Below are 57,377 nucleotides of genomic sequence, written 5' to 3' on the forward strand. Positions count from 1 at the left end.
GGTCGACAACCGCCAGTTTAAAGGCCAGTGAATAATCCCGCTGAGTTCGTTTAGTACTTGTATTCATTACACTCTCCAAAAAGAAGCTGGAAAGTGTCAACTTTATTTAGGACGGGTCAAAACAAACAAAAAAGCCACCGAAATGGTGGCTTTTTTACGATTGTTGGCGTGATTTTACACTTTAAACTGGCGAATTGATTGCTGTAGTTCGTCAGCCAGGCGGGCCACCTCGTTGCTCGACTCTGAGGTCTGTTGCGCGCTGGACGTGGTTTCTTCAGCAATACCCACAATGGTTTCCAGCTTCTCACTGATTTCCTGAGAAACGGTATTCTGCTCGCGGGCTGACTGTTCGATTTGCGAACTGACGTCATGGGCCTTGTGCACGGCATCGGAAATAATATCCAGTGCCTTGGTGGCTTTGTCTGTCTGTTCAACACACAGTGCGGTCTGCTCCTTGCCCTGATTCATTACGGCAACGGCACGTTCAGCACCTTCCTGCAGCACAGCAATCATCGCATTAATTTCCTGCGTCGATTCCTGCGTGCGGCTGGCCAGCGTACGCACCTCATCGGCAACAACGGCGAAGCCGCGACCCTGTTCGCCTGCACGTGCAGCCTCAATAGCCGCATTCAGTGCCAGCAGGTTAGTCTGGTCAGCAACACCACGGATAACGTCCAGAATACCGCCAATGCTGGCGCTGTCCTGATGCAGCTTGTTGATGACCTCAGCGGCATCCTCCACATCGCGCGCCAGCGTTTCAATGGTGCGTTTGTTCTCCAGTGAGATACTGCGCACGTTTTCTGCTTCTTTATCTGCGTGGCGAATCTGGCTAAGGGTATCTTCAGCGTTCTGCATTACCAACTGAGAGGTAGAATGCATCTCTGTGGTTGCTGTGGCTACCTGGGCAATTTGTGATTTCTGGTTCTGAATGCTGTGTGTTGCCTGCGTGGTAACGGTTGAGGTTTCCTCAGACGCTGCCGCCAGCTGGTCTGCACGCGCGTTAATGCCGGCAATCAGCTCTTTGAGGTTGCCAATCAGCTTATTACAGTTGCGCGCCAGCTGACCAAATTCATCCTGTGCCGAATCATCCAGTGAATGTGTCAGATCACCGGAGGAGGCGATATTCAGCAGCTCATTAACACGGTAAAGCGGACGGGTTATTGCCCGTACCGTCACAAAGCCGATAAACCCGGCAATTGCAACGGAAATCACAACAACAATTACAACGAACACGGTGCTGCTGGTAACTTTTGACTTAACCTGCTCATCAATCTCTGCGGCTTTGGCATCGGCCAGTGACAGCAGACGCTCAAGTTCCGCTGTTGCTTCGGTGATATTTTTATCTGATGCATTCAGCGCAGCTTCGGCCGCATTGCGATTGGCAAGGCGGTCTTTATGTAGCTGAACTACGCCGTTTGACGCGGTAATGGCATTAAGCGCATTGCTGACCATATCATTGATGTCACCAAGCATGCCGGTAGAATCCTGGCCATCAGCAGCGGCCATCATGTCTGACAGCAGGCCGGAGACTTTGTCCACAACCAGCTGTACCTCGTTGCCGATGGTATCTGACCGAACCAGTGTCTGAGTTTTGACATACTCATACGATACCGTGAGTAATGACAACAGCGAGGTTTCAAGCTGACTGCCGATCTGGGCGGCTTCCTGCAACTTCGGATTACGTCTTACTGCATCAGTATCAGAAAAATCGAGAATATAGGTTGATGCGTCGTCTGCGTTATCCTCGGCTTCACCGAGCTTTTCATCAATGCCGTTTCTCAGGCTCATGAATGAACGCAGATTGTCGTACATGTTTTCAACATTGCCGACATAATCATCATAGGAGGACTTAACGCTGGATAGGGATTTTTTGAGTTCCGGGTCATTGGCTACCGCTGAGGCCAGCCGTGAGTACTGGGCGTCGAAGGTTTCGCGGCTTTGTGAATAGCTGGTGTACTTCTCTTCCAGTCCGTTGAGCGACTCCTCAATGTACGCTTCAAACGTCAGCCTGCCCATATTGAGGAAGCTGGCCTTCAGGCCACTACTTTCAGTCAGCGTGGGAAGCGCGACGGTATTGACTTCTTCGGTGGCATTGCCAACGGAGTTCAGGTTATACAGGGAAACGGCGCTGATGAAGATCAGCAGCAAGCTGATCGCAACAAAGCCTCCAATAACCCGCATCGCTATTGTAACTTTCATCGGAACTCCTGATGCATTCTTGTTCTTTTCAACCTAATAGTACCCGCCGGGGCAGGTAAAATATAGCGCTATCTGGTAGCAAGGTGAATATTAGCCGGCTAATACTCTGGCGACGTTCTTACATCGTCAAAGTATAGTATCGTCAGAATTATTAATACCTTAAGTGTCGGCAAAAAAAACGATCTTGTACAGGAATATCCTGTACCGGTGAAGGACATCGGATCATGCCGTAATCTGTATGCGAGCATTATCCTCTATTCGCAGCGCCGTCATGCGGTTGCCCCACACATAACCGGTATCCAGTGCAATAAATCGCGCGTTGCTGGTATTGCCTTCCAGCGCAGCCCAGTGACCAAACACAATGGCCTCGTCTTCGTTTAGTTGTGGGTTCGGTACGTTAAACCAGGGGGTCAGTCCGGTGGGCGCGCTGGCAGGGGAGTTTTTATTGGTAAATTCCAGCCCGTTGTCCCCGGTAATAAAGCGCATACGAGTACAGGCGTTAATGATAAAACGCAGCCTGTCCGTGCCCTCCAGTGTATCATCCCAGTGACTGGGTTCATTGCCATACATGGTGGTCAGCATATCTGCCCAGCCATCGCTGCGTAACTGTGCTTCCACCTCGGCAGAGCAGCGCAGCAGGGTTTGGGTCGACCATCCCGGATACAGCCCGGCATGTACCATGGTCAGTGTGGGAGTAATTTGCCTGGCCAGGGGAAAGTGACGTAACCAGGTGATCAGCCTGTCACGCTCGGCGTGTTTTAACAGCGCGTCCAGCCGGTCACTGCTTTTGGGCTGCCGCAGACCGCAGGCAATTGCCAGTAAATGTAAGTCGTGATTACCAAGCACGCAGGTGAAGGCGTCGCCAAGATCAGACAGATACTGCAGGGTTGATAGCGAATCCTCGCCGCGGGCAACCAGGTCACCCACTGCAAACAATCGGTCAGTGTCTGGGTTGAATTTCGCCTTTTTCAGTAACTGCTTTAAGCCTTTATAGCAGCCCTGAATATCGCCGATGATCAGAGACTGTGACGGCATGCGCTTCCTATCAGTTAATCATTGAAGGTACGGCGAGCCGGAATGGTGCAATAGGAGCACGAAAGGTGTCGCCGTGTTCGTCGGTCATCTCGTAGTAGCCTTGCATGATACCCAGTGGCGTGTCCAGTACAGCGCCGCTGGTATACTGGTAACTGTCACCTGCAGCGATAACCGGCTGTTTGCCGACCACGCCGTCACCCTGAACTTCTGTTTTCTTGCCATCGGCATCGGTAATCAGCCAGTAGCGGGAAAGCAGCTGAACCGGGACGGTGCCGCGGTTGCTGATGGTGACCTGATAAGCGAAGGCATACTGATTGGGCTTTTCGGTCAGGTGGTCAGGCAGATGCCGGGTTTCGACATCAATAACAATGTCTTCGGCGCTCACGCCCTGTCTCCGGTCTGCTCCTGAGCGCTGGCACAGTTTGCCAGCGTGGCAAAATCGTTAAGCGAGAGCGCTTCGGCGCGGGCACCCGGGTCAATACCGCAGGCTCGGATCGCATCCTCACTCAGGCTGTCTTTGAGGGCATTTCTGATGGTCTTTCTGCGCTGATTAAAGGCCTGTGCACAAATACGTTCCAGCATGGTGACGGAGTGTACATCCACCGGCGGTGTCTGATGGGGCACCAGTCTGACCACGGCTGAGTCCACTTTCGGTGGTGGCTTGAAGGCACCCGGCGGCACATTCAGCACCGGCATAACCTGACAGTAATACTGGGCCATGACTGACAGCCTGCCGTAATTTTTAGAGCCCGGGCCCGCCGCGAGTCGGTTTACCACCTCTTTTTGCAGCATGAAATGCATATCCTGAATGACATCAGCATAATCAAAAAGGTGAAACATCAACGGTGTGGAAATATTGTAGGGCAGATTACCAAATACCCTGAGTTTGGCATTGCCGGGCAGGGAGGTCGCCAGTGAAGCAAAATCCAGAGTCAGCGCATCCTGCTCAATCACGTTGAGTTTGTCGCCGTGAAACGGATGATGGCGCAGTCGTTTGGCCAGATCCCTGTCGAGTTCGATGACCGTCAGTTTGTCGGTTTCTTCACAGACCGGATCGGTCAGGGCACCCAGGCCCGGACCGATTTCTACCAGGTTTTCCCCCGGCTTTGGGTTAATCGCACTGACAATTTTCCCGATGATGTAATCATCGTGCAGGAAGTTTTGTCCGAAACGCTTGCGGGCTGTATGCCCTAAATGTGTTTTGCTCATTGTTGATGATGTGCAAGCTCGATGGCTTTTTCCAATGCTTTTCTGAAACTTCCGGGATCCACATCGCCGGTCCCCGCCAGGTCAAGGGCGGTGCCGTGGTCAACAGAAGTACGGATAAACGGCAGACCCAGAGTAATATTCACTGACGCCCCAAACCCTTTATACTTTAAAACGGGTAGTCCCTGATCATGGTACATGGCCAGCACGACATCGGCGTCAATCAGGTATTTGGGCTGGAAAATAGTGTCCGCAGGTAATGGGCCGGTAATGCGCAGGCCTTCTTCTCTTAATTCATCCAGTGCCGGCGTTATCACCCGGATTTCTTCGGTGCCGATGTGCCCGTCTTCGCCCGCGTGCGGGTTCAGTCCGCACACAAAGATATGCGGGTTACGAATACCAAACTTCAGCTTCAAATCGGTGTTGATGATGTGAATGACCTTGTGCAGTCGCTCGCGGGTAATCGCCCGGGATACATATTCGAGCGGAATATGGGTGGTCGCCAGCGCCACGTTCAGCCCCTCAGTAGACAACAGCATGACAACATCCATGGTGTTGGACTGATGCGCGAAAAACTCGGTGTGGCCACTGAAAGAAACGCCAGCCTTGTTGATGATCCCCTTATGAACCGGACCGGTCACAACTGCGTCAAAGCCCTGTTCCATATTGGCTTCACAGGCCTGGCGCAAGGTTTCCACAACGTAATGACCGTTCTCACTGTTCAGTTCGCCCGGTGTGGCAGGTACGGCCATGTCAATCTGACGGATAAAAAGCTCACCAGGTTCGGGTAAGCGGGTTTCTGATGCGTCAAACGGCGTTAATGTCAGCGGCAGTCCCAGTTGCTCCGCCCTGGCTTGCAGCATCGCGCCGTCGGCAAACGCCACAAGCTGTGCCTGCCAGCGCTCCTGCACCATCATCACCAGCAGATCCGGCCCGATACCGGCCGGCTCTCCCGGGGTTACAGCAATCTTTAATGGTGTGTCCATGCGTGATCTGCTTAGCTGTCTAACACTTCAATGTAGGCAGAGTCGCGCATTTCACGCAGCCAGGTTTCTGCTTCTTCACTGAATTTTCTGTTAAAAATAAGCTGATAGGCTTTGTCTTTTTTCAGTTTATCTGTGGCGTCGTCAATACGGCGGTCCAGCAGCTGAATCAGGTGCCAGCCATGTACGGAGCGGACAGGCTGACTGTATTCACCCGGCTCGAGCTTTGCCAGTGCATCCTTGAACGCAGGCACGTAGCGTTCGGGATCGGACCAGCCAAGTACGCCGCCCTTCAGGGCAGACCCCGGATCTTCAGAGTACTCCTTGGCCAGCTCGGCAAAGTCAGCTTCGCCAGCAAGCACCTGTTCGCGGAATTTTTCCAGCATGGAGCGGGCTTTGTCCTCGCTCAGAATAATGGAGGGCGGGATCAGAATGTGGCGGGCATTCACTTCTTCCACCGTCACTTTTTCAATACCCCGGGTATCCTGAATTTTCAGAATATGAAAACCGGCACCACTGCGGATTGGGCCAATCAGTTCGCCTTTGGCTTTGTCCTGTACTGCCTCGGCAAACAGGGTTGGCATGGCATTGATGTTCAGCCAGCCCATGTCACCGCCTTCGAGTGCTTCACTGCCCGACGACGAAGCGATCGCAATCTTGGCAAAATCTGAGCCCGTGTTCAGTAACTCCAGAACACGGTCTGCACGCGCGCGCGCATCGGCAATGTCGGCGTCAGTTGGCTCCGGTGGGAAACCGATAAGAATATGGCCCAGGCGGTATTCAGCCTGCTCTGCACCCTGCTGTTCAATCAGATCAACCAGCGTGTTGACTTCCTGTTCGGTAATATAAATACGGCGACGTACGTTTGCGCGACGAACCTGGCCAATGATCATTTCTTCGCGCACGTTTTCGCGATAATCCTCATAGGCAATGCCATCTAACTGCAACTGACGGCGTAGGTCATCCATGGTCGCACCCTGGCTTTCGGCAAGCCCTGAAATGGTCTGTTCCAGTTGCGGGTCACTGATACGGATCCCCATGCGCTCGGCCATCTGCATTTGCAGACTCTTCGCAATTAAGCGCTCGATCGCCTGAGTGCGCAATGCGCGATCGGATGGCAGATCCTGCCCTTCGTCCAGGGCTTTTTGTTTGACTTCCTGGATCAGCTCCTGAATTTCACTTTCCAGAATTACGCCCTGATTAACAATAACTGCTACGCGGTCCAGGCGGACTTCCTGTGCGACACTTGAGAACGCGATTAACGCTCCCAACAACATAGCCTGAATAATGAACTTCATAATCACTCTTTTTGTTGGTTAATTCGTGTTGTTACCCGCGACGGTACGCAGGCGACTAATTTAAACTATATGGCTGGCGGTAGCCAAACATGCCATCTTCCAGCATGCTCCGGGTTCGACCGCGGCTACCCATGCCTTTGAACAGGAACTGCAATGATATCCCAGAGTCGTACGCGTTCAGCGATTGTAAACCCGTGGCGTCATAGCGGTTGTTCAGGTGTCGCTGTGCAACCAGTCTGATTGCCCAGCAACAGGATTCGTATTCAATCCCAAAGTACGTTTCTATTGTTCGGCTACGCTCAATATCCCTGTAAGCCCGGCCAACCCACTGCCAGTTGGCGTTAATTGGCCAGCTGGCCGACAGACCAACCTGTCCAATGGTTTCCCCTGACAGTTCTCTGACGTAACGGTGCGTTAACTGAATCAGTCGTTTGGCATCCAGGCGGTATTCAACCGACATGCTGCTTCGTTCAACTTTATCGGTATCCGTGGTGATCTGTACTTCAGAGTGCAGGTACCAGCTGTTGTCGAATCGCCAGTCAAGTTCCGCAGCCAGAGCCGACCTGTCATCATCGTCGCGGTTAGCGGCATTCAGACGGCCATCGTCAAGGTAGAATATCTGACCCAGACTAAGTACAAAATGTTCCCGTTCCGCTTCATCAAGGAAGCGGGTGGTCACGCCAAGGGTAATCTGGTTGTTGTCACTGATTCTGTCAAGCCCGGTAAATTCGCGGCCCCGGAACAACCCTTCGGTATCAGTCAGTAGCGGCGTAGAATCATACATGCCAATCGCTGACTGGTCCTCGAACGAGGTGTACAAATACTGAAACTTTGGTTCGAGCGTCATCGTCATGTTGTCGCTGACCCAGGTGGTATCGCGTTCAAAATACAGCGCACCGAAAACACGCGCCTGTCCGAGCGTGCGGGTAACTTCCTCTTCAAGCGGTGTGCCTTCGGTATTTTGCTGATAATAATAGGTATTCAGTAACGTCGCTTCGGCAGTTAACTCACCCCATTGCCGCTGATAGGGCAGCGCAATGGTCGGTGCAATATGCAAGCGCGTCGCCGTGGGGGCCTTGGCATTCTTATTGTCGAAATAGGCCAGCTCAGAATCAATCCTGAATTCCATCAGCTCGCCCAACGGCTTGTTATAACTCAGTAACAGCTCCGGCAGCGCCCGGTAGCTGTCCGGATTGTTGCCAATAACCTCAAAGTCGCGGATACGGGCGGTAAACTGAAGCTGTTCGGCAAAATAGTCCAGGTTAACGGTGCGATAAAGGTGCGTGTCAGACCGGTTGTAAAAGTCCGAGCCGAGATCGACGATGTAGTTGTCATCGCTGATGCCATTGAAGTCGACGCCAAGGATCCAGTTTTCTGACAGGCTGCCCTGGTGTGTAAACCGATAGAAATACCGGTCCGGTGACGTGGCAATATCGTTGTCGCTGGGCAGGTACTCAAGATTAATCTGACCAAAGCTGGATGACGTCAGGTAGCGGAATTCAGTTTTTAGCTGCATACCACGCAGACTCATCGCTCTGGGTGCAATGGTCATGTCGTAGTTTGGCGCCATGTTCCAGTAAAATGGCTGGGTGTAATCGACACCGGTATAACTTGAGCTGGTGACATCAGGAAACAGCAGGCCGGTCTGGCGCTGATTGCTGATGGGAAAAGCGAAATAGGGCAAATAGAATACCGGGACGTCCGCAATATAAAAGCGGGTGTTCTTGGCCTGGCCCCAGACGGTACCTTTCTCGATGCTGATTTCACTGGCCCTGATGATCCAGTCTTCGCTGCCGGCCGGGCAGGTAGTAAAGCTGACATCGTTAAGCCGGACCCCCTCACGGGTGTCGAGCAGAATTTCTTTGGCGGCGCCCTGGCCGGTAAAGCCGGTCAGCTGATAACGCGTATTGATCATCTGAAAGCGTTCGTCATCTGAGCTCAGCCGGACCGCATCGCTGTCTACTTTTAGCTGGGCATCCTGATAAGTAACATCACCTTCTGCTACCAGACTACGTCCATTGTCGCTCACCTGTGCTTTTTGTGCGCGGATAATCGCCGCATCGGAGGTGATATCGACCTGGCCGGAAAATAACGCCAGCTGGTTTTCGATAATTTCGGTTCTGGCCGCCTCAACTTTCACATGTCCCTTAGGCATAAGTTGTGCACTGGAAAAACTGACGGGCTCAACCTGACACAATGGCAATGCATCATTGGGTGTCTGTTGTGCGCGCGCAACACCGGTTCCTGATAAAGTCAGGAACGCAGCAAAGCCGGTCACAGCCGACACTGACGTAAACAATGAAGCGCAGGTTTTTTTCATGCGATGAAGAGTGGCCTGTATTAATAAACTGCTGTCAGCGTTGTGCCATACGCGCCTGGTGACACAAACGAGGTTGCTGCCCATTTATCGGGTCAGGTTTGCGTGCCTTGCGTTCTTAAAAAATGGCCGCTTTATTATAAGTGCGTAATTCTAAGCATTAATGACGCATTTACCAACCGTTAAGCGAACAATTTGCACATTTTATTACCGCGGTGGCGGTCAGCCAGAGAAACTCCGTCTTCTCTTGGCGGGTCCGTTTGGGTATAGTCAAAAGTCATTCTTTCTACACCAAACTTCAACGCCTCAGGAGAGATGGCATGCCGATGTGGGGAAAAATCCTCGGTTTCATTTTTGGTTTCATGTTTCTTAAGATCCCCGGCGCAATTCTGGGGTTGCTGGTCGGGCATTTCTTCGACCGTGCATACAGTCAGGACTTTAGTCAGTTAGGTGGTTTTGGACGCTTTTTTTCTGACCAGGAAAAGCTCAAGCAACAGGCGGTCTTTTTTCACAGCCTGTTTGCTGCCCTGGGACATCTGGCAAAATCAGACGGTCAGGTGACCGAACGGGAAATTCAGATTGCCACGGCGCTGATGGATGATATGCGCCTGTCTGCGCAGGCCCGGCGCGAGGCGCAGGAAGCCTTCAGGGAAGGCAAAGACAGAGACTTTCCCATCATCGATACATTAAAAAGTCTGCACGATGCCTGCCATGGCCGCCGCGACATTCTGCAAGTCTTTCTGGAGATCCTGATTCAGGCGGCGTTTGCCGACGGTGACTTGTCGCAGCAGGAATACAATGTTCTGGAAAAAGTGGCGCGGCCGCTCGGGTTTCGACGCCGTGATCTCGACTACCTTATCTCCATGTATGAAGCTGAACTGCGTTTTCGGCAGCGCGGGCAGGCAGGTCAGCAGCACCGACAGCGCGCGGCCTATACAGAAAAACAAACGCTTGATGATGCTTACCGGATCCTTGGTGTTTCTGCGTCAGACGATGAAAAAGTCATTAAGCGGGCGTACCGTAAACGCATGGCCGAGCACCACCCGGATAAGCTGGTATCGAAAGGGCTGCCTAAGGAGGCCATGGAAATCGCCAAAGCCAAAGCGCAGGATATTCAGTCTGCCTATGAGCTGATAAAAAGCCGGCGCGGATTCTGATGGCAAAAAAACAATTTACGTTCGTCCCTGCGGCCAGCCAGTCTCATATCGATGGGTTTATCGAGATGTTGTGGCTTGAGCGGGGACTGTCAGAACATACACAAAAAAGCTACCGCAGTGACCTCAGCAAATTTGCCGTGTTTTGTAATAACCAGGGATTGAATGACATTGCCAGAGCGACGACGACCTCGGTATCGGATTACCTTCAGCACCGTCATGAACAGGGATTGTCGGCCAGAAGCACGCAGCGCTTTTTAAGCGCCCTGCGCGCGTTTTTCGCCTTTCTGATTGACCGGCAGGTCAGAATTGATAACCCGGTGTCCGTGCTGACCAATCCAAAAGTGCCCAAATCGCTGCCATCGACGTTAAGCGAAGATGACGTGGATGCGTTGCTGGCTGAACCAGAGACCGGCGATCCGCTCGAGTGTCGTGACAAATGTATGCTGGAGGTCCTGTATGCAACCGGGTTACGGGTGTCCGAACTGGTCAGTTTGCGGCTTGACCAGATAAGTCTGCAGCAGGGCGTGGTGCGGGTCACAGGTAAAGGCGACAAAGAACGCCTGGTGCCCTTCGGGGAAGATGCTATTGAGTGGCTGACGCGGTATCTGAAAGAGGCTCGCCCCGCGTTGCTGAAAAAGCCCAGCGAACTGGTGTTTGTGAGCAAGCGGGGGCAGCAAATGACCCGCCAGACGTTCTGGCACAGGATCAAGTATTACGCCAAAAAAGCCGGCATCACGCAGTCGTTGTCGCCACATACACTACGCCATGCTTTCGCCACACACCTGCTGAACCATGGTGCAGATTTGCGTGTCGTACAGATGTTGCTGGGGCATTCAGATCTGTCAACGACGCAAATTTACACCCACGTTGCAACAGAAAGACTGCAGTCGCTGATTGCGCATCATCACCCACGCGGCTAATTGGGTACAAAACACCATACCCTGCCAGGACGCAGGATAACGCGATGAACGGACACTGTGCTCATCAGCGCGGTATGATAGGATAAAACGCATAAATGCGATTCGGTTCAGATGAGAGCCGGACGCTGTAAAGACGCTAGAGGTAGTAAGTCGAATGAAAGCCATTGCTTTTGTAGCCGGGATGTTCCTGGCATCGTCGCTGGTCCAGGCCGCACAGTCGCCAGCAGAAATTGAAAAGAAAATTGAGTCCACCATTGGCTTTGCGGTTGATGCCGTTGCCGAGTCGCCGGTTGAGGGCCTGTATCAGGTATCCACCAGCCGCGGTCTGTTTTATGTCAGTAATGACGGTAAATACCTGCTGCAGGCCAGGGTATTTAATATGGACGCAGGCATGCGCAATGAAACAGAAGAAACCCTGACAACAATGCGTATTAATGGTGTGCAGAAGTACGCCGACACCGCGGTGACGTTTCCGGCCGAGGATGAAAAGTACGTGATTTCCGTGTTTACCGACATCACGTGCGGCTACTGCCGCAAGCTGCATTCGGAAATCGAAGAGTTCAATGATCTTGGTATTACCGTGCGTTATCTGGCCTTCCCGCGCGCTGGTCTGGACAGCAAAACCTATGAGGATATGGTCTCCGTCTGGTGTGCCGAGGATCCGCAGGAAGCCATGACCGAGGCGAAGGCGGGCGAGTCAGTGCCGTCGGCAAGCTGTAAAAATACCGTCGCGGAACAGTACAGACTGGGACAGCGTCTGGGCGTGAATGGTACGCCCAACATTATCCTGCCTGATGGCTCACTGGTGCCCGGCTATCAGCCTGCCAGCGCGATTGCACAGGTACTCAGTCAGAACTAAGCGTTTTCACTTAACAGGCGGCAGGTCTGCCGCCTTCTTCATGCTACGTCAATGTCGAACGGACCAAGATGATCTTACCCATTGTCAGACGAACCCTGTCGTCGGCACCGTTAAGCGGTGACCTTCACCCTGTGCTGGAGCGTATTTATCGCGGCCGCAATGTGCAATCGATGGATGAACTTGAACACGGCCTTAAGTCGCTTTTGCACTTTAATCAGCTTAAGGATATGGAAAAGGCCAGTGCCCTGCTGGCAGAGGCCGTCACTGCCCGGAAAAAAGTAGTGATTGTGGGAGATTTTGATGCCGATGGCGCGACCAGTACCTCGGTGTGCCTGCTGGCGCTGAAGATGATGGGCCATCCCCATGTTGATTATCTGGTGCCAAACCGGTTCGACTTTGGCTACGGCCTGAGTACCCCAATCGTAGATATTGCGGCGCAGCACCAGGCTGAGATACTGATTACTGTTGATAATGGCATCGCCTGCCATGATGGCGTTGCCCATGCCAAGGCGCTGGGCATGACGGTCATTGTGACCGACCACCACCTGCCCGGTGAAACGCTCCCGCCAGCCGATGCGATCGTAAATCCGAATCAACCCGGGTGCACGTTTCCGTCACCGCACATAGCCGGCGTAGGGGTTGCGTTTTATCTGATGCTGGCGTGTCGGTCGCAACTTCAGTCGCGGGGCTGGTTTGAACAGGCCGGGATCGCGCCGCCAAACCTTGCGACACTGCTGGATATCGTAGCGGTAGGTACCGTCGCAGACGTGGTCAGACTGGACAGAAATAATCGTATTCTGGTGCACCAGGGATTACAGCGCATTCGTGCCGGGCAGTGCCGTCCGGGTATCAAAGCGTTGGTGGAGGTAGCGGGCCGTGAACTGGCGCACCTCACGTCAACGGATCTTGGCTTTGTCATTGGTCCCCGTCTAAACGCCGCCGGGCGGCTGGATGATATGGCACTGGGGATCGCCTGTCTGACCGAGGACGATCCAATGCAGGCAAGAATGATGGCGGCCGAGCTGGATGCACTGAATCAGGAACGTCGCAGTATTGAGCAGGGCATGAAAGAAGAAGCCCAGAAAGTGTTGGATTCCCTTACTTTAAGTGATGGTGACATGCCGCCGGCGCTGGTGGTGTATAAAGAAGACTTTCATCAGGGCGTCATTGGCATTGTGGCGGGCAGAATCAAAGAGAAATATCACCGTCCGACCCTGGCCTTCGCCCATCAGGATGATCACACCCTGAAAGGGTCGGCCCGTTCTATCCCGGGAGTGCACATACGGGATGTACTGGATGAGGTGAATACCCGTTATCCCGGGGTCATTGAAAAATTTGGTGGCCACGCCATGGCCGCGGGCGTCAGTCTGCCTGTGGCGAAGCTGGCGCAGTTTACCGACGCCCTGAATACCGTAACGGCGCGTCATCTGGCCTTGTGTGACGGCGATGCCGTACTTTACTCTGATGGTGAGCTGGGACGGGAAGAGCTGTCATTGCCTTTTGCCAGAACCCTGCGCAGTGCCGGGCCATTCGGGCAGGGGTTCGAAGCACCGTTGTTTGATGGCGTCTTCACGCTGGTAACGCAGCGTATTGTCGGTGAAAAACATCTGAAGCTGGTATTGCTGCATGACGATGGTGAGGAAGTGGACGCGATTGCGTTTAATATCGACACCAATGCCTGGCCTGATATGCAGGCTCGTCGCGTCAGAATTGCTTATCGCCTTGATGTTAATGTGTTTCGTGGTAACGAAACTGTTCAGTTGCTCGTTGAGCAGATAGAGAAAGATGAATAAGGACAGTAAGCACTTACTTAAAAGGCATCAGGCGCTCACGCAGAGCGACAATGTCAAAGTGCTGTCACATGTTCAGCGTGAGGAAGGAGACTGGATAAAGCATACGCTGATGATCGAGTCTGCGGACGTTCCTTTTGTATTCCGTCGTAAACAGCATTATAAAAGTCTGACAGGGGCCAGGGTGAACCTGACCTATTATCCCAGTCAGCAGGATGTGGCAGGGATCCCGTTTGAATTTATGAAAGTGGTCCGGCTTCGTCGTTCCTAGGAGACCTGTGGTGGCTGACTCGCAGTGGCTTGATGCATTCGTTTTACACCGACGGCCTTACCGTGAAACCAGTTATCTCGTAGACCTGTTTACACGGCAGGCAGGAAAAATCAGCGTGGTGGCCAAAGGCGTCAGAAACAGCAAATCTGACAAAAAGAGCCTCTTGCAGCCTTTTCAGCCACTCAGAGTGCAGTGCCGGGGCAAGTCCTCACTGAAAAACCTCAGTCTGGTCGAAAGCCATGGCCGGGCACTGATGCTTACCGGCAACGCGTTGTTTTGTGGGATGTACGTGAATGAGCTGACCAACCGTATCATGCCGCCTGAGCTGGTGAGTGAAGCGCTTTTTGAGACCTATAATGCGACCCTGACAGATCTGGTGTCGACCTCGTCGATAGAGATCAGTCTGCGTGAGTTTGAGTTTGCCATGCTCAGCGACATGGGGCTGATGCCCGACTGGACGATAGACGGGCAAAGCGGTGATGCCGTTGAACCCGGCGCGTTTTATCAGTACATCAGTGAAGTTGGCGTGGTCAGAACACAGGATGTTTCGCTACCCCACCGGATTGCAGGTGAGACGCTGCTTGCGCTGGCCGACGGCCAGTGGCAGGAGGATACCCGCCGCGCAGCAAAGTTGCTCAGTCGCGCTATTCTGGCCCCGTTGTTAGGCAACAAACCATTAAAAAGCCGCGCACTGTTTGTCCCGCAGCAGCGACAGTAGTCAGCAGGCTGTCACGCTTGCTCATTGTGAGTGGGGAAACAAGGCCAGCAGCATGTCACGTTGCAGCGGCGCCCAGTTCTTCCAGTTGTGTCCCTCACGAACCTCACGGTACGTGACTTGATGTCCCTGTTTGACCAACACTTTCCTGAATTCACGAATTGCGCTGACATTGTCATTGCGGGTGCCGGCTGACAGAAATAGCGTCAGCGGCGCCGTCGCCGTGCGCTGATACTGCTGCGTTATCAGCGCGACGTGTTGATCACTGGCCGGTGACTGCATACCTACTTTGTGAAAGACATGGGACGCCATCAGCCCAACGCAGGCTGCATTGAGTCCGCCGAATGATAGTCCGGCAATCCCGCGGTTGTCGGCGTCAGCAGAAACAGGATACGTCTGCTCGATGACAGGAATAAGCTCAGACACAATAAAGCGGGCATAATCCGGGTTGCACATAAATTCCTGGTTGCGCCGGTTTTCCGTCAGCTGGTCCGGGTTTCGGCTGTCAATAAATACAATGAACAAGGGGGGCAGCTCACCTTGCTGTATAAGCGCGTCGGCCCGCGCCGGTAACTGACCGTCACGGATATACCATTGTCCGTCAGTGACATACAGCACGGGGTAAGCGAGCTGGCCAGTCAGCCCGGGCGGCTGGTAGACACGAAACTGCAGAGAATAATGGAGTACCTGACTGGTGATCCGCTGGTTGTCAGAGAGGTGACCCGCAAGGTTATCAGACGCCAGTGCACCAAAAGCCGCTATCGACAGTAAAAGACTCACCATATGCTGGCGGATTGCTGGTATCACGTACCACCTCATTCCAACTTTTTTGTTACACTACTACCCTAGAGTATTACAGGACAAACTGCATGACCGATATTTTACTGGGCGTTAATATTGATCACATTGCCACGCTGAGAAATGCGCGCGGCACCCATTATCCGGATCCCGTGCACGCGGCGGATATTGCAGAGCGTGCAGGTGCAGACGGGATCACCGTGCATTTGCGTGAGGACCGTCGTCACATTCGTGACCGCGATGTAGAACTGCTGGCACACACCCTGTCTACCCGCATGAACCTTGAAATGGCCGTCACCGATGAAATGTTGGGCATTGCCACGCGTATCAGACCGGCATTTTGTTGTCTGGTACCGGAAAAGCGTGAAGAGCTGACGACCGAGGGGGGACTCGATGTGGCAGGCAATCAGGACACGATTGCCCGCGCCTGTGAGCAACTGGCTGACGAAGGGATCGCGGTGTCGCTGTTTATCGATGCAGAAGAGCGCCAGATTGATGCGGCTCTGGCCTGCGGTGCGCCGTTTATTGAAATCCATACCGGGCAGTACGCCGAGGCCAAAACCGACGCCGCGCGCGAGCAGGAACTTGAACGCCTGAAAGCAGGTATAGCGTACGCCCACAAGGCAGGGCTGAAGGTCAATGCCGGTCATGGACTGCATTATCACAATGTCAAACCCATTGCGGCCATTCCAGAGATTATTGAACTGAACATTGGCCATGCGATTATTGCCAGAGCAGCCTTTGACGGACTGCATAAAGCGGTTGCCGATATGCGTGCCCTGATGCAGGAGGCGCGCATGGCTGCGCTGCTGACACGCTGATGGCAATTGCCGGACTGGGTACAGACATTATTGAGATAGCGCGCTTGCAGGATACCCTGTCGCGCTCGCCGCGTCTGGCTGAGCGCGTGCTGACGCCGGATGAACTGGCTATTTTTAATAGCCATGCTGAACCGGTACGCTATCTGGCGAAACGCTTTGCTGTTAAAGAAGCGGCGGTGAAAGCGCTTGGCACCGGTATAGGGTGCGGTATCAGCTGGCAGCACATTTGTGTGATGAACAATCAGGCAGGCGCACCGCAATTAACGTTCTCGGGGGCATTCCGGTCACGGTGTGACGAGATGGGAATAGTGAAAAGCCATGTCTCGCTGTCAGATGAAACCCATTATGCGGTGGCAACGGTTATCCTGGAAACCGACTAATATCGGCGTGTTCCGGCCAGTTATAAAAGAAGAGAGTTGTGGTTAGTTTCTATAAGCCAACAAAGCGCAAAGCGAAAAATGTGGTCAGTGGACCGGTCAGGCAACAGGTTGTGATTGATGACTGGGACTGGCAGGGGCAGGGCGTGGTGCGCGGTAAACCCGTTATGTTTGTTGAAGGCGCATTGCCCGGCGAGCACTGTGAGGTTGATGTGACGCAGGCTGCCAGGCAGGTAGCCCATGGCAAGTTGATTCGTGTTGACAAGCAGAACAGTGCGCGGCGTGACGCGTTTTGTCCAGTGGCCGCAGAATGCGGTGGCTGCCAATTACAACACGTCGACCCAGACGAGGCGCTGCGCTTACGTCAGCAGGCCATAAACCACAAACTGCTGTCAGTACTTCCGCAGTCCGAACTTAACTGGTGTACGCCATTAACCGGCCAGACGCCGGCATACCGTCGTAAGGCGCGATTGGCAGTCGATGCCCGGCGCGAAGGTAAAGTGCGTGTTGGGTTCAGAGCCAAGCGCGACAATAAAGTGGTAAACATTGAACACTGCCCGGTACTCGAAACGTCGTTGTCAGCGCTTATCAGCCCGTTGAAGCAGGTCCTTAACCTTCATGGTGGCGCACGCCACATTGGGCATATCAGTCTGATGGCCGGCGACAATGTCAGTCAGATAACGCTGAAAGCGACCCGGCCGCTGGCGACAGCGCTGACACACGCATTGGCTGAACTGGCGAAAGATAAAGGCGTTAACCTGCTGCTGGAGAACCAAAACGGTGATATTACCCCGCTACACAAAGTGGAGGCCGTCACCTGTCGGGTCACCGAAAACCGCTATCTTAAGCCGCAACCTAATGATTTTATCCAGGTGAACGCGGCAGTGAACCGCGCGATGGTAGAACAGGCCCTTGCATGGCTGGCGGTGAAGCCCGGCGAAAAAATAGCGGACTGGTTTTGCGGGCTGGGCAATTTTAGTCTTGCGCTGGCTGATGCCGGAGCGACGGTGCAGGCTGTGGAAGGCGTGGCTGCAATGGTGCAGCAGGGTCAACAGAATGCACTGGAACAGGGCATTGACACAATTGACTGGCGGCATGCGGACTTGTCCAATCCCCAACGTCTGACTGATTGTCTGGCATTTGCATCTGATAAAGTGCTGCTGGATCCATCCCGGGAGGGCGCACAGGCCGCCGCAGAGGCGCTCGCGCAGCACAAGGTTGATTGCATCGTGTATGTTTCTTGCAACCCCGGCACATTCATCCGTGATGCAGCCATTCTTGCGGGCGGTGGCTACCGCATAGAGAAGATTGGACTGGTTGAAATGTTTCCTTATACACAACATCTTGAGGTCATGGCGTTGTTTACGTCAGACTCGCTTGCGTAACACGAGAATCAGCACATGGTGTCGACACGAAAAGTACATGAGCCTGAACGCCCGCCATTTGAAGCCTGGCTGGATAGTCTGGCGCTCGGCGCAGAGACGAAAGAAAAACTAAGGAGTATCTCGTCTGCGCCGGAGCGACTGCTGGTGGGCCAGGAGATGGTTGAGATCCTGCATGAGCTCAATATGGACGATGTGACACTGCAGGCCGCGCTGGTATTCCCTTATTGTGAGGAACATGCGCTAAGCGAAGATGAGGTTGCTGATCAGTTTGGGCATGAGATCAGTCAGCTGATTACCGGCGTACGACGCATGGATGCCATCAAAGCCCTGCATTCGCGTCGTCTGGGGGGCGGTGGCAAAAACGAGAAGACCGACGAACAGCACATCGACAGCATTCGCCGTATGCTGCTGGCAATGGTCGAAGATGTCCGCGCCGTGGTCATTAAAATGGCCGAACGGATCTGCGCATTACAAAAGGTGAAAAAAGCCGACGAAGAAACCCGGGTGATGGTCGCGCGGGAATGTGCCTCGGTGTACGCGCCGCTGGCGAACCGGCTTGGTATCGGGCAACTGAAATGGGAGCTCGAGGATCTGGCGTTTCGGTACCTGCATCCTACGACCTACAAACAAATTGCAAAGCAGCTTGATGGCAAGCGCAAAGAGCGGGCCGAGTACATCGAGCGAACCGTATCCGAGTTGCAGGCGCTACTGGATAACGAACATATTCGTGCCGAGGTGTATGGCCGGCCAAAACACATTTACAGCATCTGGAAGAAAATGCAGAAAAAGCGGCTGACGTTCGAGCAGCTGTTTGATATCCGGGCGGTACGCATAATTGCCGACAGGCTGCAGGATTGTTATGCCGCGCTGGGCACCGTGCACGCCAACTATAAACATATTCCCAAAGAGTTCGACGACTACATAGCAACCCCCAAACCGAATGGTTATCAGTCTATCCATACGGTGATCCTGGGGCCGGAAGGCAAGCCGGTAGAAATTCAGATACGCACCCAGAAAATGCACCAGGATGCTGAGCTGGGTGTGGCGGCTCACTGGAAGTATAAGGAAGGCTCTGCAGGCAAACAGTCTGGCTATGATGAGCGCATCAACTGGCTGCGACGCATCCTGCAGTGGCAGGAGGAAGTGGCAGAGTCAGGCGATCTGGTCGAGGAATTACGCAGTCAGGTGTTTGATGACCGGGTCTATGTTTTCACGCCCAAAGGCGACGTCATCGACCTGCCTTCGGGCGCGACGCCACTGGATTTTGCCTACTATATTCACAGCAATGTCGGTCACCGTTGTATTGGTGCTAAGGTCAACGGCCGCATTGTCCCGTTTACCTATCAGCTGCAAAGTGGTGATCAGGTTGACATTCTCACCGGCAAAAATCCTAATCCGAGCCGTGACTGGATGCATCCTGGACTGGGTTATGTTCACTCCAGCCGGGCACGCGCCACGATTCACTCTTTCTTTAAAAAGCAGGACAGAGAGAAGAATATGGCAGCGGGCAAGGAACTGCTTGAGCGTGAAATTGCCCGCGCACACATTGACAGTAAACATGTGAGTGAAGCCTGCGCCAAATTCAATGTAAACAGTGTGGATGAGCTGTACACGGCAATTGGGGCTGGTGATGTACGCATTATGCAGGTGGTTAATCACCTCACCCATTTAACCGCTCCCGAGCCTGAACCCGAAATCAGCCCGAAAGTGAAAACCCGCAAAACGGCTGGGGCTACTGGCAAAAAGGACGCAGTGGTCGTGCAGGGGGTTGGCCACCTGATGAGTCAGCTGGCCAATTGCTGTAAACCCGTGCCGGGCGAACCGATTATGGGGTATATCACGCAGGGCCGGGGCGTCAGTGTGCACAAGGAAAGCTGTGAACAGTTACATCACTTGCTTGAGCAGCACCCGGAGCGTCAGATAGAGGTCAACTGGTCTGATGAACTGAATGTCGGTTTTGAGACGGTGGTGGAAATCTTCTGTACCGATCGAACTGGCATATTGCGTGATATCACAACGGTACTGGCAAATGAAAATGTCGCACTGCTTGGCGTAAATTCGCAAAGTGACAAACGCCGGCAAACCGCCGTGATTTCCATTTCGGTGGAAGTACAGGACGCCGACACACTGGCGAAAGTGATTGAACGGTTACGTCAGCTAAAAGGAGTGGTTGATGTCAGACGTAAGCAACACTAATCCTGAGCACGAACTTCATCGTTTGCTGACCATCATGGCACGACTGCGTGATCCTGAGACGGGCTGCCCGTGGGACGTCAGGCAGTCGATGGCATCGCTTACCCGATACACCATTGAAGAAGCCTATGAGGTAGCGGATGCTATCCATACTAATCAGAGTGCAGACAGCGTTTGTAATGAACTGGGTGATTTGCTTTTTCAGGTTGTGTTTTATGCGCGAATTGCTGAGGAGCGGGGTGATTTTACGTTTTTTGATGTCTGTCGCGCTATCAGTGACAAGCTGGAGCGTCGCCATCCGCATGTGTTTGGCGACGGTGACCGAAATGCAGATTTGTCGGCGCAGTGGGAAGCCATTAAGGCCGCGGAACGGACACAGGAGGACAATGACAGCGTCCTGTCCGGCATTCCGTCAGGCCTGCCGTCTCTGACGCTGGCCGTTAAAATGCAGAAAAAAGCCGCCAGCGTGGGGTTTGACTGGCCTGATATTGACGGCGTGATGGACAAAGTGCGCGAAGAAGTCGGCGAAGTTCAGACTGAACTGAATGCTGCCAGCGTCAATAAACAGGCCGTAGAAGAAGAGATTGGCGATCTGCTGTTTGCGATAGTCAATCTTGCCCGCCACGCAGAGGTTGATCCCGATACCGCACTGCGCAACGCCAGTCATAAATTTTCCGCACGTTTTAAGCAGGTAGAGCAACTCGCAAATAGTGAAGGTAAAGACCTGCGCAGGCAGTCACTCGACGAGCTTGAAGCACTGTGGTGCATCGCCAAACAAAGGACGTAGCGGCGTTCAACGTTCTTCTGCGTCCACACAGCTTTACATTCCGCCTGTCCACCGACACCCCGTGACAGCAAAATATCCGATTCCCACTATAATTGTGTGGTTATTGTGCGGCGTTATGTTGTATTAATTTTTATACCTTACCGGCATGGTCTATGGCGTAAGCTGATTGTGAATATAAGGTTGCATTAATATAAAGGGGTGATCTCATGAAACGTCTGTTATGTCTGGCACTATTTACTGTGTCAGGTCTCTTTGGCTGTGGTGGCGGAAGCAGTGAAACCGCAACACCTCAGACGCCAGCCGCTGCAACGGCGAGCCTCGATGTGTCGGTGCAGGGGCTGCCTGAAGATACGTCTGCCGATGTCACTGTGACAGGTCCGGACGGTTTCTCACAGACCATCACCGGCTCTGAAACACTGACCGGACTAGCTGCGGGAACCTACACTCTGACGCCGGGGAACGTTGATGTCGATGGGGTGACGTTTGACGTACAACCCGCGGAGCAGACGGTGACGCTCAGTAACAACAGTAACGAAACGGTATCGCTGGTGTATCAGGCGCCTATCAGTAGCGACGGGGTAATCAGTAATTTTGGCAGTGTGTATGTCAACGGCCTTCGGTTTACCACCACCGATACCACGTTTGAAACCGATGGCAGTGACGACGCCAGTGAAGACGAACTGGACATTGGTATGGTGGTGAGCGTGCAGGGACGTGCTACGGCAGACGGCAGTATCGCCCAGGCAAGTCATGTTGCTTACCATGTCAGTGCACTGGGGCCGGTCGATGCAATCTCTCTGACGGACTCAACCTTTACGTTACTCGGCCAGACATTCCATGTCGATGAGCTCACATTGTTTGAGGATGTCACGTTCGATGCACTCATCGTGGGTGATATTGTGGAAGTGAGCGCTTACGTTGATGATGCCATCGGGCTGGTAGCCAGCCGGGTAGAGTTAAAGGACGATACGATAACGACGTTCAGAGTCAGTGGCACCGCTGAAAATCTGGATCAGGACGCCAGCACGTTCACGCTGAATGCGCTGACGGTTGATTATAGTGATGCGAGCGTTGATGGCACATTAAGCGACGGCGCGGACGTTCGGGTTGTGGCATCAGCGGCACCGGTTGATGGTGTACTGACTGCGGATGCAGTGCATGTTGAGGACGATGATGACAGCGTTGGTCAGGTTGCGCTGGACGGTGTTATCACGTCGATGTCCGATGACATGACGTTCGTTGTAGCTGATCAAACCGTACGCTGGTCTGAAGAGACCGATTTTTACGGTGGCGAGGACGATGACCTCACCGTGGGCCTGCGCGTGAAAGTCTTTGGATTATACGCCGATGATGTGCTTGATGCGGTGGGTATCCGCCTTGACAAGCCCGGTGTGATCAAGCTTGAAGGACCTGTGAGTGCGGTGGATCCCGATGCGAGCACATTAACAGTGCTAAATACGGTGTTCACTGTCGATGCGCATACCCGCCTTCTTGACAAGTCATCACAGGGTGTCAGACGTATGACCCTTGATGATTTTGCGATTGGTGATGAAGTTGATATCAAAGCCTTTCAGGAAGGGGATGTGCTGCTGACCCGCTTGATTAAGCGGAACGAGGCGGCGGGCGAGAGCGACAGTTCTGAGATAGAAATGTCGGGACGTGTGACCGCCATTGATGCGCCTGAGTTTACCATTCAGGGCGTTACTGTCATCACGAACGCTGTAACCCAGTTCGAACTGGATGACGAAGACGTTGACGCAGATACCTTTTTCGCCGCGCTGTCGGTTGGCGACGAGGTTGAGCTGGAAGGTCAGGTTCAGTCGGACGGCAGTGTACTGGCGTTAGAGGTAGAGTTTGAGGACGAAGAACGCGGTAATAGCGAACGTCATCGTGTCAAGGTAAAGGGCGTTATACAGAACGTGGTATCGGAAGAGGAGTTCGTTGTTAACGGCCGCTCAATCTACATCAATGCGTCGACCCGCTTCGAAGATGGCAACATAGATGACATCGTGGTTGACGCGCTGGTCAAAGTGAAGGGGATAGAAAATGATGACGGTGATATTGTCGCCAGCAAGATAGATTTTGACCGTGAAGATGAAAGCGAAGACGTTGAAGTTGAGGGTGAAATTGACGCGTTCGAATCTGCCACCGATTTCTCGGTAGACGGTGTCAGCGTGACTACATCGGAAGAGACTGAGTTTGAGGATGGTACTGCAGATGATCTTGCCCTGGGGGTCATGGTTGAAGTGAAAGGCGTGATGAACGACGCTGTGCTGGAAGCCATGTCTGTCAGCTTCAAAGACACAGATGATGATGTTGAAGTGACAGGTGTTATCAGTGGTTTTGAATCACCGGAGGCGTTCTACGTGGGCGAGCAGGCGGTCACAACAACATCCGATACTGAGTATGACAACGGTAACCGGTTACGACTGGCTGACGGTGAACAGGTAGACATTGAAGGTCGTCTCAATGAAGAGGATGTGCTGGTTGCCCGCGAAGTGACGTTTGCGGAGCGCGATGAAGCTGAAATTGAAGGCGAAGTGAGTGAAGTCCTCAGCGACAGCCAGTTTTCAATTGGCGACATCTTCGTGTTCATCGATTCGGCTACCATCTTTAAGAAAGGCACTGCTGACGATATTGCAGTGGGTGTCTATCTTGAGGTAGAGGGCTATGAGAACAGCGAAGGCGTTGTTGCAGAGATCATCGTGTTCAGTGAAGCTGAGGATGAGGACGACTAGTTCTGGCCCGATATTCAAAGACAACGGATAAAAAGCGGCGCAAGCCGCTTTTTATTTATGCGCTGGCTATTATGCCTGGTAGCCCGCCTGCTTACTGACCGGACAGGTCGCCAACGGTGTTAAGCTGTTCAGCGTGGGAATACAGCGCGCTGACGGCAGCGTCTCTGTGTAAGTCCCAGCGAGCATAGGGCAGGGCGTACGAAAGTGACGGATTGTCGATATCATGTACCTTGCGCTCATTATCATTAAGCAGCGCCATCGCATCACGATGATTAGGGTGGGCCATGAACAGGGTATCCAGTTCTCCACGTTCAAGCAGCCTGGCCAGGCCGGTGTAAAGTCTGGCAGCAAGGGCAGTGTTGTCCTTGCGGACAAAGAAATATTCGTAGGCAGGGTAACGGATGAGGTGATATTGCTCCATCATCAGCGCTTTGTCCTGGTTTCGGTTAAGGTCCATCTGGATCTCGATAATATTGCGCGGAAAACAGTCGACCATGTCGCGATCAACCATATTGAACATGGACACATACCACTGACTCCATTTGACGCCTTTTACGTTAAAACCCTGGTTCTCCAGAATTTTTAAATCAGGCCAGTCTTCTCCCTGAACCGCCAGTTTCTGCTTTAACTCGTCGGTCGTCATATTTTTTGGAAAGTTGTCCTGTGCGCCTTCTCTGATGATTAACGTCCGGTAGCCTGACAGTCCGCGCATCAGCGGAAAGCGAATGGCCAGTAGCGTGCTCTCGCGTTCATCATTGGTCATGCTCCACATGACATCAGCCTGCCGCTTGCTGACAGTTTTCATTTGTCGAGCCTGGGGCATGGGGTGTGAATGTGCTATCAGGCGGGTAGTGCCCATTTCCGCGGTAACAGCCAGCACGCGTGACAGCACGTCTCGGTGATAATAGCCGTACTCGTCACCTTCAAATGCACGCGTATACACAATGCTCTCCTCTGCCTGCGTGTTAACGCAGCATAAAAGCAGAAACAGAGAGACTAAACGCGCTCGCATGGTCGTTATCGATGAGTAAAAAGAAGTGCTGTATAAAACGTAACCGATCTCCGGCCATGAGTCACTGATCTTTTTGTGCATTTTTGTCAATCAGGGGTATGCTTTTTATGCAATTGCTGTATAATTCGCGCCCTGCCCAGTTACGCCCACCTGTGGGAAGGTGGAAGAATCAATCGGCTCGAAGGGGCCCAGGCATTGATTTTTTGGTGAGACTCGCAACAGCGCGGGGCTCGGTAACGACGAATTTATTCGGGTGAATAGTTAAAATGAAAACTTTTGTTGCAAAACCAGAAACGGTTCAACGTGACTGGTACGTGGTAGACGCCACTGACAAAACTTTAGGTCGTCTGGCTGCAGAAATCGCCAAGCGCCTTCGTGGTAAGCATAAGCCAGAGTACACGCCGCACGTTGACGCGGGTGACTACATTGTAGTTATCAATGCGGAAAAAGTGGCTGTGACTGGTCGTAAAGCGCAGGACAAAATGTACTACGCTCACTCTGGTTACCCAGGTGGTCTGAAAGAAACTAACTTCGAAAAGCTGATTGCTCACAAGCCAGAAATGGTTATCGAGAAAGCAGTAAAAGGAATGCTGCCTAAAGGTCCTCTGGGCCGTGCAATGTTCCGCAAGATGAAAGTTTACGCAGGTGCTGAACATAAGCACGCTGCTCAGCAACCACAAGTTTTGGACATTTAAGGAGCAACTGACATGGCAGATACTCAATATTACGGCACTGGCCGTCGCAAAAGTTCTACTGCTCGTGTGTTCCTGCGTCCAGGTACAGGTAACATCACAGTAAACCAGCGTGCTCTTGACGAGTACTTTGGTCGCGAAACAGAGTGCATGGTGGTTCGTCAACCACTGGAACTGGTAGAAATGACTGAAAAGTTTGACGTATACGTTACTGTTCGCGGTGGCGGTTCAAACGGTCAGGCTGGTGCTATCCGTCACGGTCTTACCCGTGCACTGATGGAGTATGACGAAGCAATGCGTCCTGCTCTGCGCAAAGCTGGCTTTGTTACGCGTGACGCCCGTCGCGTTGAGCGTAAGAAAGTGGGTCTGCACAAAGCACGTAAGCGTCCACAGTTCTCAAAACGTTAATTTTACGTTTTATACAAAAAACCCGGCTTTTGCCGGGTTTTTTATTGCAGTTGCGTCAGCGGCTCCGAAACGCGGCTGTGCGCTGCTTAAACGCTTTCATCGGCGTAAAATGCATACGCAGTTTGCGCGATACATATCCCCTTCTTTCATCTGCCTGCACCATTCTAAATGACGTTTAGCCCCGCACGAGGCGGTAAACATGAAAAATATGTTTTAATTCCAGTAATACCTTGTGTTTGTAAGGACTTTTCCCTTATCATTTCGGGTTGAAAACTAACAAAATTCGTGAGTTCTCGGACTGGTATGCAGTATCGCCGAGGTAAATTCATGACTAGCCGACATGGCATCTTGTTCGCTGACATCAAAATAATAATCAGGTGAATTAAAGAGACCATGATTATCCAAACCTGGAGAAATGTGGATGAGCAATGTATCCGTAGATGCAAATGAGCCAGCACATAACGAAAACCAGCCAGCAAGCAATACTCGTCGTCGATTCCTGACCGTTGCGACGTCAGTAGTTGGTGGTGTGGGCGTTGTGGGCGCGGCAGTACCGTTTATTGCGTCCTGGAACCCCAGTGCCAAGGCACGTGCGGCCGGTGCAGACGTAGAGGTTGATATCAGCGGTATTGAGCCTGGCCAACTGGTTCGTGTTATGTGGCGTAGTAAGCCAGTCTGGATTGTACGTCGTACGCCAGAAATTCTTGATGAGCTTGCCAAACACGAAGACAAGCTGAAAGATCCGAATTCTGAGGCTCAGCAACAGCCTACATTCGCTCAGAACCGCTACCGTTCTCTGAAAGAAGAATACCTGATCCTGGTTGGTATCTGTACTCACCTCGGCTGTTCTCCAACCCATTTGAAAGACGGTGCGTTCGAAGAAATCGTTGAAGGGGTACCGGATGGGTTCTTCTGCCCGTGTCACGGCTCTAAGTTTGACATGGCAGGACGCGTATTCGAGAACGTCCCGGCACCGTTAAACCTGGTGGTGCCTCCATACCAGTTTGTTGATGACACAACGGTCATCATCGGCTCAGAAGCGGAGGTTGCATAACATGAACGGCTTTCTGAATTGGATTGAAGAGCGCATCCCAATGATGCGGGTGGCGAATATGCACGCCATCCAATACCCTGCGCCTCGCAATATGAACTTCTGGTACGTGTTCGGTTTCCTTGCGACCATCGTACTGGTTAACCAGATTGTTACTGGTGTATGGCTGACAATGAGTTTTGAACCGTCTGCAGAAGGTGCGTTCAAGTCGGTTGAATTTATTATGCGTGAAGTTGAGTATGGGTGGATTATCCGCTACATGCACAGTACCGGCGCATCAGCCTTCTTTATTGTTGTGTACATGCACATGTTCCGCGGCATGATTTATGGCTCATACCAGAAGCCACGTGAACTGCTGTGGGTGTTTGGTATGTTTATCTACCTGGCTCTGATGGCGGAAGCCTTCATGGGTTACGTACTGCCATGGGGACAGATGTCTTACTGGGGTGCCCAGGTAATCGTATCGCTGTTCGGTGCTATTCCGGTTGTTGGCCCTGACCTGGTCGTCTGGATCCAGGGTGACTACGTAATCAGCGGCGCGACACTGAACCGTTTCTTTGCTCTGCATGTTATTGCATTGCCTCTGGTCATTGTTATTCTTGTGTTCCTGCACATCATTGCGCTGCACGAAGTTGGCTCTAATAACCCGGATGGCGTGGCAATCAAGCACAAAAAAGGCTCACTGCCGGAGTCAGAGAAAACACCTTACAAAATCCACGAATACTACACTGAGAAGTACGATATCGCTGATGATGTTGTGCCATTCTTCCCGCACATCGTGCTGAAGGATTTGGTGGCATTCTGTGTGTTCCTGGCTGCATTTACCTACATTCTGTTCTTCGCGCCGGAAATGGGTGGTAAGTTCCTTGAACATCCGAACTTTGAAATTGCCAACCCGCTGAAGACGCCTGAACATATCTTCCCGGTATGGTACTTCACGCCGTTCTACGCGATTCTGAAAGCGGTTCCGGATAAGCTGTTTGGTGTACTGGCCATGTTTGGTGCGATTGCGGCACTGTTCGCGCTGCCGTGGATTGACCGTGGTCGCGTACGCTCCTGGCGTTACCGCAGTGGTCTGCACAAGGTTAACCTGATTGTGTTTGCTATCGTCTTCATCTTCCTTGGTTATCTGGGCGGCACGCCGCAGGAAAACTGGAAGATCATTGCGTCGCAAGTTGCCACAATCATGTATTTCGGCTTCTTTGTTGCTCTGTTCCTGTACAGCAAAAACGAAACAACAAAACCTGTACCAGCGAGGATCCCTAAATGAAAAAACTGATGTTATTTCTGGCGTTCGTCCTTCCTGGTGTTGCGCTGGCAGCAGGCGGCAACGTGCACCTGGACAAAGCGCCGATTGACCTGACTGACAAAGCGTCGCTACAACGTGGTGCGCAGATTTTCATGAACTACTGTCTGGGCTGCCACGCTATGCAGTACCAGCGTTATCAGCGTACCTTTAATGACCTGGGTATTCCTGATGATCTTGGACAGGAAAACCTGCAGTTCACCGGTGAAAAGGTGACAGACTATATCACCCGTGCGATGCCTGAAGAGGCTGGCGGCAACTGGTTTGGTAATCCTCCGCCAGATCTGACGCTGGTAGCCCGTGTTCGTGGCGCAGACTGGATCTACACCTATCTGCGTACGTTCTATGTGGATGACAGCCGTCCATTTGGCGTGAACAACAAGGTTTTCCCTGATGTTGGTATGCCTCATGTGCTGCAGCCACTGCAGGGTACGCCTCGCGAAACACACGAACAAGCGATGGTCGACGGTGAAATGGTCGAACGTTACGTTGGCATCAAGAGTGATGGCGACGGTGCCCTGTCACCAGGTGAATATGACCAGGCGGTAGCGGACCTGGTGAACTTCCTGGAGTACACCGGCGAACCAATGCGTCTGCAGTCAGAGCGTATTGGTAAGTGGGTACTGGTCTTCATCGCGGTATTGTTTGTGTTTGTTTACCTGCTGAAGAAAGATTACTGGCGGGAAGTGCACTAAACCGCACAAATTATGTATAATGACCGAAGGGGCGAATTCGCCCCTTTTTTCGCATCCGGAGACTAAGGTTCAGGGTGCACTGTTATCTGTATTTCTCGACGGAGGAAATTGAATGGCCGTTGCCGCGAATAAACGTTCTATCATGACGTTGTTCTCAGACACAATCGACATCTACAGCCATCAGGTACGTATTGTACTGGCGGAAAAAGGGGTCGGCGTTGAAATCAGTTATACTGATCCAGCCAATCTGCCTGAAGATCTTATCGACCTGAACCCTTACGGAACCGTTCCTACTCTGGTAGACCGTGAGCTGGTCCTGTACCACTCGCATATCATCATGGAATATCTGGATGAACGTTTCCCACATCCTCCTCTGATGCCGGTATATCCTGTGTCTCGTGGTCAGAGCCGTCTGATGATGCACCGCATCGAGAAAGACTGGTATTCACTGGCAGCGCAGATCTTCAGAGGTGAAGGCGATGTTGATGCCGCGCGCAATGAGCTGCGTGAATCACTGCTGGCACTGGCTCCAGTGTTTGCAGAAATGCCGTATTTCATGAGCGAAGAATTCAGTCTGGTTGACTGCTACCTCGCACCGTTACTGTGGCGTCTTCCCGCACTGGGTATCGAACTAAGTGGTGCAGGCAGCAAAGAACTGAATGCTTACATGAAGCGCCTGTTCTCACGCAGTTCATTTAAAGCCTCGCTGACGGACCAGGAACGCGAAATTCATAATCCGTTATGACTTCGATGACCTCCAATCAGCCTTACCTGCTTCGCGCCTTCTACGAGTGGATTGTTGACAACGAGTTAACGCCTTACATCGTGGTGGACGCGACGCGTCCGATGGTTGAGGTGCCACAGGAATTTGTGAAGGACGGACAGATTGTCCTGAATATCTCCCCGTCGGCCTGCGTGAATTTCATGCTCGACAATGACGGCTTGTCCTTTCAGGCCCGCTTCGGCGGACAGCCACGACGTCTCAGCATGCCGTGTCATGCCATTATGGCTATTTATGCCCGGGAAAATGGCGCAGGAACGGTTTTTGCCACTGAAGAAGACCTGCAGGATGAGCCGGAGCAAACGCCGGCACCAGCACCTGCTCCGGTCGATGAATCGGTGCATGAACCAGGAGATGCACCTGTACCTCCGAAGAAAGGTAAGCCAAACCTGAAAGTCATTAAGTAAAAAAACCGCGGTTATCCGCGGTTTTTTGTTTGTGATGTTCAGCGATGCAGACGTCAGATTAAAGCAAAAACAGTGTGGCAGTGCCAAGAAAGGCAAAAATACCTACCACATCGGTGATGGTAGTCAGGATGACACTGCCAGCAAGTGCGGGGTCAATTTTGAGCTTTTTCATGATAATTGGCAGCATCGCGCCGGACAGGGCGGCGGCCACCATATTGATCATCATAGCAAATGCGATTATGGCTCCCAGCGTGTAGTCCTGCTTCCACAACGCAATAACCGTGGCAATTAATACTGCCCAGATAAGCCCGTTGAGCAATCCAACGGCAAGCTCTTTACTAATCAGCCAGCGCGAGTTCCCCGGGTTGACGTGGCCAAGTGCCATACCGCGAATCACCAGTGTCAGGGTCTGGTTGCCCGCTACACCACCCATACTAGGTACGATGGTATTGAGGATAGCAAGTACCGCCAGCTGACTCAGTGCCGCCTCAAACAAATCACTGACAGCCGCTGCGAGCAGCGCGGTTACCAGATTAAGCCCAAGCCACACTGAACGGCGGCGGGTACTCAGCCAGACCGGGGCGAAGGTATCCTCTTCGTCATCCAGACCGGCCATACTCATCATCGAGTGCTCAGCATCCTCACGGATAATATCCACCACGTCATCGATGGTGATACGGCCTACCAGGTGATGTTTGCTGTCCACTACTGGGGCCGACAGCCAGTTATAGCGTTCAAACATGCTGGCGACTTCATCATCCGGCATATTGTCGGGGATTGCTTCGGGCTCTTCGTCCATCACATCGGCAACGTGTGCGTCCGGATCAGCGGTCAGTAACCGGGCTACCGGTACCACACCAATCAGCATGTCAGTCCGGTTTACCACGTACAGTGCATCGGTATTTTCAGGTAAGTCGCCTTTGAGGCGGATATAACGCAGAACCACATCAATCGACACATCAGGCCGCAGCGTGATGGTGTCGGTATTCATGATGAAGCCCGCGGTTTCTTCGCCGTAAGACAGGGCCTGCTCGGCCCGCAGCCTGTCCTGGGCATCCATCGACGCCAGGATATCCTGCAGGACCTCATCGGGCAGACTGCTCAGTGTTTCCGCCAGATCATCGGTGTCCATGTCTTCCAGTGCATCAACCACACTGGCAGGCATCATCCGGCTGATAATGCCGTTACGCACGTCTTCCGAGAGTTCTTCGAGGATGTCACCATGGAAGTCGGCGTCAATCAGATCCCAGAGCTCTTCACGGGTTTTACTTGGGCTGGATTCAAGAATAAGGGCAACATCGGAAGGCGGCAGTTCCAGCAGCATTTTCCGCACAGACACAAACTGCCCGCCGGCTAATGCCGCATTGAGCTGTTTTAGCTGATTCTGCGCATGTCTGGATGCGATAGCCTCTGCCACAAGACGTACCTAACTCTCTGATTCTGGTCGCTAATAGGATACAGCACAAGGCAACATAGTGTCATGGTATTTGCGCGGTTGAGAGGTGCAAAGGCAGTGATGCGGGGAATGCGGCCGGTTACACCGTGAACTCAAAGATGTAGGCTATGCTCCAGTTTCCGTGCGGAGGACGTCCCAGAATAACCTCTCCGCACTCCCCGCTGCCAAAACGTCTCTGTTGGCGCTTACGTGACACGACTCCCATAGCATTGCTTTATAAGCACCTGATTCGGTTTTTTGTTGCGTTTGTTATCGACTGTCGAAGTAAGCTGTTGACACGTTATGGCACTAATTAACGGGCTGGATTAGTCAAAAACGACATTCGGGAAATCGGTCTTCCTCAATACTTTTATTGTTTCCACTGCTAGACCAGCTGACAAACATTTAAAGTGAAAATTTGTCCTCCTTGACATTATGTTAAGACAGACTACTGTCTAATTTGTGACCAGCCTGTTGTTCATCATTGGATATAGTTGTTTTTTCTTTTCAACTACACTCTTTAAAAGGATTTTTTATGTTAAGGATAAGCTCCTTCCGGCACTTCGCCAGCCAGACCGCTTTCAAACTATGGGGATTATCGGCCCTGTTTCTATACAGCACGGTGGTAAATGCACAAATGGCGTCAACCACTGAGGATCTGATTAAAACACTGCAACAGGCCTCAACAATGTGTTCGGGCTCATGCCGTCAAGTATGTCGGCAAGGTGCGGAGCAAATTACTGGCTGGGGTACGGTAGCCGGTCATCAACAACAGGCAGCTGAGGCGATGAGAAATTGTTCTGCCGCTTTTGGTTCCGATATCAGCATTGTCGGTAAACCCGGCACGATGCAACAGATGGTAAGCCTGAGCATGGCAGCAGGGCAGATCAATACTATTGCCAGCAAAGAATCCACACAGGTTGCTTCAAATTCGGGCAATAAGGTGCAGGCAGGGTTTCCTGATTTACCCGATCTCAGTTATCTGAATCCTGAGGGGTACATCGATACCGACAAAGTTATCGCTGTATTGAAGCAACTCCCCGCCTTTTGTGCCCCTTTCGAAAGAATGTCAGAGAGAAATACTTGTATACAAGCTTGTGGCGATAGGGCGGAACGTCTGCAAAACGCAGTTTCCCTTTATCAACAAGATAAGGGCAAATTAGGGCAAGTTAAGGGGGAGTTTACCGGCCTAATGGGCTGTGAGAGCTTTTTCGGTGGCTTTTCCACTCGCGATGATTCATTTCCCAAGCTGAAGAATTTTTTAAGTCAGGTTCGTCAGGATAGCCTGCAGAAATGGCCGTCCCCCGAGCCTCTATCTCTGGAGTTGGCCGATTTGGAACCTACTTCGGCGCAAAAAGCACAGGACATTGTTGAACAACTGCGGGATGTAAATGCCACCGAAAAATTAACGTTTCAGCAGGCCCAGGCACTACTCAAGCGTCATCCCGACTATCCGTCATTGCAAAAGCGGGTTAAAAACAGCCAATACAGTCTTTCACAGTTACAAGAATTCTTCGACAAACTGTTGACGCAGGAAGAAAGTTACACGAAAGCGAATAAACAGAATGAATGGAAAGATAAGGCGAGACAAGTCGGCCCTGTTGGTGCGGGGGCGGAGTTACTTGCGGCCAGTAACGAGAGCTGTTCACTAGATTATTTGAAGAAATATCAGCGTCAAACTCCCTGGATGGGCTACCGCCCATTCCCCATTGATAGAATCTATGACCAAGGTGTGAGGAATAAATCAGAGTTGCAGTATCAGCTTTCGGCAGCCTATTTACACAGGCTTTGCTTCGCTGAACTCACCGAATCGTTAAAACAACAGGTAGCCGGCATCCAGGATCCTGATGCTGTAGAAGAAAAAATCCAACCCTATTTTTCTCAGCCTCCCATCACCAGTAACAGCAACTTATTCAACAAAGGTCCTGGCAGAATGATGAGCCAAGCTGAGTGGACCCCAGCCTGGATAGCGTATGTCGATCAGTTGTCAGAGTCTGCTCGCCAACGTGAACGGCAAGCACATCAAGCTCAGCAAGAGTTGCTTGCCAAGCAGCAAAAGGAACAGGCAGAAAAGGAAAAGCAGCGTCAGCTGGTCGAACAACAAGCTGATTACCAGCAAGCTACCGCAGATTATTTCGAGGCTGCCAATATGCAATATCCAGTATTACTCGATGAACCGGAACCTATTTATGGGCGGCTCAGAGACTCAGTAAAGAGGAATGAAAACACCTTCAGTTTTAAAGTATTGCTAGAAGACATGAGCAAGCAAAACACAAAGTATCTTCGTTTGGTTAGACAAATATCTCAAGACAACATTGTGACACAGATTGGTCAGGCCGCAGAGGTACCTCCTATGGATGGCTCCAGTTTCTTCGTAAAAGTCAGGGTAGATGATACCTCTTTGAAAAACCTGGCTCAGTGCGAGGCAGCTCAGCCCCAACTGGAAAAGTTAATAAGTAATCCAGACGCTTTGAATGGCAAAATGTTTTTGTTGTTGGTGCATTCAGTCAAGTCATGTCCGAGTGCTGTATTGGCAGGAGGTGCAGCCAGCGGGACTGCTATCATGGCGTTAGGCAGCTATCAGAGAGCATTGGAAAGGGAGATAAGAGCCATTTCGCCAGCTTTCAACCCGGCAAAATTCTACCACCAATACGATAACAAAATAGCAGGACAGTTTGTTCAACAAATCTGGGGGATTTCCACTGAGCAGGCAGTTATCCAGTACAAAACCAAGCAAGGTAAACAAGAGCAAGAGATAAAACAGTTTAAGCAATGGGCCACAAGCCAGCCATTGCCTTCTCCGCCGTATCAATATAGTCAGCAAGAACGTCTTGTGATCATTGCCCACATTGAACAAAACGATTGGCGTTGTCCGGGGGTGACTGGCACCAGAGGAGAGAGTCTTCCGTGGAAGGCATTTACCGCAGGATTAAACAAATGCTCTGTCATCAGTAAAGATTCAGTATTCAGAGACTTTGCCAAGAGTTACTTAATTGAATTTCGTAACCGCCCCGATGGAGGCTGATCATGAACCTGAGATCGGTTTTCTTAGCGTCGCTTTGCAGTTGTATTCACAGTGCACTTTATCCTTTTATGATGCTGGATGCGCGAAAGCTACGCCGGTTTTTGGCAGAGGTTTTCGCCATTATAGATTAAAGGTTCCTCTGAGAAAGCATTGTCAGGTGACCAATTGCTCAACCTGGATACGCTCCTAATTGGTTGGGAGTGTTCTGCTGGATATCTTATGGCCTGATGAAACTCAACAACGACGAAATTACACAAGGAGTGGTAAAAAATGAAACGATACATTTTTAAATTAACCCGTTGTTTGATAATTATTCCGGGATGGGTAGCGGTGTCTTCTGTCCATGCCCAAAACAGTGAAATATTTGCCAATACGCCATTGGGCCAATATATCAATAGCAATCCACAAGAGTTTTCCAAAATAGACCTATTTGTCACAGGTATCGGATCATATGCGGAGAGTCTGCTGCAGCAATCGTTGTCAGAAAACTCTCATCCCAATAAGTTGAACACAGTGAAAGCATTAATTGCCTGTCAAGACCTCTCAGGCGCGTTTTCCGAAGCAACAGACAGTGCAAGGTCAAGTACTACTGCCATCGCAAATTACAATGCCGCCATGATGCAGTGCCGCACCATAATGCCAAAATTGAAACCTTATATGGACAGTGACAATGCGACCATGATGCTTTGGCAGCGCAAAATGACGCCTTTGCTGCAAATTCCCCGCACTCTGCCTTTCCATGATATCCAGCGGGCCTATCACACAGAACTGGACAATAAAGCCAGTGCCCTAATAAACGGGGGCTCACATACTGCCACTTCTAAATCACCAAGTCCTAGTAAAAGTAACCTGACAACTGAACTTCCTCCTTTACCTAGTGAGCCATTTACGTTTAACTGGCAGGAGCTGGATGAGATTAAAGGCCACATACGCGCAGCGCTCAAAGCGTATCAGTTACACCAACAACCCGGTGAATGCCAGGCGTTGGCAGATTCAGAAAATAACGTGGTGTCTCTTTACAAAGTGGTCAATGAGTTAGTGAAATCTTGCAAGAGTACCCTATACACCAAAGGTTACGCTGGGAATTTAATTAATTTCAGTCTTGCATACCGCAAGCAGTTCTATGAAATTGAACAAAAGAATCAGGCATCGTCAATAGGTACCCTGCCTCTCCTGCCATCACAACCATTTCGATTCGTAAAGGATGAGGTGTTGGCCATAAAGTCATATTTATCCGCCGCCAGCGCCCAATCTCTTGATCTGAGTTATTCGCAACAAGTCGGCATGCATAAGGGGGAGGTATGTAAGACTGACGATGTACAAAAGCTCGGCACAGACCTTAGCGCTCCCTTTGTTAAGCAGTACTGGCAACAGGTTATTGGCCAGCTACAGAGTTGTGCGACCTTTATGTCACCGCACAATAGAGCAGCTTTGGAGCCGCTGCAGTCAATGCTGAAGGATTATATGGCTGTATTACAAGCACAAAAAAGTCGACCTTTTTTTGGAAAGTAAATGGCCATGTACAAAATGGGTTATCTCTAAAAAACACAGGGTCACTGAGAACACCGATGAGTATTGCCGCTGCAACCACTGATTTTATAAACCTCTCGCAGCGGCATTTTCAGGACCAAAGAAAAGAAGTGACTGATAGTGGCATTTACAGAAGTTCGTGAATTCTCTCGAAACCAGGGGCGTAGCTGCATAAGCCGGTATTTGATAAAGCCCGTTTAATGAACCTGTTAGTTCGACCTATTTTCAACATGGAAAGTGTATTCCTTGTTGAATTCATTAAGCTGGCCAACCTCAGAACCGTCGTCATGAAAACACCATCCGCTTTCACTGCATTCCATTGAAATTTCGGAAACGCTTTGCTTACCATTGAACGCATAAATGCTTATGCATTTTGCAGGTTCCTCTCCTCGTGTTGCGCCACAAAACATGACCCCGACAGGCTGCCATTGACACGAGTATTCGGCTCAATTTCTTGCAGAGGAAGAGTAATTGAATGCGCGGTTCCCTTTATTAAGGGGTAATGTTCTGCCTGGTACTCCTTGGCTACGTTTCTCCCCAAGGAAAAGTGATAAGACTGACACTCTGGATTGTCGACAGTAGTGATATAACGCACTTTGAGTTTGTAGGTCAGGGATGAGTCAATGCTACCGCTTAGATGAATATATTTTGAAAAAGGAGTGTCAGACCTGACCACACCTTCTGTTGACGAACACCCAGCCAAGACTAAGAGTATTAACATACTGAACCGTAATCGCAATCTGCCCCACCGCGCACCATAAGCCATTAATTACTCTGCCTCGTTAAACTTGCCAACGATGAGGGCCTCAATGGCATCCATGGCCTTGTCGGCATCGCTGCCCTCGGAGATCACGGTCACCTGCTCGCCCTGATGGCTTTCCAGCATCATCAGGCCCAGTACGCTGCTGGCATCGGCCTGTTTGTCGCCTTTTACCAGGGTCACCTGGGCATCAAACTGGTTAGTCAGCTGCACTAACTGGGTTGCAGCGCGGGCATGCAGGCCAAGCTTATTAACGATGGTCAGGGTTTTTTCGCACTTCATCAGGCTGACAACTCCCGGTGTCTGATTTGCACGTCAGGGTGAATGTCACTGAACGCCTTTGCCAGAGACTGCGCAATGAATACCGAGCGGTGCTGGCCGCCGGTACAGCCAATAGCGATAGTGACGTAACTACGGTTGTTGCGCTCCAAATGGGGTAGCCAGGTTTTCAGCAGGTTCTGAATCTGCCAGATAAATTTGGTCACAATTGGCTGTGAGGCGAGAAAGTGCTCAACCGGTCCATCCAGGCCGGTCAGATGTTTCAGATCGGGTTCCCAGTGGGGGTTTGGCAGAAAGCGGGCGTCAAACACGTAGTCGGCGTCTTTGGGAATGCCGTATTTAAACCCGAATGACTCAAATACCAGCACCAGCCGTGAACTCTTCTTACCCAGAATACGTTCCCGAATCAGTTCGGCAAGCTGATGCACTGAAAGCTTGTCTGTATCAATATATAAATCTGCGCGCTCGGCAACCGGCGCCAGCAGCACCGATTCGGCCTTTATTGCTTCTGCAAGCGAGATGTTCTGCTTGGATAACGGGTGGAGACGGCGGGTCTCACTGAAGCGCTTCACCAGAACGTCGTCACTGGCATCGATATACACCACGGTCATGGTCCAGGAGGAGGGCAGGTAGTCGAGAATCTCTACCAGCTCGTTCGGATCTTTCGGCAGGTTACGAACGTCAATGCTCACCGCAACCTGGTCGTATTCATCGACGACGGTGTGGGTCAGCGTAGGCAGCAGGTTAACCGGAATGTTGTCGACGCAGTAGTAGCCGAGGTCCTCGAGCGCGCGAAGTGCGACGGATTTACCGGACCCTGACCGGCCACTGATAATAATAAGCTTCACGATTCGCTCCCTGGGTTGTGATGCCGTTCACTGCAATGCAGTGATAATGTCGTCACTGGTACTGGCGCGACGGATGGCTTTTACGGTTTCTTTGTCGTTGAGTTTACTGGCTACCGTAGCCAGTGTCTGCAGGTGACCCTCAGTCTGATCTTCAGGTACCAGCAGGGTAAAAAAGATATCCACCGGCTGGTTATCAATGGCGTCAAAGTCGATGGCCGGAGAACTGGTCACCACAATGGCGATAACTTTTTCCAGGCCGGGGAGTCTGCCATGGGGCAGGGCGATGCCATTGCCAATCCCGGTGCTGCCCATACGCTCACGCGAGAGCAGACTGGTCAGTACGGCGGCCTGATCAATCTCGGGATTATTTTTGGCAGCAATGTTGCTGATAATCTCAAGAATTCGTTTTTTACTGTTGCACTGGACCGCACATTCGGTGCGGTCCAGGCTGACTAAGGCTTGAATATCCATAAACGCAATGAATTAATGCTTCTTCATCTTTTCCTTGTGTTTAATAACCTGCCTGTCGAGCTTATCAACCATACTGTCGATAGCTGCATACATATCGGTATCTTCTGAAGACGCAAACACTTCAGCACCGCTGAGGTGAACCGTCGCTTCGGCTTTTTGAGACAGCTTTTCTACATTAAGAATGACGTGAACGTTGGAAATATGATCGAAGTGGCGCTCCAGCTTGCTGAACTTAGTATCGACATAATTACGCAAAGAGTCGGTGATTTCGACATGATGACCGGTAAGGTTGATTTGCATATTTCGTCTTCCTTATCTTTGTGAGCCCCTAAATAAGGCTCTTACGTTGGTTAGACGGGGGGATCGCAAGCGATTCCCGGTATTTTGCTATTGTCCGCCGGGCAACCATAATTCCCTGCTCGGCCAACAATTGAGCAATCTTGCTGTCACTAAGTGGTTTACTGGGCTTTTCAGCCGCAACCAGTTTTTTGATCAATGCGCGAATCGCGGTTGAGGAACACTCGCCACCTGACTCTGTTGCCACGTGACTGGAGAAAAAGTATTTCAGCTCAAAAATACCCCGCGGTGTATGCATGTATTTTTGCGTGGTCACCCGCGAGATGGTCGATTCGTGCATATCTACCATTTCTGCGACATCATTCAGCACCATTGGTTTCATCATTTCCGGACCATGTTCAAAAAAGCCCATTTGTTGCTGCACAATACAGTTAGCCACTTTCAACAGCGTTTCGTTGCGTGACTCCAGGCTCTTAATGAACCATTTAGCTTCCTGCATGTGCGAGCGAATAAACTGGGAATCGCTGCTGTTACGCGCATTCCGGCTCATGGCCGCATATTGCTGGTTAATACTCAGTTTAGGCAGACTGTCGGGGTTAAGCTCAACAATCCAGCGACCATTTTTCTTCACCACCGACACATCCGGAATCACGTACTCCGGATCTTTGGTAACCAGGGCACTGCCAGGCCGTGGGTTAAGCGTCTGTAATAACCGCATGGCTTCACGTAACTGATCTTCCTTCAGACGGGATTTGCGCATCAGCGTGCGGTAGTCCTTGCTGCCAAGCAGATCACTGTATTCTTCAATCAGCATGCGGGCTTCAGCCAGCCAGGGAGTATCCTCTGAAAACTGTCTTAGCTGAACCAGCAGGCATTCCTGCGGGGTACGCGAACCGGAGCCAATCGGGTCGAATAACTGAATGCGTTTAAGCACACACTCGACCTCGTCCATCTCTACCGGCTCTTCGGTTTCATCTGAGTTAACACTGGCCAGAATGTCATCAAGTGGCACCGTCAGGTAACCGGATTCGTCAATCGAATCTATGATTGCCGTGGCAATGGCACGGTCGGTGTCGGAAAACGGCGTCAGACGCATCTGCCAGAGCAGATGATCCTGAATGTTTTCTGTGGTTTCACCCTGAAAAACCTGGTCATCGTCACTTGAGGGGCCAGGGGCAGGGGCAGATGACGCGGAATAATATTCGTCCCACGTACTGTCAATGGGAAGCTCATCAGGCAGGTCGTTTTTCTCTAACGCATCTCCGGCTTCTATGCTGTCACTGCTGGCCGAGACAGTCTCCTGATGATCGTCATTGTCGATATTGTTTTTTTCGGGCAGGTCATTGTCCTGACCTTCGTCAACCTCAAGTAGCGGGTTCGCATCCAGCGCTTCCTGAATTTCCTGCTGAAGGTCGAGCGTAGACAACTGCAGCAAACGGATTGCTTGCTGCAATTGCGGTGTCATTGTGAGCTGTTGACTGAATTTTAATTGTAAAGATGGTTTCATCTACGTCTTATAAGTAATGCTCGTGATTGTGTCTCTGTTATGCCGTGGCACGATGACATCTGACAACTTAACTATAGCCTGAATTGTTCGCCAAGGTATACATCCCTGACCTGTTGATTACTCAGTACCTCTTCGGCGGTGCCCTGTGCGATTAGCTCTCCGTGACTCACAATGTAGGCTTTCTCACAGACATCCAGCGTTTCCCTGACGTTGTGATCGGTGATTAGGATACCGATACCCCTGTCCCGCAGGTGCTGGATGATCTTCTTTATATCATTAACGGAGATGGGATCAACACCCGCAAATGGCTCGTCCAGCAAAATAAATTTCGGGTTGGCGGCCAGCGCTCTGGCTATTTCTACCCGGCGACGTTCACCGCCTGACAGGCTCATCCCCGTGCTGTTACGAATATGATTGATATTGAACTCATCCAGCAGCGCATCCGCCTCAGCTTCCTGTCCGTTTTTATCCAAATCCTTGCGGGTCTGGAGGATTGCCATAATGTTTTCGAGCACCGTCAGCTTTCTGAAAATAGACGCTTCCTGCGGTAAATAGCCTATACCGAGTCGGGCACGCTCGTGCATGGGAAGGTGGGTGAGTACTTCGTCGTCAATGTGGATTTGGCCTTTATCAAGCGGAACCAAACCTACAATCATGTAAAATGTTGTGGTTTTTCCTGCACCGTTCGGACCCAGTAAGCCCACAATCTGGCCAGTCGACACCGACAGGCTCACATCTCTGACGACCTGGCGGGCTTTATACGATTTCGCCAGACTTTGTGCGGTCAGGGTTGCCATAATTATTGCTGGTCCTTCTGCTGGTTCTGGTCGTCGTCTTTTTTATCTTCCCCGTCTTTCTTGTCATCGCGGGTCAGCTTTTTTATCGCCTGGGGACGGAATACGGTGGTCACGCGGCCATCGCTGTTGCCCGTGGCCAGCAACTGCTCTTTGGCCATGTCATAGGTAATTTTGTCGCCCTGAACCATGCTGGTATCCTGCTGTAACTCGGCATTGCCCTCCAGCGAAATCGTGCGTTTTATCACCTCGTAACGGATCTCTCTCGCTGTCGCTCTGACCTGCGTGCCGTCCTCCATTTTTTGTGAATAGCTGGCCGGATTGCCGCGTGCGACAAAGACTTCTCTGCCATCTCCTTCGGTCGCAATCACCTCAACCTCATCGGCATCGATAACCAGTGTGCCCTGCGTTATGCGGACATCGTCCTTAAACAGGGATGTTTTGTTTTTGCCGTCAACAAACTGCGACTTGGAATCGACTTTTATTGGTTTGCTAAAGTCGCTTTCACCGGCAAGTGTGACACCGGTAGCGGCCAGAACAACGACACTAATTGCCGGGAGAATAAACCGTTTGAACATGATCAATGAGCTCATATTGTTGTGACTGAAGATCGGCTTTAAATCCGTTGCTGGAAATCACATACCGTGACCCCATAATTTCAACGGGCTGATCAGACGTCATTTTTTTACTATCAAGGTTAATTTCAATAAATTCGGTACGAATGGTCTGCACGAAATTGTCGTTAGCCTGACTGGAAATGGTCACGTCGGAATCTAACTGAATGACATCGTTATTGTACAGCGTACCCTCTTTCGCGGTCACCAGCCAGGGTGACTGTCCCTCACCTGTGTAAACGGTGTAACGTGGCCGGCTGAAGAGCACAAAACCCAGTTGATCATAGTGCTCCATTCGGGCGGCAAAAACCTGATGATTGAGGTTACCGTCTTCATCATAAATGGTGGTCATCAGGTTTGTGGCCCGGTATGCCGGGTTTAACGCATCAATCTTCGATGATTTTTGCGGTGCGGGTTGTTCTTCCATCCAGGTCGGGATATACAGCAACACGGCGAGCACAAACAGTGCCGAAATACTGAATGTCAGCCGGCTGTTGGCAGAGTGCATCATACACTCGCTCCCTGAATGCCGTGGAGCTGATTTCTTGCCTGCAGGAGGGTATCGCAGACCTCACGCACGGCGCCAAACCCACCAGGAAGTGTGGTTACCCAGTTTGCCTGTGCGATAACGGCCGGGTGAGCGTCGTTAACCGCGATACGTACGCCGGCAAGGGCATACATCCCGGTATCAGGCATGTCATCTCCTATCACAGCCACCTGTGAGGCGCTCAGTGACAGGGTGTTACATAATGCGGTGAGCGCGGTGTGCTTATCTTCTTCACCCTGAATGATATGGGCAACGTTGAGGGCCTGCATGCGGTTCTGCACAATGGCCGACTTACGGCCCGTGATGACAGCGACCTCAACGCCATTTTTCACCAGCGCTTTCACGCCGTAACCATCGCGGGTATGAAAGGCTTTGAGTTCTTCGCCGTCGTTGCCAAGGTAAATGCGCCCGTCAGAAAACACGCCATCAACGTCACAAACCAGTAAGCGAATGTCCGCCAGTGCGGAAAAAAACGACGCATCCATATCGGTATAAAGTGTACGGATAGTAGCTGACATTACAGTACCCCCGCCCTTAACAGCATATGCATATTAAACGCACCCACCGGGCAGCGATGCTCATCAACCACCATCAGTGCACTGATATTGTAGGTTTCCATCAGGTTCAGTGCCTCCACGGCAAGAGCGTCGGCAAACGTCGTTTTGCCGCCCTTGGTCATCACATCTTCAACGCGGGTGGTATGGATATCGACACGGGCATCAAGAATGCGCCTGAGATCGCCGTCGGTGAATACACCAATCAGATGATGGTTCTGGTCGATAATGCCGGTCATCCCCAGCCCTTTGCGGGAAATTTCCAGTAATGCGTCGGCAACCAGTGCGTCCGTGCCAACCAGCGGTAATGCGTCGCCGGTGAGCATGATATCAGCGACCTTCAACAGCAGCTTGCGACCCAGACTACCGCCCGGATGCGACAATGCGAAATCATCTGATGTAAAGCCTTTATGGTCGAGAAGGGCAATAGCCAGCGCATCGCCCATTACCAGGGTTGCCGTGGTGCTGGAGGTAGGAGCCAGACCCAGTGAACAGGCTTCTTTTTCAACACTGATATTAACGACGACATCGGCATGCTGACCCAATGAACTGGAACGGCTGTTGGTCATGGCAATGACCGGGACATTCAGCCGCTTTACAACAGGCAGAACATTCAGCAATTCCGCGGTTTCTCCTGAATTAGAAATGGCCAGCAGCACGTCGTCTTTTGCGAGCATACCCAAATCGCCATGGTTAGCTTCACCGGGATGCATGAAGAACGCCGGAGTGCCGGTACTGGCCAGCGTGGCGGCAATTTTGTTACCAATATGGCCGGATTTTCCCATGCCACTGACAACGACTTTGCCTTTACAGGTGTAAAGCAGTTCGCAGGCCCTGACGAAGTCGTCATCCAGGTGATTAACCAGCGCGGCAATTGCCTTATTTTCGATGTCGATGACTCGCTTCGCTGAGTCGATAAATGAGACAGAATCTTGCGTCATTAGCCAAACAACCAAAATTGATAACCGATAAAGCCTGATAACAGAATAGCGCCTTCCAGCCGCGAAATCTGTCGTTTGCCGGTTAAGTTAAAACTGAACAGGAACATCAGCAGCGTGAACCCCAGCATGACGTACATATCCCGACCGTAGGCATCCGGGTCGAGAGCGCCGGGCGCGAGCAGACCGGGCATACCCAGCACGGCCAGCAGGTTGAAAATATTCGAGCCAATGATGTTGCCCAGTGCCAGGTCATCCTCACCTTTGAGCACGCCAGCGATACTCGCAGCCAGTTCAGGCAGGCTGGTGCCAAGAGCGATAATCGTCAGACCAATCACCAGGTCGGATACGCCGAAATAGCGGGCAATAAACACCGCAGAGTCCACCAGATAGTTGGCGCTCAGCGGTAACAAGATCAGGCCAATACCAATCCACAGCAGGGCCGCACTATTGGATACATTTTTTGGAATTTCGTCGGCGGTCTCGCTGATTAGCGGGTCTTCTTTGTCCACCTGAAGTGACAGCCAGGCCATCATGGCCAGTACAAAGATAAACAGCATGAACAGGATCATACCTTCATAATTTGCCAGGACCCCATCATGCATAAACCACATGGCGATGCCGGTTATCACAACCAGGGCAGGAAGCTCTCGCTTGAGCGTGGTGGAAGACACCCACAGGGGCTTAACCAGCGCAGTGATACCCAGTACCAACGCAACATTGGTAATGTTTGAACCAAGGGCATTACCCACGGCGGTATTCATGTTGCCATTCAGCGACGCTATGGCCGACACGACAATCTCAGGAGCCGATGAGCCCATGGCGACGATGGTCAGTCCAATCATCATAGGTGAAACGCCAATATTCTTTGCCAGCGCAGACGCGCCATAGACAAAACGATCGGCACTCCAGCTCAGTACCACAAGCCCGACAATGAAAATGATGATTTGAGTTAGCACAACGTAGAAATCTGGTGAATTTCAGGGGATTGTCGCAAAAAGCAATCCATTTTCCCATGCTTTTCGGTATCAAACTTGCAGATGCGCTGATTGGAAGCAGATTTTGAACTTGCGTCGGTTCATCATCCGTTTTTTTAGAACATAAGTTGTAACGTTTTGATTTTGGTTCGTCGCTTGAAAAAGCGTAAAATAGCGCAACATTAACCGCAAGCATGACAATCAGCCTGCCCTGAAGCGCCCAAGGATCGTCATGGCGATTCTCGTCAGCAACCCCGGAAAAGAAGCAGAGTGTATGGATAACTTAGTCGAAATTGACAATATGACGTTCAGTCGTGGAGAGCGCATCATCTATGATGATATTTCGATCAGAGTACCCAAAGGCAAAATCACGGCAGTCATGGGACCCAGCGGCATCGGTAAAACCACCCTGCTTAAACTCATCGGAGGACAACTGACACCCGACAACGGGGATATTCGTTTTGACGGTCAGTCCATTGTTAACATGGGACGTGGCCCGCTTTACAAGATTCGTCGACGTATGAGTATGCTGTTTCAGAGCGGGGCACTGTTCACTGACATGAGTGTGTTTGACAACGTGGCCTTCCCGTTACGTGAACATACCGCGTTAAGCGAAGATGTCATCGCGACAATTGTTGCGTTAAAACTGCAGGCGGTGGGGCTGCGTGGCGCTGCGCAACTGATGCCCAGCGAACTGTCAGGAGGCATGGCACGACGCGCCGCACTGGCTCGCGCTATTGCACTCGACCCTGATTTGATTATGTACGATGAACCGTTTGCCGGGCAGGACCCTATATCAATGGGCGTTCTGGTGAAACTTATCAGAGCGCTTAACGATGCGCTGGATTTGACCAGTATCGTTGTGACTCACGACGTTAAGGAAGTGCTTACCATCGCGGACTATATCTACATTTTGGCAGATAAGCGGGTTATCGGTGAAGGTACCAGTGAGCAGATCCGTAACAGCGAGTCTGAACTGGTTCAGCAGTTTCTCAAAGGAGAGGCAGACGGTCCGGTACCTTTCCACTATAATGCGCCGCCCCTTGAACGCAGTTTGTTTGGAGAGGCGCCATGAATATGATTGCTACGATTGGTGCAAAGACCCTGGCGCGAGTGGTTGCGGCGGGGCGTGCAGGCCTGATGTTGTGGGGCGCACTGTTTGCCGTACCGCGGCTTAAGAATGTGTCGTTAACAATACGACAGCTTTATGTCGTAGGCGTGCAGTCGCTGCTTATCATCATTGTGTCCGGGCTGTTTATCGGCATGGTCATGGCGCTGCAGGGCTACACTATTCTGGTTGATTATGGGGCCGAGGCCAGTCTGGGACCGATGGTCGCCTTATCGCTGCTACGTGAGTTGGGACCGGTTGTCACGGCACTGTTGTTTGCCGGACGAGCGGGCTCCGCGCTGACGGCAGAAATTGGCCTGATGAAAGCGACAGAGCAGCTCAGCAGTCTGGAAATGATGGCGGTCGATCCACTACGTCGCATCGTCGCGCCGCGGTTCTGGGCGGGCATGATGGCCATGCCATCACTGGCGCTGATTTTTAGTGCGGTGGGGATACTTGGCGGCCACCTGGTTGGTGTTGACTGGCTGGGTGTTGATGCCGGCAGTTACTGGTCGGTGATGCAGTCTACTGTGGAATGGGACAAAGATGTGGTCAACGGAATTATTAAAAGCCTCGTTTTTGCCCTGGTTGTGACCTGGATTGCCATATTTAAGGGCTATGATTCCATTCCCACATCGGAAGGGATCAGTAAAGCCACAACCGAAACCGTTGTTTTCTCATCATTAGCTGTCTTAGGGCTGGATTTCATACTGACCGCCCTGATGTTTGGAATCGAGTAGAGGATAGGATGAATAAATACAAAACCGAAATGCTGGTAGGGGTTTTCGTGATTCTGACGATTGGCGCCTTGTTGTTACTGGCGCTACGGGTGGCCGACCAGACGATGACCAGCGAGGGCGAAACCTACACACTGTTTGCGAAGTTCGACAATATTGGCAGTTTGAAAACGCGTTCTGCGGTAAAGCTGGGTGGTGTGACGATCGGTCGGGTCGAATCGATTACGCTGGATAAAGACGACTTCACGCCGGTGGTGGAACTGAGCATCATGTCGAAATACACCGGTTTTCCGGAAACCAGCTCAGTCTCTATTCTGACCGCAGGACTGTTAGGTGAACAATACGTAGGCTTCCAGCCTGGCTTCAGCTTTGACGGCATCGCTGAGTTAAAAGACGGGGATTATCTGCAGGATACGAAGTCAGCACTGGTGCTGGAGGACCTGATTGGTCAGTTTTTATTCAGTCGGTCCGAGGGTGAAAACTAAACCGTGTCAGCACGGTCTTAATGACATACGCAAAAGTGATAGCGTGCCGCGTATGAATGTGGAATCTGTTAGGAGAAAAATGTTGAAAACGCTGAAGGTGTTTATTGGATTGTTTCTTTTCGCTGTTTCAGGCCTGGCCAGTGCCGATGAAATTAACAGCGAGAATCCGTATGAGCTGGTACACGATGTCGCCATGAAGACGTTTGATCGTATCAAGGCTAACCAAGACGCTATCAAGCAGGATCCTGAAATGCTTCGTACCATCATGGAAGAGGAACTGGTACCGCACATAGACTATCAGTTTGCTGCGTTCATGGTGCTGGGTAAGCATTTCAAATCGGTGCCAAAAGACAAGCTGGCTGAGTACGTGACGGTATTCAGACAATATCTGATCACGACCTATGCCAGTGCGATGGGGTATTACGACAATCAGACAGTGGTGTTTGAGCCGGAAGCAGAGTTTGAGGACAAGCGTTCGGTGACGGTAAGAGCCATTGTTAAGGACCCGACCCGTCCGGAGATAAAAATTGCGTTCAAAGTGCGCAAAGACAACCGTACTGAGCAGTGGAAAGCATATGACATGGTGGCCGAAGGGATCAGCATGTTAAACAGCAAGCGCAGCGAATTCGAATCTATCCTTCGTCAGGACGGTATCGACGCGGTGATTGGTCTGATGAAAGATAAGATTACTCAGCCGATTGAGCTGAAAACACAGCAAAGCGGAGAAACGGCAGAGTGAGCCTGTTCGATGTCAACACACACGGGGTGACCTTTCATGGTAACCTTGACCGTGAAACCCTGACCAAAAACTGGTGGCTGTTACTGACACCGGGTCAGCAGAAAACCTTACGTGGTGCATCAGAATGTGTGTTTGACCTCAGTGATGTCGAGCGGGTGGACAGCGCGGGACTGGCCTGGCTAATCAATGCAATTCGCGATGCGCGCCAGGCTGGCATCCGGATTACGCTGCAGGAACCGCCCGAAAAACTGATTAAGCTGGCAAAAATCAGTGACGTTGATACTCTGTTGCCACTACAGTAATCATTTTCAGATAATCAATTCGGGATTGTATGGATTTTTCAGACATTGAAGCCCTCTTAAAAGACGCCTTGTCACTTGACGAGGTGCATGTCCGTGGAGACGGTTCGCACTTTACCATTATTGCTGTCAGTGACAGCTTTAACGAAATGAGCCGGGTAAAACGTCAGCAGGCAGTTTATGCGCCGCTGGCAGATAAAATCGCCGACGGTTCAATGCATGCGATATCAATTAAAACGTTTTCAGTGAAAGACTGGGAACGGGAACGTATGTTCCACCTGCCTCAGTAGTCACGCGGAAAGCTTTAGTTGTGGATAAATTAGTCATAAAAAAGAGCCCGCCTCTGGCTGGCTCGGTACGTATTTCAGGTGCGAAAAACGCCGCATTGCCTTTGCTGATGACCAGCTTGCTGACTGACCATCAGTGCCGGTACAGCAATGTGCCGCAGTTACGTGATATCAACACCACCGTCGCGCTGCTGAGTGAGCTCGGCGTCAGCGTCGATCGCCCTGATAAAAATGTCGTGTTACTGAACGCAGGACACCTGAAAAGTGTTACGGCATCGTATGAGCTGGTTCGTACTATGCGTGCCTCCATTCTTGTGCTGGGGCCGCTGCTGGCAAAACACGGTAAGGCAAATGTGTCTTTACCGGGCGGCTGTGCTATTGGTGCCAGACCGGTTAATTTGCACCTGTCCGGACTGGAACGTATGGGTGCAACCATTGAGGTTGATGAAGGGTACATTCGTGCCAGCGTCAATGGCCGTCTCAAAGGTGCCAGGATTTTCATGGACATGGTCAGTGTCGGGGCGACGGAAAACCTGATGATGGCAGCGGCGCTGGCAGACGGTAAAACGACGCTGGAAAATGCCGCCCGCGAACCTGAAATTGTGGATCTGGCTAACTGCCTTAATCAGATGGGCGCAAAAATCACCGGTGCCGGAACTGACAGCATTCATATTGAAGGGGTCAGTGAGCTCAAAGGCTGTGATTATCGTGTACTCCCGGACCGTATCGAAACGGGCACGTTTCTGGTCGCGGCGGCGGTCAGTGGTGGCAAAGTCCGTTGTACGGACGCCGCACCGGACACCCTTGACGCTGTGCTGGATAAACTGGAACAGGCAGGTGCCCATATCACCACCGGGGATGACTGGATTGAACTGGACATGCAGGGCAAACGTCCCAAAGCGGTCAGCGTGAAAACCGCACCGCACCCTGCTTTCCCAACGGATATGCAGGCCCAGTTTGTTACGCTGAACTGCATGGCTGAGGGAACCGGTGTTATTACAGAAACCATTTTCGAAAACCGCTTTATGCATGTGCCGGAACTGCAGCGTATGGGCGCGGAAATTGCGCTCGAGGCAAACAGCGCCGTCTCGAAAGGTAACTCGAAGCTGAAAGGCGCGCCGGTGATGGCAACCGACCTCAGAGCGTCAGCCAGTCTGGTTATTGCTGGTCTCATTGCCGAGGGTGAAACCCACGTTAACCGCATTTATCACCTGGATCGCGGTTATGAATCCATTGAGGAAAAGCTGCGGGGACTGGGTGCGGTGATAGACCGGGTTAAAGAATAACCAGAATTAAGGAGGCATTCGCCTCCTTTTTTTGTGCGTAAACGTTTGTTATAGATTTATATACTTTCGTATAGTTGTTGTTATTTTAACCAATATCAAAAATGCGTTTAATACTTTCGACCAATGTTGATAACCCAAATGAGAGTATTTAACCATGTTGAAAATTGTTAAAACTTCACTGATTGTAACCGCCGCATCTTTTGCTTTCTCTTTTTCTGCCAGCGCTGACATTAACGAAGCACTGGCCAATATCTGCACCATCGTGCAGGCCGATGACAAGGGTGAGCTGCGCAAAAAGCTGCGTGCTGTTGAGTCTGACTACCGTCTGAAGCTGCATGATTACTACACCGGTATTTCTTGCGACGGACAGAGTCTGATCCGCACCGCGATTCAGAGCAACGCCGTTGAAGTAGGCACGCTGCTGGTTAAGAAAATGCCAAGCCGTGACCTGCAGGCGCCGGAGAAAGACGGCAAAACCTTACAGGCATGGATTGCAGAGCAGGGTCTGGCAGATAACCCGATTGCTGCAGAACTGAATTCACGTATCTAAGCGATAATGACAGTCGTAGTAAACAGCGCCCCGTCAAGGGGCGTTGTTGTTTTATAACAAACAATAACAATTAAACGTCTTCTTCACAGTATGCCACCAGTGCAGACAGCACTAGTTGAAACGCAGAACTGGCAATGCCCATGCCCATATGAGGGATATCATGGTGACAGTAGGTAACCGTTGTGTCACGGTTATCGACGCTGGCAGATAAATCGACTATGCCATCAGTGGGGCTGACAATCGCCGTGACCGGACAGGTCAGCGGCATCGCCTGCTTTCGCCGTTCAACCTCCTGTTCAATCCAGTCCAGGTCCACGCCGCGCCGGGCAAGGTAGGGGGCTGCAGAGGTATATTTGGGACCGCCGTTAATGGGTGAACCCAGCGTGACAACTTTTTCTACGCAGTCAGGACAGGTTCGGGCGACCTCACGGGCAATCGTGCCTCCCAGACTCCAGCCAACCAGCAGCACTTTTTCTCCCAGCGTTGCATTTAGCGACTGCACGCGCTCGGTCATCCTGTCAGTCAGATACAGCACGCCGGTCTCGCCGCGGTAGGGCTTGGGAGGTGAGCATGACCAGGACAATGTGGTGGGATCATAATGATGATCAAGGCCGGCTTTATTGACGCCCAGTCCCCAGCCGATAGCATTAAATCCATGGCGGTTGAGAAAATGGCGCAGCGGAAACATTACACCGTCACCGGCACCGAAGCCCGGCAGGACAATCACAGTCTGGTTATTGCCTGCACTCTGGCGCTTTTTAAGCGTCAGCGCAGACAGTCTGACAGGTAAGGTTATCAGGTCGCCGAGCGCACGTAATTCCAGCAGGCTGAGATAACGTGGTGGACGGGTAAGTGGGTGCGGGTATGCCATGCTCTGCTCCGTTCAGCTACCCGGTTAATACGGTCTGGGCAGGCTCAAGCGATCGCAGGTTTGGGGAAATTAATTCGTTCGTGGTTGCTGAAAGTCGGGAATACCCAGTTCGGCAACCACCACTTTCATGGTGAGTAAGTCGCCACCCCGGCTGACTTCCAGCTCCAGTTCGGTACCCGGGTCGGTTTCGGCAATCATATCCAGGGTTTTTGATGCACTCTCCAGACGGATCCCATCGATGGCGAGCAGGATATCGCCAGCCCGCAGACCGGCTTTGTCAGCCGGACTGTTATTGGCCACAGCAGTCACTTCAATACCGGGGCGTCCGCGATATTCACTGCCAATAAACCCAAGTTGCCCGCGCGTGACTTTGCCGTTGGTGATAATTTCGTCCATCACGCGTTTGGCCAGTTCATACGGCACCGCAAAGTTGATGCCGTCTACGTTACGCACCCGGTTGCGTGCGTCTCTGACCTGAAAATTCGCGTTGGTGATGCCAAGCAGAAATCCGTTAGAGTCGACCAGAGCCCCCCCGGAATTACCCTGATTCAATACGGCGTCGGTCTGGATAAAATCAACATAGTTTGACAGGCCGTTGCGCCCGGCCCGACTAACGATACCGTGCGTGATAGTCTGTCCTAAATCAAAGGGGTTACCAATCGCCATGACGACATCGCCGACATGAATATCCGGTTCCTGTACCTGGGGGATCACATGGAGATTGTCAGCGGTGACTTTGAGTACGGCGAGGTCGGTAAGCTGATCGGTACCAACAATTTGTGCTTCCAGCACACGACCATCCTGTACTGCAACAAAAATACTGTCTGCATTTTCTACCACGTGGTGGCAGGTCAGGATGTAACCATTTTCGGTCATAATGACACCGGAGCCGAGGCTGGCACGTTCCCGCGGCTGGTTTCTGAAAAGGCCGGTGTCGGTTTCTATACTGACACTGTAGATGTTGACGACAGCAGGTGCACTGCGGCTTAGTGCTGCAAAATAGGTTTCTCGTGTTGCGCTAACGGATGCCGGTCTGAACCAGCCATCGTTAAACCCGGCGCCACTGCGCAGATCAGGGATAATTACCAGGATGAGCGCTGCTACCACCAGCCCGAGCAGGGCCGACTTGGCCAAAAACCAGAAAAACTGTTTCGCTGCCACAATTCACACTTATTTATCATTGCCTCTTGTTCTTTTCACAATGATAAAGAGGCGAAATTGAAGTCCAATGGGTAAAAGCATAACACTGAAAGCCACTTACACCAATTTCCCATAACGATGTCAGGGGAATCTGCCAGCAGGGGGAGTAAAATAAAACGACGCCCGCAGGCGCCGTCTTTTATTTTTTAGGGTTAGCGGATAACCAGATACAGGGTTGAGTTACCGCGTCGTACGTTCAGGGCGATGACACCCGTCGCGTCGTCAAGGGCTGCGCGGAATTCGGTAACCGTAGTGACACGCTGACGGTTAACACCAATGATCACGTCTTCAGGCTGCAGGCCGATACGTGCTGCTGGACTTCCGCGCTCCAGTTCCGACACTTCAACACCGGCGTTGCCACTGGCGTCCTCGCCGTTGGTCAGTGTTGCCCCTTCCAGAGCCGGGTGGATTTCAGCGGCGGTGACGGTGCTTTGGGTGGCATCGTCAAGTACCACATCCACGTCAATGCTGTCGCCTTTACGCATCAGCGTCAGCGTGACCTTAGCACCGGCGCCCATGCTGGCAATACGTGCACGCAGTTCCTGGAAGCTATGGAGCTCGCGACCATTAACGGCAGTGATAATATCACCCGCCTGCAGACCGGCTTTATCTGCGGCCGAGTCTGGCTGTACTTCGCTGACGAACGCACCCAGATTGACCTCGGCATTCATCGCTTCAGCCAGTCCCGCGTCAACGTCACTCCCCAGGATACCGAGCAGGCCACGACGTACCTCGCCGTATTCTACAATCTGGTCAACCAGGTTTTTCATCATGTTGCTTGGAATCGCGAAGCCGATACCCACGTTGCCACCGTTAGGACCGAAAATCGCGGTATTGATACCGACCAGTTCACCACGCAGGTTAACCAGAGCGCCCCCTGAGTTCCCGCGGTTAATCGCGGCGTCGGTCTGGATGAAGTCCTCAAAGCCACCGATATTCAGGCCAGAACGACCCAGTGCACTGACGATACCAGAGGTGACGGTTTGTGACAGACCGAACGGGTTACCGATGGCAACCACAAAGTCGCCCACACGCAGTTTGTCTGAATCGGCAAGCGGCAGTGCGGTAAGATCTTCGGCGTCAATTTTAATCAGTGCCACATCACTTTGTTCGTCCGCGCCCAGCTTCTTAGCCTTAAATTCACGGCCGTCGGTGAGTTTGACAGTAATTTCATCGGCATTGTCGACCACGTGGTTGTTGGTGACGACATAGCCTTTCTCCGCGTCGATAATCACGCCAGAGCCGAGTCCGCGGAAAGGGCGCTCCTGAAGCTGCTCCTGCGGGCCGCCAAAGAAATAGCGAAACATTTCCGGTACCCGCTGGCGTGACGTCTGGGTGCCTTCTACGGCAATACTCACGACCGCCGGTGTGGCCTCTTCCAGCATCGGTGCCAGCGAAGGCACGTTGTCTTTATCATCGTTGAAAAAGGGCAGTGCCGCGTTCACGGAAACGCTCATCCCCAGTGAACTGACAATGACACCTGCGGCGATAGCCCATTGACGAAATGTTTTATTCATTCTCGCTTACACTCCTCATGCAACTTGCGATTTTATCAATGTTCACAGATGACTCGCGCGGACGAAAAAAGTTCCTATGACGACTTTTTGTCTGCGGCGGGCTGTTCGGATTTGCCGACGAAAAGACCAGAACCCGAGTTGGCGAAGTCACGCGGCTGGGTCTCAGCCACACGCGTGATGCGGTTATTTTCCTTGCCTTTCAGGTTGTTGCGCAGGTAGCTGGTGGCCTGTTCGCCAAAGAAATGGACTTTGGGTGCGTCGCCCTCAGTGGTCTGAGACAGCAGTGACTCATACTCGTCCAGCTGATAGCGCAACGAGTTACACTGGCTCTCAATCGCACTCAGTGACTGTCGGGTCTGATGCAAATGGTGTTCAGCCTGCTGGGCCAGCATTTCTTTCAGGTTTTTTTCAGCGGCCTCAATGGCCTGCTTTGAATTAGGCTGGGTGTAAACGTAACGGGCTACAAAAAAGCCAATGATCAGGCCAACGGCAAGTAGTGCCAGAGGAATTAATACGTCCATTCAGATCTCCGGATATCCGACAATTAATTGGTATAGTGAGCGTGTCTGCACACGCACTAATGACAACCTTTACACTGACTATAGCAATGGCTGTACATTTTATCGCGTTCCCTGTGCCATTATGGCGTCACCAAGGTATAAACAGGCCATTGGTGATCAGGTGAGCGGATTCTACCGTGATTTACAACGAAATTAAGGTCATAATTGCATTTTTCAAGCAGGTCAGCGCAGCTGAATACCGTTAACCGAACAAACAGCGAGGAGATACACAGGCGATGACGCCCTGGGAAAAGTACCAACAGGATCTTACCCGTCCTGATTTTCATCACGATCCTGCGCAGGAAAATGCGGTCAGGGAGCTTCAGCGTTTATATGATGATCTGACTCACCCCGGTAAAAAAATGTCGTGGCGGGTAAAAATTAAAGCCGCCTTCGGTAAAGGGCATAAAAAGCCGGGCATTCAGGGTATCTACTTCTACGGTGGTGTAGGGCGGGGCAAAACCTACCTCGTCGATACCTTCTATGAATGCCTGCCGTTTGAGAAAAAAATGCGGGTGCACTTTCACCGGTTTATGCACCGTGTGCATGACGAACTGAAACAACTGAAAAGTGAGCAGGACCCGCTAAAAAAGGTGGCGGCGAAGCTGGCCAGAGAGACGCGGGTTATCTGTTTTGACGAATTCTTTGTGTCAGACATCACCGATGCAATGATTCTGGGAACGTTAATGGAGGAGCTGTTCGGTCACGGTATGGTGCTGGTCGCCACGTCCAATATTGTGCCGGATGAGCTGTACAAAAACGGCTTACAGCGCGCCCGTTTTCTGCCTGCCATTGATCTGATTAATCAGAATACCCGGGTAGTTAATGTAGACAGCGGCATTGATTACCGCTTGCGTACGCTTGAGCAGGCTGAAATTTACCACTACCCCCTTGATGAGGCAGCAACACAGAATCTGCATGATTATTTCGGGCAACTGGCGCCGGAGGTTGGCACCGAGAATAAAGTCATAGAGGTCAATCACCGCAAAATTCAGACCTGTCGTGATGCTGATGGCGTACTGATGATTGAATTCAAAGCCCTTTGCGACGGTCCCCGCAGCCAGGCTGACTACATTGAGTTAAGCCGCTGTTACCATTCAGTGCTGGTGGCGAATGTTACACCAATGGGGCAAAACAACGACGATGTTGCACGGCGTTTTATTGCCATGGTTGATGAGTTTTACGAGCGCCACGTAAAACTCATTATGTCTGCAGAGGTGCCGATGGATGAACTCTACACGGGCGGGCGTCTGGACTTCGAATTTAAGCGTTGTATGAGCCGCCTCAAGGAAATGCAGTCCAGAGAATATCTGGCGCGGGAGCATTTACCGTGACAGGCTTATCAAGCCGGTGAATGTAGGGTAGAATCCGTGCAATTTTTTCGGTCGGCGATGCCGGCCTGACCTGTTATCGAAGATAGAGAAAGATCACGATGGGAAGAGCGTTTGAAGTAAGAAAAGCCGCCATGGCAAAAACCGCCGGGCAGAAAACCAAGGTGTATTCCAAATACGGTAAAGAAATTTACGTCTGCGCCAAGAATGGCGGCACTGATCCGGAGACTAATCTGTCACTGCGTCGTCTGATGGACAAGGCGAAAAAAGACCAGGTGCCCAGCCACGTAATCGAGAAAGCCATCGATAAGGCCGCAGGCGGCGCAGGCGAAGACTTCCAGCCGATGCGATACGAAGGCTTCGGGCCCGGCAACTGCATGGTCATTGTCGACTGCCTGTCTGATAACGCCAACCGCACCATTACCGATGTACGTAACTGCTTTACCAAAACAAATGCCAAACTGGGTGCCCAGGGGGCGGTCAGTCACATGTTTGATCACATGGCTGTTTTCCAGTTTGCCGGCGATGACGAGGACGCGGTGCTGGAAGTGCTGATGGAAGCCGACGTTGACGTATCTGATGTTGAGTGCGAAGACGGCAAAGTGACCGTCTATGCACCGCATACCGAATTCTTCCAGGTAAAAACGGCGCTGACCAACGCATACCCTGAGATGACGTTTGACGCAGAAGAAATCAGCTGGATCCCGCAGACGGAAACCGAGATCAGTGAAGACGACATGCCGATGTTTGAAAAATTCATGGACATGCTGAACGACTGTGACGACGTGCAGGATGTTTACCATAACGCGATCACACCGAATCGCGACTGATAGCCGACCGGTTCTCGCAGAAAAAAGCCCTCATCAAGAGGGCTTTTTGTTATCTGGAATCAGTCCCGGTTGACCTGATGGCAGGCGGCACAGGCGCCGGACACTTTACCGGCAAAATAATACCGGGGCTCTGCCAGTGAGGCCGCTGTTCGGGCCTGATCGACTGTAGCAACAAAGTCACCCATAAAATCATCCATGTAGGGATGGTTTGACCCTGATTTGCTTTGTAGTGAGGAGGCAATTTTGCCGATACTGTTCAGCGCAGCCATGACTTCCTTTTGCTGCAATGCTTGCGCGTCTTCATCGCTGCCTGCGGGCGACTGCAGTGCAATATCGAGTAACCGGATCTGGGCGGCCATTTTAGCCATGTCAGACTTTATTGATGTTGGCTCAATATAATTGAAATCGGGCGGGTACGTGACTTTACGCACGTCAGACAGTGAGCAGCCCATGGCGGTGAGCCCGAGTGCCAGTGCACAGACCCCTGCGATCCGTGCGTTGCGGGTGAAAAACATCATGCGACTTCCTTAGTAATATGGCAGCGTGTTCCCTTTTGTAATACGGCACTTTCAGAAGGGCGTCAAGCAAGACCGTCGTCTCGAGAGTACCTCAACCAACCCTTGCAAGGGGGATGCTCACGGCGATGTTGCGTTGAGCGACAGCGTAAAATTATCTATTCTCAGTGTGTCGGTATTGACCTGGATTGGTCAGTTACACATAGCGCGTGCAGAGGTTGTCATGCTGAATAAAATAAAAATACGTCCCGCTTTTTATCTTCTATCTTCTGTGGTGAGTGCCGT

58 protein-coding genes (1 of these 58 running past the window's edge) are annotated in these 57,377 nt (G+C 51.7%); 32 read left to right on the plus strand and 26 right to left on the minus strand.

Features of this window, described 5'->3' with window-relative positions:
• Positions 1-174 precede the first annotated feature (174 nt).
• From AB1N33_RS12715 to AB1N33_RS12745, 7 genes are all read right to left on the minus strand, one after another.
• Positions 175-2,199, minus strand: a complete 2,025-nt coding sequence (locus tag AB1N33_RS12715; RefSeq protein WP_411271936.1) for a methyl-accepting chemotaxis protein — start codon at positions 2,197-2,199, stop codon at positions 175-177.
• A 222-nt stretch (positions 2,200-2,421) separates the two neighbouring features.
• A complete protein-coding gene (locus AB1N33_RS12720; RefSeq protein WP_411271937.1) occupies positions 2,422-3,234 on the minus strand; it encodes a symmetrical bis(5'-nucleosyl)-tetraphosphatase in 813 nt (270 codons plus the stop codon).
• Between the two features lie 10 nt (positions 3,235-3,244).
• Positions 3,245-3,619, minus strand: a complete 375-nt coding sequence (gene apaG / locus AB1N33_RS12725; protein ID WP_411271938.1) for a Co2+/Mg2+ efflux facilitator ApaG/CorD — start codon at positions 3,617-3,619, stop codon at positions 3,245-3,247.
• Complete coding sequence (gene rsmA / locus AB1N33_RS12730; protein WP_411271939.1) at positions 3,616-4,443, minus strand: 16S rRNA (adenine(1518)-N(6)/adenine(1519)-N(6))-dimethyltransferase RsmA; 828 nt, start codon at positions 4,441-4,443, stop codon at positions 3,616-3,618. Before rsmA ends, apaG begins: the two co-directional genes overlap by 4 nt.
• A complete protein-coding gene (gene pdxA / locus AB1N33_RS12735; protein WP_411271940.1) occupies positions 4,440-5,426 on the minus strand; it encodes a 4-hydroxythreonine-4-phosphate dehydrogenase PdxA in 987 nt (328 codons plus the stop codon). Before pdxA ends, rsmA begins: the two co-directional genes overlap by 4 nt.
• Before the next feature lie 11 nt (positions 5,427-5,437).
• Positions 5,438-6,721: a peptidylprolyl isomerase SurA gene (gene surA, locus AB1N33_RS12740; RefSeq protein ID WP_411271941.1), complete on the minus strand. Its 1,284-nt coding sequence runs from the start codon at positions 6,719-6,721 to the stop codon at positions 5,438-5,440.
• 55 nt (positions 6,722-6,776) lie between these two features.
• Positions 6,777-9,041, minus strand: a complete 2,265-nt coding sequence (locus tag AB1N33_RS12745; protein WP_411271942.1) for an LPS-assembly protein LptD — start codon at positions 9,039-9,041, stop codon at positions 6,777-6,779.
• Between the two features lie 317 nt (positions 9,042-9,358).
• Between AB1N33_RS12745 and djlA the strand changes: the two genes are divergently transcribed.
• The 6 genes from djlA to recO all read left to right on the plus strand — a co-directional run bounded on the left by djlA (position 9,359) and on the right by recO (position 14,753).
• Positions 9,359-10,195 carry a co-chaperone DjlA gene (djlA, locus tag AB1N33_RS12750; protein WP_411271943.1) on the plus strand — a complete coding sequence of 279 codons (837 nt, stop codon included), beginning with the start codon at positions 9,359-9,361 and terminating at the stop codon, positions 10,193-10,195.
• Positions 10,195-11,115, plus strand: a complete 921-nt coding sequence (gene xerD, locus AB1N33_RS12755) for a site-specific tyrosine recombinase XerD (RefSeq protein ID WP_411271944.1) — start codon at positions 10,195-10,197, stop codon at positions 11,113-11,115. Before djlA ends, xerD begins: the two co-directional genes overlap by 1 nt.
• Before the next feature lie 154 nt (positions 11,116-11,269).
• Complete coding sequence (dsbC, locus tag AB1N33_RS12760; RefSeq protein WP_411271945.1) at positions 11,270-11,974, plus strand: bifunctional protein-disulfide isomerase/oxidoreductase DsbC; 705 nt, start codon at positions 11,270-11,272, stop codon at positions 11,972-11,974.
• A gap of 68 nt (positions 11,975-12,042) precedes the next feature.
• Complete coding sequence (recJ, locus tag AB1N33_RS12765) at positions 12,043-13,767, plus strand: single-stranded-DNA-specific exonuclease RecJ (protein WP_411271946.1); 1,725 nt, start codon at positions 12,043-12,045, stop codon at positions 13,765-13,767.
• The gene (locus AB1N33_RS12770; RefSeq protein ID WP_411271947.1) at positions 13,760-14,035 is read left to right on the plus strand and encodes a hypothetical protein; all 276 of its coding nucleotides are present in this window, start codon (positions 13,760-13,762) and stop codon (positions 14,033-14,035) included. Before recJ ends, AB1N33_RS12770 begins: the two co-directional genes overlap by 8 nt.
• 10 nt (positions 14,036-14,045) lie before the next feature.
• On the plus strand, positions 14,046-14,753 hold the full coding sequence (gene recO / locus AB1N33_RS12775; RefSeq protein ID WP_411271948.1) for a DNA repair protein RecO: 708 nt from the start codon (positions 14,046-14,048) through the stop codon (positions 14,751-14,753).
• Positions 14,754-14,774: 21 nt separating this feature from the next.
• Here the strand turns inward: recO and AB1N33_RS12780 are convergent, their stop codons facing one another.
• Positions 14,775-15,557, minus strand: coding sequence for an alpha/beta hydrolase (locus AB1N33_RS12780; RefSeq protein WP_411271949.1), 783 nt, complete (start codon positions 15,555-15,557; stop codon positions 14,775-14,777).
• A 62-nt stretch (positions 15,558-15,619) separates the two neighbouring features.
• Between AB1N33_RS12780 and pdxJ the strand changes: the two genes are divergently transcribed.
• The 6 genes from pdxJ (at position 15,620) to AB1N33_RS12810 (ending at position 23,849) form a co-directional block, all read left to right on the plus strand.
• Complete coding sequence (gene pdxJ / locus AB1N33_RS12785; protein ID WP_411271950.1) at positions 15,620-16,369, plus strand: pyridoxine 5'-phosphate synthase; 750 nt, start codon at positions 15,620-15,622, stop codon at positions 16,367-16,369.
• A complete protein-coding gene (gene acpS / locus AB1N33_RS12790; protein ID WP_411271951.1) occupies positions 16,369-16,749 on the plus strand; it encodes a holo-ACP synthase in 381 nt (126 codons plus the stop codon). Before pdxJ ends, acpS begins: the two co-directional genes overlap by 1 nt.
• A gap of 38 nt (positions 16,750-16,787) precedes the next feature.
• On the plus strand, positions 16,788-18,131 hold the full coding sequence (rlmD, locus tag AB1N33_RS12795; RefSeq protein WP_411271952.1) for a 23S rRNA (uracil(1939)-C(5))-methyltransferase RlmD: 1,344 nt from the start codon (positions 16,788-16,790) through the stop codon (positions 18,129-18,131).
• Between the two features lie 15 nt (positions 18,132-18,146).
• Positions 18,147-20,327, plus strand: a complete 2,181-nt coding sequence (gene relA, locus AB1N33_RS12800) for a GTP diphosphokinase (RefSeq protein ID WP_411271953.1) — start codon at positions 18,147-18,149, stop codon at positions 20,325-20,327.
• Complete coding sequence (gene mazG, locus AB1N33_RS12805) at positions 20,305-21,111, plus strand: nucleoside triphosphate pyrophosphohydrolase (protein WP_411271954.1); 807 nt, start codon at positions 20,305-20,307, stop codon at positions 21,109-21,111. Before relA ends, mazG begins: the two co-directional genes overlap by 23 nt.
• Positions 21,112-21,317: 206 nt before the next feature.
• Positions 21,318-23,849 carry a DUF5666 domain-containing protein gene (locus tag AB1N33_RS12810; protein ID WP_411271955.1) on the plus strand — a complete coding sequence of 844 codons (2,532 nt, stop codon included), beginning with the start codon at positions 21,318-21,320 and terminating at the stop codon, positions 23,847-23,849.
• A gap of 91 nt (positions 23,850-23,940) precedes the next feature.
• Here the strand turns inward: AB1N33_RS12810 and AB1N33_RS12815 are convergent, their stop codons facing one another.
• Positions 23,941-24,792, minus strand: a complete 852-nt coding sequence (locus AB1N33_RS12815) for a transporter substrate-binding domain-containing protein (RefSeq protein WP_411271956.1) — start codon at positions 24,790-24,792, stop codon at positions 23,941-23,943.
• 335 nt (positions 24,793-25,127) lie between these two features.
• On the opposite strand from AB1N33_RS12815, the gene rplM reads away from it, so the two are divergent.
• The 7 genes from rplM to AB1N33_RS12850 all read left to right on the plus strand — a co-directional run bounded on the left by rplM (position 25,128) and on the right by AB1N33_RS12850 (position 30,201).
• Positions 25,128-25,556 (plus strand): 50S ribosomal protein L13, encoded by a 429-nt coding sequence (gene rplM / locus AB1N33_RS12820; RefSeq protein ID WP_411271957.1) that lies wholly within the window; start codon positions 25,128-25,130, stop codon positions 25,554-25,556.
• A 12-nt stretch (positions 25,557-25,568) separates the two neighbouring features.
• Positions 25,569-25,961: a 30S ribosomal protein S9 gene (gene rpsI / locus AB1N33_RS12825; RefSeq protein ID WP_411271958.1), complete on the plus strand. Its 393-nt coding sequence runs from the start codon at positions 25,569-25,571 to the stop codon at positions 25,959-25,961.
• Between the two features lie 421 nt (positions 25,962-26,382).
• The gene (gene petA, locus AB1N33_RS12830; protein WP_411271959.1) at positions 26,383-27,015 is read left to right on the plus strand and encodes a ubiquinol-cytochrome c reductase iron-sulfur subunit; all 633 of its coding nucleotides are present in this window, start codon (positions 26,383-26,385) and stop codon (positions 27,013-27,015) included.
• Between the two features lies 1 nt (position 27,016).
• Positions 27,017-28,282, plus strand: a complete 1,266-nt coding sequence (locus tag AB1N33_RS12835) for a cytochrome b (protein WP_411271960.1) — start codon at positions 27,017-27,019, stop codon at positions 28,280-28,282.
• Positions 28,279-29,013, plus strand: a complete 735-nt coding sequence (locus tag AB1N33_RS12840) for a cytochrome c1 (protein ID WP_411271961.1) — start codon at positions 28,279-28,281, stop codon at positions 29,011-29,013. Before AB1N33_RS12835 ends, AB1N33_RS12840 begins: the two co-directional genes overlap by 4 nt.
• A gap of 112 nt (positions 29,014-29,125) precedes the next feature.
• Positions 29,126-29,758: a stringent starvation protein SspA gene (sspA, locus tag AB1N33_RS12845; protein ID WP_411271962.1), complete on the plus strand. Its 633-nt coding sequence runs from the start codon at positions 29,126-29,128 to the stop codon at positions 29,756-29,758.
• Entirely contained in the window at positions 29,755-30,201 is a 447-nt protein-coding gene (locus AB1N33_RS12850; RefSeq protein WP_411271963.1) for a ClpXP protease specificity-enhancing factor, read from the plus strand. Before sspA ends, AB1N33_RS12850 begins: the two co-directional genes overlap by 4 nt.
• A gap of 58 nt (positions 30,202-30,259) precedes the next feature.
• Here AB1N33_RS12850 and mgtE read toward each other — a convergent pair whose 3' ends face one another.
• Positions 30,260-31,618 (minus strand): magnesium transporter, encoded by a 1,359-nt coding sequence (mgtE, locus tag AB1N33_RS12855; protein WP_411271964.1) that lies wholly within the window; start codon positions 31,616-31,618, stop codon positions 30,260-30,262.
• A gap of 553 nt (positions 31,619-32,171) precedes the next feature.
• Between mgtE and AB1N33_RS12860 the strand changes: the two genes are divergently transcribed.
• Both AB1N33_RS12860 and AB1N33_RS12865 read left to right on the plus strand, forming a co-directional pair.
• Positions 32,172-34,661, plus strand: a complete 2,490-nt coding sequence (locus AB1N33_RS12860; RefSeq protein WP_411271965.1) for a hypothetical protein — start codon at positions 32,172-32,174, stop codon at positions 34,659-34,661.
• A 270-nt stretch (positions 34,662-34,931) separates the two neighbouring features.
• Positions 34,932-36,173: a hypothetical protein gene (locus AB1N33_RS12865; protein ID WP_411271966.1), complete on the plus strand. Its 1,242-nt coding sequence runs from the start codon at positions 34,932-34,934 to the stop codon at positions 36,171-36,173.
• 787 nt (positions 36,174-36,960) lie between these two features.
• Here the strand turns inward: AB1N33_RS12865 and AB1N33_RS12870 are convergent.
• From AB1N33_RS12870 to AB1N33_RS12920, 11 genes are all read right to left on the minus strand, one after another.
• The gene (locus tag AB1N33_RS12870) at positions 36,961-37,233 is read right to left on the minus strand and encodes an HPr family phosphocarrier protein (RefSeq protein ID WP_411271967.1); all 273 of its coding nucleotides are present in this window, start codon (positions 37,231-37,233) and stop codon (positions 36,961-36,963) included.
• Entirely contained in the window at positions 37,233-38,078 is an 846-nt protein-coding gene (rapZ, locus tag AB1N33_RS12875) for an RNase adapter RapZ (protein ID WP_411271968.1), read from the minus strand. The genes AB1N33_RS12870 and rapZ overlap by 1 nt, the downstream gene beginning before the upstream one ends.
• Before the next feature lie 27 nt (positions 38,079-38,105).
• Positions 38,106-38,549 (minus strand): PTS IIA-like nitrogen regulatory protein PtsN, encoded by a 444-nt coding sequence (gene ptsN / locus AB1N33_RS12880; protein WP_411271969.1) that lies wholly within the window; start codon positions 38,547-38,549, stop codon positions 38,106-38,108.
• A gap of 12 nt (positions 38,550-38,561) precedes the next feature.
• Positions 38,562-38,849 carry a ribosome hibernation promoting factor gene (gene hpf, locus AB1N33_RS12885; RefSeq protein WP_411271970.1) on the minus strand — a complete coding sequence of 96 codons (288 nt, stop codon included), beginning with the start codon at positions 38,847-38,849 and terminating at the stop codon, positions 38,562-38,564.
• Between the two features lie 28 nt (positions 38,850-38,877).
• Positions 38,878-40,353, minus strand: coding sequence for an RNA polymerase factor sigma-54 (locus tag AB1N33_RS12890; protein ID WP_411271971.1), 1,476 nt, complete (start codon positions 40,351-40,353; stop codon positions 38,878-38,880).
• A 71-nt stretch (positions 40,354-40,424) separates the two neighbouring features.
• Positions 40,425-41,150: an LPS export ABC transporter ATP-binding protein gene (gene lptB / locus AB1N33_RS12895; protein ID WP_411271972.1), complete on the minus strand. Its 726-nt coding sequence runs from the start codon at positions 41,148-41,150 to the stop codon at positions 40,425-40,427.
• Positions 41,151-41,152: 2 nt separating this feature from the next.
• Complete coding sequence (lptA, locus tag AB1N33_RS12900) at positions 41,153-41,740, minus strand: lipopolysaccharide transport periplasmic protein LptA (protein ID WP_411271973.1); 588 nt, start codon at positions 41,738-41,740, stop codon at positions 41,153-41,155.
• Positions 41,694-42,272, minus strand: coding sequence for an LPS export ABC transporter periplasmic protein LptC (gene lptC, locus AB1N33_RS12905; RefSeq protein WP_411271974.1), 579 nt, complete (start codon positions 42,270-42,272; stop codon positions 41,694-41,696). Before lptC ends, lptA begins: the two co-directional genes overlap by 47 nt.
• Entirely contained in the window at positions 42,269-42,826 is a 558-nt protein-coding gene (gene kdsC / locus AB1N33_RS12910) for a 3-deoxy-manno-octulosonate-8-phosphatase KdsC (RefSeq protein WP_411271975.1), read from the minus strand. Before kdsC ends, lptC begins: the two co-directional genes overlap by 4 nt.
• A complete protein-coding gene (locus AB1N33_RS12915) occupies positions 42,826-43,803 on the minus strand; it encodes a KpsF/GutQ family sugar-phosphate isomerase (RefSeq protein ID WP_411271976.1) in 978 nt (325 codons plus the stop codon). Before AB1N33_RS12915 ends, kdsC begins: the two co-directional genes overlap by 1 nt.
• Positions 43,803-44,759, minus strand: coding sequence for a calcium/sodium antiporter (locus AB1N33_RS12920; protein WP_411271977.1), 957 nt, complete (start codon positions 44,757-44,759; stop codon positions 43,803-43,805). The genes AB1N33_RS12915 and AB1N33_RS12920 overlap by 1 nt, the downstream gene beginning before the upstream one ends.
• Positions 44,760-45,051: 292 nt before the next feature.
• Here AB1N33_RS12920 and AB1N33_RS12925 point away from each other — a divergent pair, with 292 nt between their 5' ends.
• From AB1N33_RS12925 to AB1N33_RS12960, 8 genes are all read left to right on the plus strand, one after another.
• On the plus strand, positions 45,052-45,852 hold the full coding sequence (locus tag AB1N33_RS12925) for an ATP-binding cassette domain-containing protein (protein WP_411271978.1): 801 nt from the start codon (positions 45,052-45,054) through the stop codon (positions 45,850-45,852).
• Positions 45,849-46,625 (plus strand): lipid asymmetry maintenance ABC transporter permease subunit MlaE, encoded by a 777-nt coding sequence (gene mlaE / locus AB1N33_RS12930; protein WP_411271979.1) that lies wholly within the window; start codon positions 45,849-45,851, stop codon positions 46,623-46,625. Before AB1N33_RS12925 ends, mlaE begins: the two co-directional genes overlap by 4 nt.
• Before the next feature lie 8 nt (positions 46,626-46,633).
• Positions 46,634-47,107 (plus strand): outer membrane lipid asymmetry maintenance protein MlaD, encoded by a 474-nt coding sequence (gene mlaD, locus AB1N33_RS12935; RefSeq protein WP_411271980.1) that lies wholly within the window; start codon positions 46,634-46,636, stop codon positions 47,105-47,107.
• A gap of 79 nt (positions 47,108-47,186) precedes the next feature.
• Positions 47,187-47,846 carry an MlaC/ttg2D family ABC transporter substrate-binding protein gene (locus AB1N33_RS12940; RefSeq protein WP_411271981.1) on the plus strand — a complete coding sequence of 220 codons (660 nt, stop codon included), beginning with the start codon at positions 47,187-47,189 and terminating at the stop codon, positions 47,844-47,846.
• Complete coding sequence (locus AB1N33_RS12945) at positions 47,843-48,148, plus strand: STAS domain-containing protein (protein ID WP_411271982.1); 306 nt, start codon at positions 47,843-47,845, stop codon at positions 48,146-48,148. Before AB1N33_RS12940 ends, AB1N33_RS12945 begins: the two co-directional genes overlap by 4 nt.
• A 29-nt stretch (positions 48,149-48,177) precedes the next feature.
• On the plus strand, positions 48,178-48,435 hold the full coding sequence (locus tag AB1N33_RS12950) for a BolA family protein (protein ID WP_411271983.1): 258 nt from the start codon (positions 48,178-48,180) through the stop codon (positions 48,433-48,435).
• A 20-nt stretch (positions 48,436-48,455) separates the two neighbouring features.
• The gene (gene murA / locus AB1N33_RS12955; RefSeq protein ID WP_411271984.1) at positions 48,456-49,718 is read left to right on the plus strand and encodes a UDP-N-acetylglucosamine 1-carboxyvinyltransferase; all 1,263 of its coding nucleotides are present in this window, start codon (positions 48,456-48,458) and stop codon (positions 49,716-49,718) included.
• A gap of 154 nt (positions 49,719-49,872) precedes the next feature.
• Complete coding sequence (locus AB1N33_RS12960; protein WP_411271985.1) at positions 49,873-50,268, plus strand: DUF3718 domain-containing protein; 396 nt, start codon at positions 49,873-49,875, stop codon at positions 50,266-50,268.
• A 70-nt stretch (positions 50,269-50,338) separates the two neighbouring features.
• Here the strand turns inward: AB1N33_RS12960 and AB1N33_RS12965 are convergent, their stop codons facing one another.
• From AB1N33_RS12965 to AB1N33_RS12980, 4 genes are all read right to left on the minus strand, one after another.
• Positions 50,339-51,139 carry an esterase/lipase family protein gene (locus AB1N33_RS12965; protein WP_411271986.1) on the minus strand — a complete coding sequence of 267 codons (801 nt, stop codon included), beginning with the start codon at positions 51,137-51,139 and terminating at the stop codon, positions 50,339-50,341.
• A 69-nt stretch (positions 51,140-51,208) separates the two neighbouring features.
• Positions 51,209-52,300, minus strand: a complete 1,092-nt coding sequence (locus AB1N33_RS12970; protein ID WP_411271987.1) for a trypsin-like peptidase domain-containing protein — start codon at positions 52,298-52,300, stop codon at positions 51,209-51,211.
• Between the two features lie 191 nt (positions 52,301-52,491).
• Complete coding sequence (locus tag AB1N33_RS12975) at positions 52,492-53,856, minus strand: DegQ family serine endoprotease (RefSeq protein WP_411271988.1); 1,365 nt, start codon at positions 53,854-53,856, stop codon at positions 52,492-52,494.
• 74 nt (positions 53,857-53,930) lie between these two features.
• Positions 53,931-54,377 (minus strand): ZapG family protein, encoded by a 447-nt coding sequence (locus AB1N33_RS12980; RefSeq protein WP_411271989.1) that lies wholly within the window; start codon positions 54,375-54,377, stop codon positions 53,931-53,933.
• A 275-nt stretch (positions 54,378-54,652) separates the two neighbouring features.
• Here AB1N33_RS12980 and zapE point away from each other — a divergent pair, with 275 nt between their 5' ends.
• Positions 54,653-55,750 (plus strand): cell division protein ZapE, encoded by a 1,098-nt coding sequence (gene zapE / locus AB1N33_RS12985; RefSeq protein WP_411271990.1) that lies wholly within the window; start codon positions 54,653-54,655, stop codon positions 55,748-55,750.
• Between the two features lie 98 nt (positions 55,751-55,848).
• Positions 55,849-56,577 (plus strand): YebC/PmpR family DNA-binding transcriptional regulator, encoded by a 729-nt coding sequence (locus AB1N33_RS12990; protein ID WP_411271991.1) that lies wholly within the window; start codon positions 55,849-55,851, stop codon positions 56,575-56,577.
• Between the two features lie 59 nt (positions 56,578-56,636).
• Here the strand turns inward: AB1N33_RS12990 and AB1N33_RS12995 are convergent, their stop codons facing one another.
• Entirely contained in the window at positions 56,637-57,095 is a 459-nt protein-coding gene (locus AB1N33_RS12995) for a hypothetical protein (protein WP_411271992.1), read from the minus strand.
• Between the two features lie 133 nt (positions 57,096-57,228).
• Here AB1N33_RS12995 and AB1N33_RS13000 point away from each other — a divergent pair, with 133 nt between their 5' ends.
• A protein-coding gene (locus AB1N33_RS13000; protein ID WP_411271993.1) for a methyl-accepting chemotaxis protein crosses the window boundary here: on the plus strand, positions 57,229-57,377 show its start. 2,665 nt of this gene lie beyond the right edge of the window; only the first 149 of its 2,814 coding nucleotides appear in the window; its start codon is at positions 57,229-57,231; the stop codon falls past the right edge of the window.

It is taken from the genome of Alteromonas nitratireducens (assembly GCF_040812025.1).
Classification (GTDB): Bacteria; Pseudomonadota; Gammaproteobacteria; order Enterobacterales; family Alteromonadaceae; genus Alteromonas; species Alteromonas nitratireducens.

What these genes read in the sequence shown, in the direction of transcription:
- AB1N33_RS12715 (WP_411271936.1), bottom strand. Translation starts at nt 2,199, where the DNA reads ATGAAAGTTACAATAGCGATGCGGGTTATTGGAGGCTTTGTTGCGATC.
- AB1N33_RS12720 (WP_411271937.1), bottom strand. Translation starts at nt 3,234, where the DNA reads ATGCCGTCACAGTCTCTGATCATCGGCGATATTCAGGGCTGCTATAAA.
- rsmA (WP_411271939.1), bottom strand. Translation starts at nt 4,443, where the DNA reads ATGAGCAAAACACATTTAGGGCATACAGCCCGCAAGCGTTTCGGACAA.
- pdxA (WP_411271940.1), bottom strand. Translation starts at nt 5,426, where the DNA reads ATGGACACACCATTAAAGATTGCTGTAACCCCGGGAGAGCCGGCCGGT.
- surA (WP_411271941.1), bottom strand. Translation starts at nt 6,721, where the DNA reads ATGAAGTTCATTATTCAGGCTATGTTGTTGGGAGCGTTAATCGCGTTC.
- AB1N33_RS12745 (WP_411271942.1), bottom strand. Translation starts at nt 9,041, where the DNA reads ATGAAAAAAACCTGCGCTTCATTGTTTACGTCAGTGTCGGCTGTGACC.
- djlA (WP_411271943.1), top strand. Translation starts at nt 9,359, where the DNA reads ATGCCGATGTGGGGAAAAATCCTCGGTTTCATTTTTGGTTTCATGTTT.
- xerD (WP_411271944.1), top strand. Translation starts at nt 10,195, where the DNA reads ATGGCAAAAAAACAATTTACGTTCGTCCCTGCGGCCAGCCAGTCTCAT.
- dsbC (WP_411271945.1), top strand. Translation starts at nt 11,270, where the DNA reads ATGAAAGCCATTGCTTTTGTAGCCGGGATGTTCCTGGCATCGTCGCTG.
- recJ (WP_411271946.1), top strand. Translation starts at nt 12,043, where the DNA reads ATGATCTTACCCATTGTCAGACGAACCCTGTCGTCGGCACCGTTAAGC.
- AB1N33_RS12770 (WP_411271947.1), top strand. Translation starts at nt 13,760, where the DNA reads ATGAATAAGGACAGTAAGCACTTACTTAAAAGGCATCAGGCGCTCACG.
- pdxJ (WP_411271950.1), top strand. Translation starts at nt 15,620, where the DNA reads ATGACCGATATTTTACTGGGCGTTAATATTGATCACATTGCCACGCTG.
- acpS (WP_411271951.1), top strand. Translation starts at nt 16,369, where the DNA reads ATGGCAATTGCCGGACTGGGTACAGACATTATTGAGATAGCGCGCTTG.
- relA (WP_411271953.1), top strand. Translation starts at nt 18,147, where the DNA reads ATGGTGTCGACACGAAAAGTACATGAGCCTGAACGCCCGCCATTTGAA.
- mazG (WP_411271954.1), top strand. Translation starts at nt 20,305, where the DNA reads ATGTCAGACGTAAGCAACACTAATCCTGAGCACGAACTTCATCGTTTG.
- AB1N33_RS12810 (WP_411271955.1), top strand. Translation starts at nt 21,318, where the DNA reads ATGAAACGTCTGTTATGTCTGGCACTATTTACTGTGTCAGGTCTCTTT.
- rplM (WP_411271957.1), top strand. Translation starts at nt 25,128, where the DNA reads ATGAAAACTTTTGTTGCAAAACCAGAAACGGTTCAACGTGACTGGTAC.
- rpsI (WP_411271958.1), top strand. Translation starts at nt 25,569, where the DNA reads ATGGCAGATACTCAATATTACGGCACTGGCCGTCGCAAAAGTTCTACT.
- petA (WP_411271959.1), top strand. Translation starts at nt 26,383, where the DNA reads ATGAGCAATGTATCCGTAGATGCAAATGAGCCAGCACATAACGAAAAC.
- AB1N33_RS12835 (WP_411271960.1), top strand. Translation starts at nt 27,017, where the DNA reads ATGAACGGCTTTCTGAATTGGATTGAAGAGCGCATCCCAATGATGCGG.
- AB1N33_RS12840 (WP_411271961.1), top strand. Translation starts at nt 28,279, where the DNA reads ATGAAAAAACTGATGTTATTTCTGGCGTTCGTCCTTCCTGGTGTTGCG.
- sspA (WP_411271962.1), top strand. Translation starts at nt 29,126, where the DNA reads ATGGCCGTTGCCGCGAATAAACGTTCTATCATGACGTTGTTCTCAGAC.
- AB1N33_RS12850 (WP_411271963.1), top strand. Translation starts at nt 29,755, where the DNA reads ATGACTTCGATGACCTCCAATCAGCCTTACCTGCTTCGCGCCTTCTAC.
- AB1N33_RS12860 (WP_411271965.1), top strand. Translation starts at nt 32,172, where the DNA reads ATGTTAAGGATAAGCTCCTTCCGGCACTTCGCCAGCCAGACCGCTTTC.
- AB1N33_RS12865 (WP_411271966.1), top strand. Translation starts at nt 34,932, where the DNA reads ATGAAACGATACATTTTTAAATTAACCCGTTGTTTGATAATTATTCCG.
- AB1N33_RS12870 (WP_411271967.1), bottom strand. Translation starts at nt 37,233, where the DNA reads ATGAAGTGCGAAAAAACCCTGACCATCGTTAATAAGCTTGGCCTGCAT.
- ptsN (WP_411271969.1), bottom strand. Translation starts at nt 38,549, where the DNA reads ATGGATATTCAAGCCTTAGTCAGCCTGGACCGCACCGAATGTGCGGTC.
- hpf (WP_411271970.1), bottom strand. Translation starts at nt 38,849, where the DNA reads ATGCAAATCAACCTTACCGGTCATCATGTCGAAATCACCGACTCTTTG.
- AB1N33_RS12890 (WP_411271971.1), bottom strand. Translation starts at nt 40,353, where the DNA reads ATGAAACCATCTTTACAATTAAAATTCAGTCAACAGCTCACAATGACA.
- lptB (WP_411271972.1), bottom strand. Translation starts at nt 41,150, where the DNA reads ATGGCAACCCTGACCGCACAAAGTCTGGCGAAATCGTATAAAGCCCGC.
- lptA (WP_411271973.1), bottom strand. Translation starts at nt 41,740, where the DNA reads ATGAGCTCATTGATCATGTTCAAACGGTTTATTCTCCCGGCAATTAGT.
- lptC (WP_411271974.1), bottom strand. Translation starts at nt 42,272, where the DNA reads ATGATGCACTCTGCCAACAGCCGGCTGACATTCAGTATTTCGGCACTG.
- kdsC (WP_411271975.1), bottom strand. Translation starts at nt 42,826, where the DNA reads ATGTCAGCTACTATCCGTACACTTTATACCGATATGGATGCGTCGTTT.
- AB1N33_RS12915 (WP_411271976.1), bottom strand. Translation starts at nt 43,803, where the DNA reads ATGACGCAAGATTCTGTCTCATTTATCGACTCAGCGAAGCGAGTCATC.
- AB1N33_RS12925 (WP_411271978.1), top strand. Translation starts at nt 45,052, where the DNA reads ATGGATAACTTAGTCGAAATTGACAATATGACGTTCAGTCGTGGAGAG.
- mlaE (WP_411271979.1), top strand. Translation starts at nt 45,849, where the DNA reads ATGAATATGATTGCTACGATTGGTGCAAAGACCCTGGCGCGAGTGGTT.
- mlaD (WP_411271980.1), top strand. Translation starts at nt 46,634, where the DNA reads ATGAATAAATACAAAACCGAAATGCTGGTAGGGGTTTTCGTGATTCTG.
- AB1N33_RS12940 (WP_411271981.1), top strand. Translation starts at nt 47,187, where the DNA reads ATGTTGAAAACGCTGAAGGTGTTTATTGGATTGTTTCTTTTCGCTGTT.
- AB1N33_RS12950 (WP_411271983.1), top strand. Translation starts at nt 48,178, where the DNA reads ATGGATTTTTCAGACATTGAAGCCCTCTTAAAAGACGCCTTGTCACTT.
- AB1N33_RS12960 (WP_411271985.1), top strand. Translation starts at nt 49,873, where the DNA reads ATGTTGAAAATTGTTAAAACTTCACTGATTGTAACCGCCGCATCTTTT.
- AB1N33_RS12965 (WP_411271986.1), bottom strand. Translation starts at nt 51,139, where the DNA reads ATGGCATACCCGCACCCACTTACCCGTCCACCACGTTATCTCAGCCTG.
- AB1N33_RS12975 (WP_411271988.1), bottom strand. Translation starts at nt 53,856, where the DNA reads ATGAATAAAACATTTCGTCAATGGGCTATCGCCGCAGGTGTCATTGTC.
- AB1N33_RS12980 (WP_411271989.1), bottom strand. Translation starts at nt 54,377, where the DNA reads ATGGACGTATTAATTCCTCTGGCACTACTTGCCGTTGGCCTGATCATT.
- zapE (WP_411271990.1), top strand. Translation starts at nt 54,653, where the DNA reads ATGACGCCCTGGGAAAAGTACCAACAGGATCTTACCCGTCCTGATTTT.
- AB1N33_RS12990 (WP_411271991.1), top strand. Translation starts at nt 55,849, where the DNA reads ATGGGAAGAGCGTTTGAAGTAAGAAAAGCCGCCATGGCAAAAACCGCC.
- AB1N33_RS12995 (WP_411271992.1), bottom strand. Translation starts at nt 57,095, where the DNA reads ATGATGTTTTTCACCCGCAACGCACGGATCGCAGGGGTCTGTGCACTG.